This window comes from Haloferax sp. AS1, from assembly GCF_014530665.1.
GTDB lineage: Archaea > Halobacteriota > Halobacteria > Halobacteriales > Haloferacaceae > Haloferax > Haloferax volcanii.
Genome location: NZ_SPSA01000001.1, coordinates 186162 through 239394, shown reverse-complemented (window position 1 = coordinate 239394; position 53233 = coordinate 186162). Strand labels below are relative to the sequence as shown.

Annotated in this window: 68 protein-coding genes and 1 tRNA gene (1 of these 69 running past the window's edge); 29 read left to right on the top strand and 40 right to left on the bottom strand. The window is 68.1% G+C overall.

The window, feature by feature from the left end; all coding sequences use genetic code 11:
* Positions 1-162, bottom strand: the start of a protein-coding gene (locus E4P24_RS01260; protein WP_115860615.1) for a low molecular weight phosphatase family protein. The gene continues 300 nt to the left of window position 1, outside the view; the window shows 162 of its 462 coding nt (coding positions 1-162); it begins with the start codon at positions 160-162; the stop codon falls past the left edge of the window.
* Positions 163-435: 273 nt separating this feature from the next.
* Here E4P24_RS01260 and E4P24_RS01255 point away from each other — a divergent pair, with 273 nt between their 5' ends.
* Positions 436-1179: a DNA polymerase sliding clamp gene (locus tag E4P24_RS01255; protein ID WP_004065599.1), complete on the top strand. Its 744-nt coding sequence runs from the start codon at positions 436-438 to the stop codon at positions 1177-1179.
* A 132-nt stretch (positions 1180-1311) separates the two neighbouring features.
* Here the strand turns inward: E4P24_RS01255 and E4P24_RS01250 are convergent, their stop codons facing one another.
* A complete protein-coding gene (locus E4P24_RS01250) occupies positions 1312-1905 on the bottom strand; it encodes a hypothetical protein (RefSeq protein ID WP_004045288.1) in 594 nt (197 codons plus the stop codon).
* Positions 1906-2049: 144 nt separating this feature from the next.
* On the opposite strand from E4P24_RS01250, the gene E4P24_RS01245 reads away from it, so the two are divergent.
* A complete protein-coding gene (locus E4P24_RS01245) occupies positions 2050-3150 on the top strand; it encodes a DNA primase (protein WP_115860811.1) in 1101 nt (366 codons plus the stop codon).
* Between the two features lie 99 nt (positions 3151-3249).
* On the opposite strand, the gene E4P24_RS01240 is transcribed toward E4P24_RS01245, so the two are convergent.
* Entirely contained in the window at positions 3250-3453 is a 204-nt protein-coding gene (locus tag E4P24_RS01240; protein ID WP_004065604.1) for a hypothetical protein, read from the bottom strand.
* A 219-nt stretch (positions 3454-3672) separates the two neighbouring features.
* Between E4P24_RS01240 and E4P24_RS01235 the strand changes: the two genes are divergently transcribed.
* Positions 3673-4320 (top strand): SWIM zinc finger family protein, encoded by a 648-nt coding sequence (locus tag E4P24_RS01235; RefSeq protein ID WP_006600785.1) that lies wholly within the window; start codon positions 3673-3675, stop codon positions 4318-4320.
* Between the two features lie 27 nt (positions 4321-4347).
* On the opposite strand, the gene hjc is transcribed toward E4P24_RS01235, so the two are convergent.
* A complete protein-coding gene (gene hjc, locus E4P24_RS01230; RefSeq protein ID WP_004045284.1) occupies positions 4348-4770 on the bottom strand; it encodes a Holliday junction resolvase Hjc in 423 nt (140 codons plus the stop codon).
* Positions 4771-4842: 72 nt separating this feature from the next.
* Positions 4843-5631 (bottom strand): TrmB family transcriptional regulator, encoded by a 789-nt coding sequence (locus E4P24_RS01225; RefSeq protein ID WP_004065609.1) that lies wholly within the window; start codon positions 5629-5631, stop codon positions 4843-4845.
* Between the two features lie 121 nt (positions 5632-5752).
* Between E4P24_RS01225 and E4P24_RS01220 the strand changes: the two genes are divergently transcribed.
* Entirely contained in the window at positions 5753-6085 is a 333-nt protein-coding gene (locus tag E4P24_RS01220) for a multidrug efflux SMR transporter (RefSeq protein WP_004045282.1), read from the top strand.
* Positions 6086-6157: 72 nt separating this feature from the next.
* Here the strand turns inward: E4P24_RS01220 and E4P24_RS01215 are convergent, their stop codons facing one another.
* Positions 6158-7444: an adenosylhomocysteinase gene (locus E4P24_RS01215; protein ID WP_188148000.1), complete on the bottom strand. Its 1287-nt coding sequence runs from the start codon at positions 7442-7444 to the stop codon at positions 6158-6160.
* 98 nt (positions 7445-7542) lie between these two features.
* Here E4P24_RS01215 and E4P24_RS01210 point away from each other — a divergent pair, with 98 nt between their 5' ends.
* Entirely contained in the window at positions 7543-7854 is a 312-nt protein-coding gene (locus E4P24_RS01210) for a helix-turn-helix transcriptional regulator (RefSeq protein WP_004045280.1), read from the top strand.
* A 70-nt stretch (positions 7855-7924) separates the two neighbouring features.
* Here E4P24_RS01210 and E4P24_RS01205 read toward each other — a convergent pair whose 3' ends face one another.
* Entirely contained in the window at positions 7925-9217 is a 1293-nt protein-coding gene (locus E4P24_RS01205) for an amidohydrolase (RefSeq protein WP_188147999.1), read from the bottom strand.
* Positions 9218-9380: 163 nt separating this feature from the next.
* Here E4P24_RS01205 and E4P24_RS01200 point away from each other — a divergent pair, with 163 nt between their 5' ends.
* Both E4P24_RS01200 and E4P24_RS01195 read left to right on the top strand, forming a co-directional pair.
* Positions 9381-9728, top strand: a complete 348-nt coding sequence (locus tag E4P24_RS01200; protein ID WP_004045278.1) for a hypothetical protein — start codon at positions 9381-9383, stop codon at positions 9726-9728.
* Positions 9725-10237 carry a winged helix-turn-helix transcriptional regulator gene (locus tag E4P24_RS01195; protein ID WP_004045277.1) on the top strand — a complete coding sequence of 171 codons (513 nt, stop codon included), beginning with the start codon at positions 9725-9727 and terminating at the stop codon, positions 10235-10237. Before E4P24_RS01200 ends, E4P24_RS01195 begins: the two co-directional genes overlap by 4 nt.
* Before the next feature lie 22 nt (positions 10238-10259).
* Here the strand turns inward: E4P24_RS01195 and E4P24_RS01190 are convergent, their stop codons facing one another.
* Positions 10260-11360 (bottom strand): peptidase, encoded by a 1101-nt coding sequence (locus tag E4P24_RS01190; protein WP_188147998.1) that lies wholly within the window; start codon positions 11358-11360, stop codon positions 10260-10262.
* A 77-nt stretch (positions 11361-11437) separates the two neighbouring features.
* Here E4P24_RS01190 and hisG point away from each other — a divergent pair, with 77 nt between their 5' ends.
* Entirely contained in the window at positions 11438-12283 is an 846-nt protein-coding gene (gene hisG, locus E4P24_RS01185; RefSeq protein WP_115860621.1) for an ATP phosphoribosyltransferase, read from the top strand.
* A 15-nt stretch (positions 12284-12298) separates the two neighbouring features.
* Here the strand turns inward: hisG and E4P24_RS01180 are convergent, their stop codons facing one another.
* The 4 genes from E4P24_RS01180 to E4P24_RS01165 form a co-directional block, all read right to left on the bottom strand.
* On the bottom strand, positions 12299-13267 hold the full coding sequence (locus tag E4P24_RS01180) for a CPBP family intramembrane glutamic endopeptidase (RefSeq protein WP_115802041.1): 969 nt from the start codon (positions 13265-13267) through the stop codon (positions 12299-12301).
* 18 nt (positions 13268-13285) lie between these two features.
* The gene (locus E4P24_RS01175) at positions 13286-13663 is read right to left on the bottom strand and encodes a hypothetical protein (RefSeq protein ID WP_004065624.1); all 378 of its coding nucleotides are present in this window, start codon (positions 13661-13663) and stop codon (positions 13286-13288) included.
* 79 nt (positions 13664-13742) lie between these two features.
* The gene (locus E4P24_RS01170) at positions 13743-14312 is read right to left on the bottom strand and encodes a TATA-box-binding protein (protein WP_004045271.1); all 570 of its coding nucleotides are present in this window, start codon (positions 14310-14312) and stop codon (positions 13743-13745) included.
* A gap of 58 nt (positions 14313-14370) precedes the next feature.
* The gene (locus tag E4P24_RS01165) at positions 14371-14682 is read right to left on the bottom strand and encodes a DUF5658 family protein (protein ID WP_004065626.1); all 312 of its coding nucleotides are present in this window, start codon (positions 14680-14682) and stop codon (positions 14371-14373) included.
* A gap of 156 nt (positions 14683-14838) precedes the next feature.
* Here E4P24_RS01165 and E4P24_RS01160 point away from each other — a divergent pair, with 156 nt between their 5' ends.
* Positions 14839-15795: a methyltransferase domain-containing protein gene (locus E4P24_RS01160; RefSeq protein ID WP_188148646.1), complete on the top strand. Its 957-nt coding sequence runs from the start codon at positions 14839-14841 to the stop codon at positions 15793-15795.
* 101 nt (positions 15796-15896) lie between these two features.
* A complete protein-coding gene (locus tag E4P24_RS01155) occupies positions 15897-16106 on the top strand; it encodes a hypothetical protein (RefSeq protein WP_115860627.1) in 210 nt (69 codons plus the stop codon).
* Positions 16107-16144: 38 nt separating this feature from the next.
* Here the strand turns inward: E4P24_RS01155 and E4P24_RS01150 are convergent, their stop codons facing one another.
* From E4P24_RS01150 to E4P24_RS01115, 8 genes are all read right to left on the bottom strand, one after another.
* Positions 16145-16594: a hypothetical protein gene (locus tag E4P24_RS01150; RefSeq protein WP_188147997.1), complete on the bottom strand. Its 450-nt coding sequence runs from the start codon at positions 16592-16594 to the stop codon at positions 16145-16147.
* A gap of 89 nt (positions 16595-16683) precedes the next feature.
* Positions 16684-17373 (bottom strand): urease accessory protein UreF, encoded by a 690-nt coding sequence (locus tag E4P24_RS01145; protein ID WP_115860631.1) that lies wholly within the window; start codon positions 17371-17373, stop codon positions 16684-16686.
* On the bottom strand, positions 17370-17990 hold the full coding sequence (locus tag E4P24_RS01140; RefSeq protein WP_115860633.1) for an urease accessory protein UreE: 621 nt from the start codon (positions 17988-17990) through the stop codon (positions 17370-17372). Before E4P24_RS01140 ends, E4P24_RS01145 begins: the two co-directional genes overlap by 4 nt.
* Positions 17990-18889 carry an urease accessory protein UreD gene (locus E4P24_RS01135; protein ID WP_115802035.1) on the bottom strand — a complete coding sequence of 300 codons (900 nt, stop codon included), beginning with the start codon at positions 18887-18889 and terminating at the stop codon, positions 17990-17992. Before E4P24_RS01135 ends, E4P24_RS01140 begins: the two co-directional genes overlap by 1 nt.
* Positions 18889-19512, bottom strand: a complete 624-nt coding sequence (gene ureG / locus E4P24_RS01130) for an urease accessory protein UreG (RefSeq protein ID WP_188147996.1) — start codon at positions 19510-19512, stop codon at positions 18889-18891. The genes E4P24_RS01135 and ureG overlap by 1 nt, the downstream gene beginning before the upstream one ends.
* A complete protein-coding gene (locus E4P24_RS01125; RefSeq protein ID WP_115891739.1) occupies positions 19509-19904 on the bottom strand; it encodes an urease subunit gamma in 396 nt (131 codons plus the stop codon). Before E4P24_RS01125 ends, ureG begins: the two co-directional genes overlap by 4 nt.
* Positions 19901-21607, bottom strand: a complete 1707-nt coding sequence (ureC, locus tag E4P24_RS01120) for an urease subunit alpha (protein WP_188147995.1) — start codon at positions 21605-21607, stop codon at positions 19901-19903. Before ureC ends, E4P24_RS01125 begins: the two co-directional genes overlap by 4 nt.
* The gene (locus tag E4P24_RS01115; protein WP_115860637.1) at positions 21604-22023 is read right to left on the bottom strand and encodes an urease subunit beta; all 420 of its coding nucleotides are present in this window, start codon (positions 22021-22023) and stop codon (positions 21604-21606) included. The genes ureC and E4P24_RS01115 overlap by 4 nt, the downstream gene beginning before the upstream one ends.
* A 531-nt stretch (positions 22024-22554) precedes the next feature.
* On the opposite strand from E4P24_RS01115, the gene E4P24_RS01110 reads away from it, so the two are divergent.
* Genes E4P24_RS01110 through E4P24_RS01090 form a run of 5 tightly spaced genes read left to right on the top strand, consistent with a single transcriptional unit; the run spans position 22555 to position 27356 of the window.
* Positions 22555-23832, top strand: coding sequence for an urea ABC transporter substrate-binding protein (locus E4P24_RS01110; protein WP_188147994.1), 1278 nt, complete (start codon positions 22555-22557; stop codon positions 23830-23832).
* A 1-nt stretch (position 23833) separates the two neighbouring features.
* A complete protein-coding gene (gene urtB / locus E4P24_RS01105; protein ID WP_004065650.1) occupies positions 23834-24772 on the top strand; it encodes an urea ABC transporter, permease protein UrtB in 939 nt (312 codons plus the stop codon).
* The gene (locus E4P24_RS01100) at positions 24773-25873 is read left to right on the top strand and encodes an urea/short chain-amides ABC transporter permease (RefSeq protein WP_006600797.1); all 1101 of its coding nucleotides are present in this window, start codon (positions 24773-24775) and stop codon (positions 25871-25873) included.
* Between the two features lie 26 nt (positions 25874-25899).
* Entirely contained in the window at positions 25900-26658 is a 759-nt protein-coding gene (locus tag E4P24_RS01095) for an ABC transporter ATP-binding protein (RefSeq protein ID WP_115860641.1), read from the top strand.
* Complete coding sequence (locus tag E4P24_RS01090) at positions 26655-27356, top strand: ABC transporter ATP-binding protein (protein ID WP_115802029.1); 702 nt, start codon at positions 26655-26657, stop codon at positions 27354-27356. The genes E4P24_RS01095 and E4P24_RS01090 overlap by 4 nt, the downstream gene beginning before the upstream one ends.
* Before the next feature lie 6 nt (positions 27357-27362).
* On the opposite strand, the gene E4P24_RS01085 is transcribed toward E4P24_RS01090, so the two are convergent.
* Together E4P24_RS01085 and E4P24_RS01080 are read right to left on the bottom strand one after the other, a co-directional pair.
* Positions 27363-27968 carry a protein sorting system archaetidylserine decarboxylase gene (locus tag E4P24_RS01085; RefSeq protein ID WP_188147993.1) on the bottom strand — a complete coding sequence of 202 codons (606 nt, stop codon included), beginning with the start codon at positions 27966-27968 and terminating at the stop codon, positions 27363-27365.
* Entirely contained in the window at positions 27968-28993 is a 1026-nt protein-coding gene (locus E4P24_RS01080) for an AAA family ATPase (RefSeq protein WP_188147992.1), read from the bottom strand. The genes E4P24_RS01085 and E4P24_RS01080 overlap by 1 nt, the downstream gene beginning before the upstream one ends.
* Positions 28994-29130: 137 nt before the next feature.
* Here E4P24_RS01080 and rnz point away from each other — a divergent pair, with 137 nt between their 5' ends.
* Positions 29131-30078, top strand: a complete 948-nt coding sequence (gene rnz / locus E4P24_RS01075) for a ribonuclease Z (RefSeq protein ID WP_006600802.1) — start codon at positions 29131-29133, stop codon at positions 30076-30078.
* A 47-nt stretch (positions 30079-30125) separates the two neighbouring features.
* Positions 30126-31004, top strand: a complete 879-nt coding sequence (locus E4P24_RS01070; protein WP_115802026.1) for a PhzF family phenazine biosynthesis protein — start codon at positions 30126-30128, stop codon at positions 31002-31004.
* Between the two features lie 42 nt (positions 31005-31046).
* On the opposite strand, the gene E4P24_RS01065 is transcribed toward E4P24_RS01070, so the two are convergent.
* Together E4P24_RS01065 and E4P24_RS01060 are read right to left on the bottom strand one after the other, a co-directional pair.
* The gene (locus E4P24_RS01065) at positions 31047-31391 is read right to left on the bottom strand and encodes a hypothetical protein (protein WP_188147991.1); all 345 of its coding nucleotides are present in this window, start codon (positions 31389-31391) and stop codon (positions 31047-31049) included.
* Between the two features lie 8 nt (positions 31392-31399).
* Positions 31400-32419 carry a prohibitin family protein gene (locus E4P24_RS01060; RefSeq protein ID WP_115802024.1) on the bottom strand — a complete coding sequence of 340 codons (1020 nt, stop codon included), beginning with the start codon at positions 32417-32419 and terminating at the stop codon, positions 31400-31402.
* A gap of 182 nt (positions 32420-32601) precedes the next feature.
* Here E4P24_RS01060 and E4P24_RS01055 point away from each other — a divergent pair, with 182 nt between their 5' ends.
* A complete protein-coding gene (locus tag E4P24_RS01055; protein ID WP_115802023.1) occupies positions 32602-34602 on the top strand; it encodes a DUF460 domain-containing protein in 2001 nt (666 codons plus the stop codon).
* A gap of 15 nt (positions 34603-34617) precedes the next feature.
* Here the strand turns inward: E4P24_RS01055 and E4P24_RS01050 are convergent, their stop codons facing one another.
* Positions 34618-34995, bottom strand: coding sequence for a hypothetical protein (locus tag E4P24_RS01050; protein WP_006600804.1), 378 nt, complete (start codon positions 34993-34995; stop codon positions 34618-34620).
* 20 nt (positions 34996-35015) lie between these two features.
* Here E4P24_RS01050 and E4P24_RS01045 point away from each other — a divergent pair, with 20 nt between their 5' ends.
* Both E4P24_RS01045 and E4P24_RS01040 read left to right on the top strand, forming a co-directional pair.
* Positions 35016-36002 carry a tyrosine--tRNA ligase gene (locus tag E4P24_RS01045; protein WP_004065671.1) on the top strand — a complete coding sequence of 329 codons (987 nt, stop codon included), beginning with the start codon at positions 35016-35018 and terminating at the stop codon, positions 36000-36002.
* Between the two features lie 91 nt (positions 36003-36093).
* Complete coding sequence (locus E4P24_RS01040; RefSeq protein WP_115802022.1) at positions 36094-36942, top strand: alpha/beta hydrolase; 849 nt, start codon at positions 36094-36096, stop codon at positions 36940-36942.
* 25 nt (positions 36943-36967) lie between these two features.
* Here E4P24_RS01040 and E4P24_RS01035 read toward each other — a convergent pair whose 3' ends face one another.
* The gene (locus tag E4P24_RS01035; RefSeq protein ID WP_115802021.1) at positions 36968-37147 is read right to left on the bottom strand and encodes a hypothetical protein; all 180 of its coding nucleotides are present in this window, start codon (positions 37145-37147) and stop codon (positions 36968-36970) included.
* Positions 37148-37252: 105 nt separating this feature from the next.
* Here E4P24_RS01035 and eif1A point away from each other — a divergent pair, with 105 nt between their 5' ends.
* The 5 genes from eif1A to E4P24_RS01010 all read left to right on the top strand — a co-directional run bounded on the left by eif1A (position 37253) and on the right by E4P24_RS01010 (position 41779).
* Complete coding sequence (gene eif1A, locus E4P24_RS01030; protein WP_004045248.1) at positions 37253-37543, top strand: translation initiation factor eIF-1A; 291 nt, start codon at positions 37253-37255, stop codon at positions 37541-37543.
* A gap of 101 nt (positions 37544-37644) precedes the next feature.
* Positions 37645-38517 carry a serine/threonine-protein kinase Rio1 gene (gene rio1 / locus E4P24_RS01025; RefSeq protein WP_188147990.1) on the top strand — a complete coding sequence of 291 codons (873 nt, stop codon included), beginning with the start codon at positions 37645-37647 and terminating at the stop codon, positions 38515-38517.
* Positions 38518-38610: 93 nt separating this feature from the next.
* Complete coding sequence (locus E4P24_RS01020) at positions 38611-39153, top strand: KH domain-containing protein (protein WP_004065679.1); 543 nt, start codon at positions 38611-38613, stop codon at positions 39151-39153.
* A 252-nt stretch (positions 39154-39405) separates the two neighbouring features.
* A complete protein-coding gene (gene thsA / locus E4P24_RS01015; RefSeq protein WP_004065681.1) occupies positions 39406-41058 on the top strand; it encodes a thermosome subunit alpha in 1653 nt (550 codons plus the stop codon).
* 307 nt (positions 41059-41365) lie between these two features.
* A complete protein-coding gene (locus E4P24_RS01010; RefSeq protein ID WP_188147989.1) occupies positions 41366-41779 on the top strand; it encodes a hypothetical protein in 414 nt (137 codons plus the stop codon).
* Between the two features lie 186 nt (positions 41780-41965).
* Here E4P24_RS01010 and E4P24_RS01005 read toward each other — a convergent pair whose 3' ends face one another.
* From E4P24_RS01005 to E4P24_RS00990, 4 genes are all read right to left on the bottom strand, one after another.
* The gene (locus E4P24_RS01005; protein ID WP_115860653.1) at positions 41966-42169 is read right to left on the bottom strand and encodes a hypothetical protein; all 204 of its coding nucleotides are present in this window, start codon (positions 42167-42169) and stop codon (positions 41966-41968) included.
* 51 nt (positions 42170-42220) lie between these two features.
* On the bottom strand, positions 42221-42496 hold the full coding sequence (locus tag E4P24_RS01000; protein WP_188147988.1) for a hypothetical protein: 276 nt from the start codon (positions 42494-42496) through the stop codon (positions 42221-42223).
* 271 nt (positions 42497-42767) lie between these two features.
* Positions 42768-42841, bottom strand: a tRNA-Arg gene (locus tag E4P24_RS00995).
* 43 nt (positions 42842-42884) lie between these two features.
* Positions 42885-43262, bottom strand: a complete 378-nt coding sequence (locus E4P24_RS00990) for a YccF domain-containing protein (RefSeq protein WP_004045241.1) — start codon at positions 43260-43262, stop codon at positions 42885-42887.
* A 139-nt stretch (positions 43263-43401) separates the two neighbouring features.
* Between E4P24_RS00990 and E4P24_RS00985 the strand changes: the two genes are divergently transcribed.
* Complete coding sequence (locus E4P24_RS00985; protein ID WP_004045240.1) at positions 43402-43971, top strand: AAA family ATPase; 570 nt, start codon at positions 43402-43404, stop codon at positions 43969-43971.
* 2 nt (positions 43972-43973) lie between these two features.
* Positions 43974-44390, top strand: coding sequence for an RNA-binding domain-containing protein (locus E4P24_RS00980; RefSeq protein WP_188147987.1), 417 nt, complete (start codon positions 43974-43976; stop codon positions 44388-44390).
* 33 nt (positions 44391-44423) lie between these two features.
* Here E4P24_RS00980 and E4P24_RS00975 read toward each other — a convergent pair whose 3' ends face one another.
* The 4 genes from E4P24_RS00975 to E4P24_RS00960 all read right to left on the bottom strand — a co-directional run bounded on the left by E4P24_RS00975 (position 44424) and on the right by E4P24_RS00960 (position 48167).
* Complete coding sequence (locus E4P24_RS00975; protein WP_004065693.1) at positions 44424-45443, bottom strand: transporter gate domain-containing protein; 1020 nt, start codon at positions 45441-45443, stop codon at positions 44424-44426.
* Between the two features lie 74 nt (positions 45444-45517).
* Positions 45518-46078 carry a magnesium transporter gene (locus E4P24_RS00970; RefSeq protein ID WP_004065695.1) on the bottom strand — a complete coding sequence of 187 codons (561 nt, stop codon included), beginning with the start codon at positions 46076-46078 and terminating at the stop codon, positions 45518-45520.
* Entirely contained in the window at positions 46079-46660 is a 582-nt protein-coding gene (locus E4P24_RS00965; protein ID WP_004065697.1) for a magnesium transporter, read from the bottom strand.
* Positions 46661-46769: 109 nt separating this feature from the next.
* The gene (locus E4P24_RS00960) at positions 46770-48167 is read right to left on the bottom strand and encodes a signal recognition particle protein Srp54 (protein ID WP_004045235.1); all 1398 of its coding nucleotides are present in this window, start codon (positions 48165-48167) and stop codon (positions 46770-46772) included.
* Positions 48168-48257: 90 nt separating this feature from the next.
* On the opposite strand from E4P24_RS00960, the gene E4P24_RS00955 reads away from it, so the two are divergent.
* Positions 48258-49250, top strand: a complete 993-nt coding sequence (locus E4P24_RS00955; protein ID WP_188147986.1) for a D-2-hydroxyacid dehydrogenase — start codon at positions 48258-48260, stop codon at positions 49248-49250.
* Positions 49251-49283: 33 nt separating this feature from the next.
* A complete protein-coding gene (locus E4P24_RS00950; protein ID WP_188147985.1) occupies positions 49284-49901 on the top strand; it encodes a LysE family translocator in 618 nt (205 codons plus the stop codon).
* A 42-nt stretch (positions 49902-49943) separates the two neighbouring features.
* Here the strand turns inward: E4P24_RS00950 and ftsY are convergent, their stop codons facing one another.
* From ftsY to E4P24_RS00920, 6 genes are all read right to left on the bottom strand, one after another.
* Positions 49944-51314 (bottom strand): signal recognition particle-docking protein FtsY, encoded by a 1371-nt coding sequence (gene ftsY, locus E4P24_RS00945; protein ID WP_115860657.1) that lies wholly within the window; start codon positions 51312-51314, stop codon positions 49944-49946.
* Positions 51315-51346: 32 nt separating this feature from the next.
* Positions 51347-51817, bottom strand: a complete 471-nt coding sequence (pfdA, locus tag E4P24_RS00940) for a prefoldin subunit alpha (RefSeq protein WP_004045222.1) — start codon at positions 51815-51817, stop codon at positions 51347-51349.
* Positions 51817-51993, bottom strand: a complete 177-nt coding sequence (gene rpl18a / locus E4P24_RS00935; RefSeq protein ID WP_004045220.1) for a 50S ribosomal protein L18Ae — start codon at positions 51991-51993, stop codon at positions 51817-51819. The genes pfdA and rpl18a overlap by 1 nt, the downstream gene beginning before the upstream one ends.
* 81 nt (positions 51994-52074) lie before the next feature.
* On the bottom strand, positions 52075-52740 hold the full coding sequence (locus tag E4P24_RS00930) for a translation initiation factor IF-6 (RefSeq protein ID WP_004045218.1): 666 nt from the start codon (positions 52738-52740) through the stop codon (positions 52075-52077).
* A 3-nt stretch (positions 52741-52743) separates the two neighbouring features.
* Positions 52744-53022 carry a 50S ribosomal protein L31e gene (locus E4P24_RS00925; protein ID WP_115802014.1) on the bottom strand — a complete coding sequence of 93 codons (279 nt, stop codon included), beginning with the start codon at positions 53020-53022 and terminating at the stop codon, positions 52744-52746.
* Between the two features lie 3 nt (positions 53023-53025).
* Positions 53026-53178 carry a 50S ribosomal protein L39e gene (locus tag E4P24_RS00920; RefSeq protein ID WP_004045214.1) on the bottom strand — a complete coding sequence of 51 codons (153 nt, stop codon included), beginning with the start codon at positions 53176-53178 and terminating at the stop codon, positions 53026-53028.
* Between the last annotated feature and the right edge of the window lie 55 nt (positions 53179-53233).

The window sequence follows — 53233 nt, the reverse complement described above, 5'->3', positions numbered from 1 at the left end:
GACGACCTCGATGCGGTCGCCGACGCCGCGCTCGTCGCGCTCCCGGCGGGCGAAGGCCGTCGCCATCTGACTCCGGCCGGCGTTCTGGACGCAGACGAAGGCGACGCGGGTCGTAGTCGCGTCGGCGTCGGCGTCAACATCGACATCGGCGGCGTCGGTCATCGCTCGGCACCTCGTCGGCGGGCGGCTGGCTTCGTCTCCTCGTTCGCCATGGTCTGGAGTTACACAATCAGCTATTTGAGTGCTTTGAAGCCCGAAACCCTCGAAATCGTCGGATTAGCTATGTACGAAGGCAGTGACAACAACACCCATGGGGAGCCGAGGGGAGCGGTGGGGTGCTCGCGGGAGCGCGCACGCGGGAGAGCGTGCGAACATCATATTGTGGTGAGTCCAAATCAGGAGTATTTTTAAGACCGCTGTCGTACGACGGCACATATGTTCAAGGCCATCGTGAGCGCCGCGACGCTCCGGGACGCGCTCGACTCCGTGAGCGTCCTCGTCGACGAGTGTAAGATTCGACTCAACGAGGAGAGTCTCTCCATCCGCGCCGTCGACCCCGCGAACGTCGGCATGGTGGACCTCACGCTCGACGCGGCGGCGTTCGAATCCTACGAAGCCGACGGCGGCGTCATCGGCGTCAACCTCTCTCGCCTCGAAGAGGTCGCCGGGATGGCGGGCTCGGGCGACCTCATCCACCTCACGCTCGACGAGGAGACGCGCAAGCTCAACATCCGCATCGACGGGCTGTCGTACACGCTCGCGCTCATCGACCCCGACTCGATTCGCCAGGAGCCCGACATCCCGGACCTCGACCTCGCAGCGAACATCGTCCTCGAAGGGACGCACCTCGACCGCGGTATCAAGGCGGCCGACATGGTTTCGGACCACATCCGCCTCCGCGTCGACGGCGCCGAAGAGACGTTCCACATCGAGGCCGAAGGTGACACCGACGACGTGGACCTGTCGCTTCCCCCGGCAGACCTCATCAGCATCGAAGCCGGCGCGGCCGACTCGCTGTTCTCGCTCGATTATCTCAAAGACATGAACAAGGCGATTCCGACCGACGCCGAGGTCACCGTCGAACTCGGCGAGGAGTTCCCGGTCAAGCTTCACTACCAAATCGCAGAAGGGATGGGCACCATCACGTACATGCTCGCCCCGCGCATCCAGAGCGACTGAGCGGACGTTTCGGCGGCCGCGTCGTTGTCCGACCACCGAGCCGTCCCACTCGTTTCTCTCGATTCTCAGCGGTCAGCGACCGCGCCGCCCGACTCGTCGGCCGCGATGACGCGGTTCGGTCGCGGCGTCGACTCAAGAGCGGTAGCGGTCGATGACGCGCTTGGCCGAGACGGCCTTTTCCTTCCAGCCGTAGCCCGCCTCGTAGACGTGGCGCTTCTTCTCGACGAGTTCGGCGGGCGTCGCCTCCTCGAAGCCGCCGCGGTCCCACGCGCCGGTGTCGCGGAGCCAGTTGACGACGTTTTCGCGCGTCTCGGGCCACGACAGGCCGACCATCTCGTACCACGCTATCATGGCGAAGACGGCGTTGTCGTGACAGCCGGGGACGCTCCCGTACTGGTGGAGCGTCCGCATCGGCTCCCGGGTCGGCTCCGAGACCTCCTCTCTGAACTCCTCGGCGGTGCGCAGTCGGAGGACGCCCGAATTCGCGTCCGACACCCGCTCGTCGCGCTTGAGTCGGCGGAGCGCGGCCTGTTGGAGCGGCCCCCACTCGCCCGGCGCTTCGCGGCGGAGCGTCTCCTCGTCGCACGGGCCGCCAGCGAGGACGGAGACGATGTCGACGTAGGCCCGCTCGACTTCGACCCACGGCGTCCCCTCGAAGCGGCAGTCGGCGTCGTGGAGACTGGTCGTGGCGCGGCAGTCCGGACACGGGTAGTCGAAGTGCGGCACGTGAGAGCCTGAGGTAGTGGTCGGTAATAGGTTGTGTGATGCGCCGTCGTCGCGGCGGGGTCTGTGACGGGGTCACGCGACCCGTGCGCCACCGCCGAATCCGTCGCGTTTATCGGTGGGCACCCGGAACGTGGCGGTATGCGGATGCGCCCGCTCCACGCCCGATACCCGTTTTTCGCCGCGGCCAGAGAGGCGGTCGAATCGGCGGACGTCGCCATCGCGACGCTCGTCGCAGAGGACGCCCCGGCCGTCGAGCGTGGCGTCGAGCGCGTCGAACGCGCCCTCATGGAGGGCACCGTCGAACCCGACCCCGACGAGGCCTACCCGCGGGAGACCAAGACGGAACTGCTTTCGTACCCCATCTCGCGCATCATCGTCTCGCTCGTCGAGACGCCCGCGGCGGTGGACAAGTACGCCCGCGCCGAGGCCGACACGGCCTACGAGCGCATGCTCGCTGACTTCGACGCCGGCGACGACGACGTCCACGGCGAGGCCCGCGCGAGTCTCGACGACTTCCTCCGCGAGTTCGACCTCGACGGCGCGGTGCGGGCCGAGTCGAACCGGACCCGCAACAGCCGCCGCGCGCCCGCCCACTACTGGGTCGACGTGGGGCCGTATCTCACCTACTCCGACACCGACTGGGGCGCTGACTGGCGACTCGTCAACCGCTCGCTGGCCGACGGCGCGGTCCGCGTCACCCGCGAGGAGCTCTCGGAGCTGCTCCGCGAGGCTGTCCGCCGCCGGGTCGCCGAGGGGCTTCCCTTCGCCGTCCGCGGCAGCGACGCGGGCGACCGCCTCGCCGACGCGCTCAAACCCCACGTCGAGCGCCTGCGGAACCTGCTTTCGGACCGCGGCGCGGTCAACGCCGTCTACGTCGACGCGGTGGACCCCGACCACTTCCCGCCCTGCGTCGAGGCGCTGTTGGCGCGGGCGCGAGAGGGCGAGTCGCTCCCGAACGAGGCGGCGTTCGCGCTCGCGGCGTTCCTCGTCGGCGTCGGCCTCGACCCCGAGGAGGTCGGGGGCGTCGTCGGCGACGAAACCGCCGAGGCGTTGCAGAAGCGGGCGACCGTCCTCGCGGATTCGAGCGGGTCGCAGTACGCGCCGCCGACCTGCGAGACGATGCAGGCGTACGACCTCTGTGTGAACCGCGACGACCGCTGTGACACCATCGAGCACCCGATGAACTACTTCGAGACGGCGACGAACGACGCGGACGCGGACGCCACCGACGAAGCCGCCGACTGACGGAGTCCGTGCTGACGACGTAGCCAACCCGCGAGCGCCGCCGCTGCGCGTCGAGCGCCCGCGCGACGGCGAACCCGTCGTCGAAACCGACCAGCCGGATTAGGAAGAACGCGACAGCCAAACGCCGATACCAGCCATCACGAGGACGAACGCCGTGATAGCGCCGACGAGTGCGAGCCCGCCGGTGGAGACGAGTCCACTCTGGTTGTAGGTCGCACCGATGCCGACGATGAGGGCGATAAACACCCCGACCGCGACGATGGAGACGGCAATCTTCCGCCGCATCTCCGCTTCGATAGCCATGCGACGACGTATCCGCGGCCGTTCTAAAAGGTCTTCGATGGGCGGATGCCCGACGAGAGCCACTCACGCGCCCGATTTTCCACACGAAACGAGGGTTTAGGTCGTTCGAGAACCTACACGCAGGTGACGGAAACCGACCCCGAACGGCCGCTGGGAGGGTCGGAATCCCGCACCACCATGACGCACATCGCACACACACCCGCGTCGACTCGCCGCCCGGTGCGCCGCAAGACAACGCTTCCGTCGGACGGACTGTCCGGGCGCGCCCGCCGCGCCCGCGTCGAACCGATGGCCGTCCGGCCGCTCCGAGACGGTCGCTACGTCGTCGAGACCGACGGCGGCACCTACGTCGTCGACGTGGAGGCGCGCACCTGCACCTGTCCCGACAACGCCATCCGGCACGCCCGCTGTAAGCACCTCCGCCGGGTCGCCATCGAAATCACCCGCGGCGAGGTCCCGCCGCCGGGCCGCCGGCGCGCCACCTGCGCCGTCTGCGGCGACGAGACGTTCGTTCCGATGGACGCGACGGGGCCGCAGCTCTGTCGCGACCACGACCACCGCGCCGGCGACCTCGTCCGCGACCGCGAGAGCGGCGGCCTCCTCGTCGTCACGCGGGCGCTCGGCACGCGCGCCGACGAGACGCCGACGGAGACGGGAACCCTCGTCTCGGCGTACGAGACGAACGCCGACTACGGCGACCACGAACCGACGTTCGAGGCGGTCTATCTCGACTCGCTGCCGGTGAACGCCGGTCTCTCCGACCTCGGTGAACTGCACGCCTACCGGTTCCCCGCCTCGCGGCTCAGCCGCGTCGAGCGCGGCTTCGTGGGCGCGAACTCGCTCGGCGAGCGGCTCGCTCGGGCGTGAGCGAGCGCGGAAAACCGCGTCGCGACCTCAGTCGCCGCCGAGTTTGGTCTGCGTCGGGCCGCCGGTGAACGACTCGAAATCCTCGCCCTCCGCCAGCGCCGTCTCCTTTTTGACGCGGTAGTTCCCGCCGTCGGTCACGTAGAGGTCGCCGGGGTGGAAGAAGTACCAGTCCTCGCGGTCGAACCGGACGGCGATGCGAGCCTTCGCGCCGAAGTTCCGCGAGAAGTAGACGAGCGCTTCGACCTCCTCGCCGCTCAGGTAGATGGGGCGGCCGCTGGAGGCCTTCGCCTCGATGGCGTAGAACACCTCGCCGTTGCCCGCGAGCACGTCGGGGAGTTCGCGCGTCGTCGCGCTCCCGGAGGCGGGCGCGCGCATGACGGCGAAGCCGGCCTCGTCGAGAGCGTTGACGAGTTCGCGCTCGCGTCGGTCTCCCTTTCTGTTCGAAGACATGGTCGGGAGTCGGCCGCGGGCGGTGATAAATGGGGCGACCGGCGTCCGGGAGCGCAGACGAGATGCGCGGCGTCACTCGAAAAGCGGGACGGCGTCCCCCCACAGCGCCCGGAACTGGCGGTCGAACTCGTCGACGACGCCCGCGTCCGTCACCACGACGACGCCGAGGCGGTCGGCGGCGGACTGCGGGTGCGGAATGTCGACCGACGCGACCGTCCCGTCGACGACGTCGAACGAGACCGGCAGGTGCGGCAGGACGCGGATTCGGACCGTCTGGGGCTTCGACGCCACGAGGCCCCGAAACTCGTCGGGGAGCGAGTCGAGCACGGGGTCGCTGAGGAGCAGCGACACGTCGAGGTCGTCGCGAGCGCCCTCGAAGAACGCGTCGAACTCGGTTCTGAGCGTCTCCCACGACGCCCGCTCGTACGGCGGGCCGACCGCGGCGGAGACGGACTCGGTCGCCGCCCGGACGTGTTCGTGCATCGCCGTCCGCATCTCGTCGCCGCCGAGGCGGCCGAGCCAGACGCTCCCGTCCGCCGGCGGCGTCGGCAGGAGGTTCGACCGGACCGCGTCGGCCACGTCGCGGTATCGCGTCCACTCCTCGCGCAGTTCCGCCGCGCGCTCGGCCAGCAGTCGCTCGACCGCCGCGCCCGGGTCGACGGCGGCGTACCGCGTCGGCTGGGTCGACTGCGCGCGGACCAGTCGGCGCGACCGAAGCCCGTTGAGCACGTCGTAGACCCGGCCGTTCGGGACGCCGCTCGCGTCCGAGACGGTCGCGGCCGTCGCGGCTCCCGTGACGAGGAGCGTCCGGTACACCTTCTCCTCGTAGGTCGACAGGCCGAGTTCGCCGAGTTCGGTCATGGGGAGGTGTCCGTCGCCCGGTGGTTAGTAAGTTGATAGTTCCTGTTGACCGGGGAGCAACGGACCGCAAGTGGCGGGCGATTGCAGAACGCTCATCCGGGTCGTGGCGGGACCGACGGACATGAACCCGTACGTGTTACTCGCCGGCGCAATCGCGTCGGAACTCGTCGGAACGACCGCGCTCAAACTGTCCGCGGGGTTTTCGAAGCCTCTCCCGAGCCTCGGCGTGGTGGCCGGCTACGGCCTCGCGTTCTACCTCGTCTCGCTGACGCTGGAAGAACTCCCCATCGGCGTGGTGTACGGGACGTGGGCCGCGCTGGGCATCGTCGGCGTCGCGGCCATCGGCGTCGTCGCGTTCGACGAACCGGTCGACCTGACGGGCGTCGTCGGCCTGCTTCTCATCCTCGCCGGGATTTACTGCGTCAACGTCCTCTCGGAGATGGCCGCGCACTAACGCCGGCGAGTGGGCCGAACGCGGTCGCTGACGCGCGGCGGCTGTGAGAAACGAGAGAGAGCGCGGGTCGGCTTACGTTCCGTGGGCCCAGCTACCCATGTACTCGCGCTGTTCGTCGGTCATCGAGTCGAACTCGATGCCCTCGGCGTCGAGTTTGATTTCGGCGACTTCGCGGTCCAGTTCGTCGGGCACGTCGTGGACGCCGGCGTCGTAGTCGTCGCCGTTCTCGACGAGTTCGCGGACGACGACGGCCTGCACGCCGAACGACTGGTCCATGACCTCGACCGGGTGGCCGAGCGCGATGGGCGACGCGAGGTTGACGAGGCGGCCCTCGGCGAGGACGTTCAGGCGGCGGCCGTCTTCGAGTTCGTAGGCGTCGACGCCGTCGCGGGCCTCGTACTCGTCGACCGCGAGGTCCGACAGCGCGTCGAGGTCGATTTCGATGTCGAAGTGGCCGGCGTTGGCGAGCAGGACGCCGTCTTTCATGTTCTCGAAGTCCTCGCGGGTGATGACGTCGCGGTTGCCGGTGGTCGTGATGAACACGTCGCCGACCTTCGCGGCCTCCTCCATCGGCATCACGTCGTAGCCCTCCATGTGGGCTTCGAGCGCGCGGCGGGGGTCGACCTCGGTGACGATGACGTTCGCGTTCTGGCCGGCGGCCTTCTTGGCGACGCCCTTGCCGCAGTAGCCGTAGCCGCCGACGACGACGTTCTTGCCGGCGTACGAGAGGTTCGTCGTCATGGCGATGGTGGCCAACGACGACTCGCCCGTGCCGTGGACGTTGTCGAACAGGCGCTTCATCGGCGTGTCGTTGACGGCGAAGACGGGGTAGTTCAGTTCGCCGTCCTCGTCCATCGCGCGGAGGCGGTGGACGCCGGTCGTGGTCTCTTCTGCCCCGCCGACGATGGTGTCGATGAGTTCGGGGTACTCCTCGTGGATGGTAAAGACCATGTCCATGCCGTCGTCGACCGTGACGGTCGGTTCGTGGGCGATGACGGCGTCGATGGCCGCGTAGTAGTCCTCGTCGTCGACGCCGCGGACGGCGTAGGAGGTGATGGCGTCGTGGGCGTCGAGCGCCGCCGACACGTCGTCGTGGGTCGAAAGCGGGTTACAGCCGGTGATGGCGACTTCCGCGCCGCCGAGCGCCAGCAGTTCGACGAGGTTCGCCGTCTTCGCCTCGACGTGCATCGCCATACCGACGACCTCGCCGGCGAGCGGCTTCTCGGCCGCGAACTGCTCGCGGAGCTCTTGCAGGATGGGCATGTGCTGGAGCGCCCAGTCCATCTTGCGTCGTCCCTCCGTCCGGGCGGCCTCGACGTCGTCGAGGTGCTCGGAGACGGGAGCGTAGTGTTCGCTCATACCCGTGGGTTCGGAGAGGGGTCCGAAAACCCTACCGAAGGCGGTCGCCGCCCCCGAATCTACAAGTGTCAACCGTGAGATTGTACCGCCGAGGGCCGATGCTCGTCATAGATAACGGCAAGACGCTCGCCGAACAGGAGTTGTTCGCCCTGATGAGCGCCCCCGCAGTTCCGGACCTCTTGCGCGTCGCCGACGAGCCGCTGACGGTCAAGGAGCTGAGCTGTCGGGCCGACGTGCCGCTGTCGACGGCCTATCGGGAGGTCAAGCGGCTCCACGAGGCGTCGCTGTTCGAGAAGTCCATCATGGTCGACCACAGCGACGGCCGACACGTCGCGCAGTACCACCGGACGTTCGAGCGCATGGAGGTCAGCGTGACCGACGACGGACTGCGCATCGAGCTGGCCGGGTAGCAGGCTGGAGGGCGGTGCGACCGGACCAGACGGCGGCGAGTCGGAGGCGGCGGCGGGCCGGACGGGGGGTTCAGACGCGCTCGCGGAGCGACGCGACCGCCTCGCGGGCGCGGGCCATCACGGCGTCCTCGTCGAGCGTCAGCACCTCGCGGTCCCGCATCAGCACCCGCCCGTCACAGACCGTGTGGCGAACGTCGGAGCCGCGGGCGGCGTACGCGAGGTGGCTCACGAGGTCGTTCGCGGGCGTGAGATGCGGCGCGTCGAGGTCGACGACGGCGAGGTCGGCCGCGCCGCCGACTTCGAGCGCGCCGCCGGGGAGGTCGACGGCGGCGGCGGAGCCGGCGGTCGCCATCCGCACCACGTCGGGGGCGGCGACGGCGCTGGCGTCCTCGGCGGCGAGTTTGCCGAGCATCGCGGCGTCGCGCATCTCGTCGAACATGTCGAGGTCGTTGTTCGAGGCCGCGCCGTCGGTGCCGAGGCCGACCGTGACGCCCGCGTCGAGCAGTTTCTGGACGGGAGCCATGCCGGAGGCGAGTTTCATGTTCGACGCCGGGCAGTGGACGACGCCGGTGCCCGCCTCGTCGAGCAGGTCGATTTCCGCGTCGTCGACGTGGACGCCGTGGGCGAGGAAGTCGTCGCCGGTGAGCATGCCGAGGTCTTTCGCGTACGACAGCGGGCGCTCGCCGCGCTCGTCGACGATGGGGTCGACCTCGTCGGTCGTCTCGTTGGCGTGGTAGTGGACCGGGATGCCCTCGTCGTGGGCGTCGGCGACGAACTCGCGGAGGTACTCCTCCGCGACCGTCGTCAGCGAGTGCGGCATCGCGGCGGTCCGAATCCGGCCGTCGGCCGCGCCGTCGAACTCGCGGGCCACGTCGAGGCTCTCGTCGATGTCGGCCCGCGCGTCCGCGTCGTCCTTCCCGAGCGTGACGACGCCGTGGCCGAGGCGGGCGCGGAGGCCGGCCTCCTCGACCGCGGCGGCGATTTCGGGGACGTGGAAGTACATGTCCGCGAACCCGGTGGTCCCCGACTTAATCATCTCCACGAGGCCGAGTTCCGCGCCGGCGCGCACGTCCTCGGGCATGAGCGCGCCCTCCGCGGGCCAGATGTCCTCGCGGAGCCACGCGTCGAGCGGCTTGTCGTCGGCGTAGCCGCGCAGGAGCGTCATCGCCACGTGGCAGTGGGCGTTCACCAGACCGGGCGTGACGAGACAGCCCGCGGCGTCGAGCGTCTCGTCGGCGTCGGCGTCGAGGTCCGCGCCGATGTCGAGGATAGTTCCCTCGTCGCGGTCCACGAGTACGTCCGCGTCCTCGACCGTCGCGTCGGGGCGGAGCACCTGTCCGCCCGCGATTCGGAGCGTGTTCATGTCGCTCGTTCGGGGCGGCGGGGTGGTGAATCCACCGTCTCGCGGCCGCGAGAGATGACCGCCCGTTTCGGCGCTGAGCGGGCCGAATACCGGCGGTAGTCCGATTCCCGAAAATCGAGAACGAGCACCCTCCCTTAGGTCCGAACCCCCAGTATCGGGGGACATGGAGCCCCCGTCGAACCTCGCGCTCGTTCCGGGGCACGTCCAAGCGGGCGGTCCGTGGATGACCGCGGTCGTCGTTCTCGCGGGCGTCTCGTCGGTCACGCTGGCCGCGCTCGGCGTCGCCGTCTTCCTCCGGCGGCGGACGCGGTCGCACCTGCTCGTCGCGCTGGCGCTGTTGGCGTTCGCGTCGCGGGCGGCCGTCGCGGCGCTGACGCTCGGCGGCGTCCTCTCCGAGTTCGACCACCACGTCGTCGAACACCTCTTGGACCTCGCGATGGCCGGCCTCGTCCTCGCGGCCATCTACTACGCCCGGAGCATCGAGCGCGAGGCGGGGGTCAACGACCCATGAGTGAGACACGAACCCGCGTCGCCGACCACATCAAGCACAACCCGGGAGTCCACTTCAACGAGCTCGTTCGCGCGCTCGACCTCGCTCCCGGCCAGGTACAACACCACGTCCGCAGACTGCTCTCCGACGAGACGGTCCGCCGCTCCGAGTTCTACGGACGGACGCACTACTTCCCCCCCGAGTTCGACGCGTGGGAGCGCGGCGCGCTCGCGCTCGTCCGCCGGGAGACCGCCCGCGACATCCTCGGCCACCTCCTCGAACACGGCGACGCCCGCCCCGACGACGTGGCCGACGACATCGGCGTCGCCCGCAGCACGCTGGAGTGGCACCTCGACCACCTCGTCGAACGCGACGTGGTCCGCAAGGAGCGCGACCTGCACAACCGCGTGACGCTCGTCCTCACCCACCCCGAGCGGACGACCCGGCTGTTGGACGACGTGTCGCCGTCGCTCCCCGAGCGGTTCGTCGACCGGTTCGACCGCCTGCTCGACCACCTCGTCGAAGGATAGCGTCGGGTCCCCGGAGCGGTCCCTACGCGTCCGTCTCGTCCGCCCCGGAGCCGTCTCGGACCCGTTCGATGCGCGATGCCAGCGACGGCTCGAACGAGAGGAACGACCCCGCGCGGCCGGTATCGACCTCGTCGGCGGTCGCGGCGAGCGCGTCGGCGACGGCCGCGCGGCCGACCCGTTCTGCCGCCGCCTCGTCGGCCCGATAGACGAGCCGCTTGCTCGCGTACTCGCCGGTCACGAGCAGTATCACGCCGACTCCGGCGAAGGTCAAGAACGACAGGACGAACCCGAACGGCGACCACGCGACGCCCCAGAAGACGAACGCACCGGCCGCGGTCACGGTGAACAGCCGAAGCCCGTAGACGAACCGAACGACCCGTCCGGCGTCGACCGCGAGGAGCGCCGTAACCGTCTCGTCGTCGTAGCGGTCGAGCAGCGAGTCGGTGAGAAAGAGCGTCTTCCGACCGACCGGGCCGCGGACGAGGTGGTCCGAGCGGTGGCCGCCGCCGTCGAGGAGTCGAATCCGTGAGACCGAGAGACCGGCGCGGTCGCACAGGCGGTCGAGTCGCTCGCGCGTCGCGTCGTCGGGGACCGTCGTCGTCTGCGAGACGCCCACGAGCGGTGCCGAAAAGGCGTACGCGGCGGCTGCGAACGCGAGCAGGGTGAGCAGGCCGCTGGTCTCCAAGACCCGGAATTCGACGTGTAGCACGGTCACCACGCAGAAGACGAGCGCCGCGAAGACGAGGTGGTAGCGGAACATCTTCGCGGCCGCCGCTCCCGCGCCCATATCGGCGTCTCGCACGCGTCTCGCCACCGGGAACGCGCCCATGTACGAGACGGTCGCCACGACCGCGGCACCGACGCCGGTGAGCGCCCAGCCGAGAGCCGCCCACGGCCAGTCGGTCTGGAGGCCGACGGCCGCGAGGAGCGCTCGGTCCGCGTTCGTCCACCAGACGACGCCGACGAACAGGATGGCGGCGTAGAGCCAGTTGCTTCGCACTCGCTGTCTGAACCGCTGGACGGACACGTCTCGGCGTTCGAGGCGACCGGCGCTGAGTCGGGACCAACCGGCACCGAGGAGGGAGACGCCGACGAGCGCGCCGGCGAACGTGACGGGAGCCATAGGTGACACTTCGCAGACGTGTCAAAAACCGTTCCGGCTTGCGAAAGTCAATTACCTCCGGGACGTGACGGGGAGGTATGCGAATCGCCGTGCCCAACAAGGGCCGCCTGCACGAACCGACGATTGAACTTCTGGAGCGTGCGGGGCTGCACCTCGACAACGGTGCCGAGCGCAAACTCTACGCCGGGACCGTCGACCCCGACGTGACCGTGCTGTTCGCCCGCGCCGCCGACATCCCCGAGTACGTCCGCGACGGGGCCGCCGAGGTCGGCATCACGGGTCTCGACCAGGTCCGCGAGTCGGGCCACGAACTCGAGGACCTGCTCGATTTGGAGTACGGCAAGTGTCGGCTCGTCCTCGCCGCGCCCGAGGACGGTGACATCGAGACCGTCGCGGACGTGTCGGGCAAGGTCGTCGCCACCGAGTTCCCCCACATCGCGCGGACCTACTTCGAGGAGGCGGGCATCGACGCCGAAGTCGTCGAGGTCACGGGCGCGACCGAACTGACGCCCCACGTCGAGATGGCCGACGCCATCATCGACATCACCTCGACCGGGACGACCCTGCGGGTGAACCGGCTCGCGGTCGTCGACGAGGTGCTGTCGTCGTCGGTTCGGCTGTTCGCCCGCCCCGACGTGGTCGACGACTCGAAGGTCCAGCAGTTGCTCATGGCGCTCGAATCCGTCCGCTCGGCGGAGGGCAAACGCTACCTGATGATGAACGCGCCGCGCGAGAAACTCGACGAGGTGAAGGAGGTCATCCCCGGACTCGGCGGCCCGACCGTGATGGACGTCGCCGGCGACTCGACCGTGGCCGTCCACGCCGTCGTGAACGAGCGCGACGTGTTCGAGGTCGTCAGCGACCTGAAAAGCGTCGGCGCGAGCGGCATCCTCGTCACCGAAATCGAGCGGTTAGTCGAGTAAGCGACGCGCCGATTTTCACTGTTTCCAGCGCAGCTCCGGCACCGTGACCGACGGGTCGAACCCGAGGTCGCCGCGGCGCACCCGGACGTAGGCCGCGATGCAGACCGCGCCGAGGACGATTGCGCCGACGCCGAGCAGACCGGCCTCCGGGCCGAACGCGCCGCCGGTAATCACGTCGGGGCCGCGTTCGGTCGTCTCGACGAGCGACGTGCCGAAGTCGAGGCCGCTGACCGCGAAGCCGAAGACGCCGCCCTGCACGAAGTTCCACGAGATGTGGATGCCCGTCGGGATGGCGAGGTCGCCGGTGAGCGCGTAGCCGAGGCCGAGCATGACGCCCGCGAGCGTGATGCTCGTCGTGCTGGCGAACCCCGCGTTCGGGTTCGTGTAGTGGGCGACGCCGAACACCGCCGAGGAGACGGCGAGGCCGCCGGCGACCGCCGCGTCCGGGCCGAACCGCCAGCGGAGGCCCTCGGCGACGTCGGTGAGGACGATGCCCCGAAGCAGGAGTTCCTCCGCGATGCCGACGACGACGAAGAACGCCAGAAGCGACCCGACGCCGAGCAGTCGGTCGACGCCGAGCGGGGCGGGAGAGACCGCAATCCAGCCGGCCGCGACGCCGACGACGAAGACGGCGGTCATCAGGCCCGTTCCGAGCGCGAGGCCGAACCCGAGGTCGACCGCCCACTCGCGGTCGAGTCCGAGTCCGAGGTCCGCGACGGTCCGCCTATCGACGTACCGCGCGACGACGAGCGCGGCGAGACCGCTCGCGCCGACCGAGACGAGCGAGACGACGAGCGACGCGAGGCGGCTCGACCCGGCGAGGCCGCCGAGCGCGGTCGAAAGCGAGAATCCGACCACCAGCGAGACGGCCACGAAGACGACGGGCGTCAAGAGCAGGCGAAACGGGGCGCGCGGCCGGCGTTCCGCGTCGTTCCAGAGGAGTCGGCGGGGAGACACGAACGGGGGTTCGGCGGCCTCGGGCAAGAAAGTACGGCGGGTGCCTCAGAATGGCGCGGTCAGCAGGATGGCGGAGAGGCCGAACAGGACGAGACCCAGAAGCACCGAGACGACGAAGTGGATGACGACCACGTACGCCGACAGGCGGGTCGACCGGCCGTAGAGGTACTTGACGAAGCCGAAGTCGAGGCCGAGTGCGAGCGCGAGCGCGACGAAGGAGTTCCAGCCGAAGGAGGTGAAGACGACGGCGATGGCCGCCGGGACCGGGCCGACGGCGAACGCCTTCTTGAGTTCCACGTCGCCGAGGACGTTCCGCGCGGCGATGTGGGCGGTGAGAGAGAGGAACAGCGCGAACAGCGCGAACGTTCCGGCGACGGCCGTGACCGGCGCACCGGTAGCCGTCTGCAAGGTGAGCGCGTCCATACCGGCCCGAAGGACGCGACTGACTTAGATTCGGTCGATTCGAGTCCCGGTTACGCGACGCAGTCGAGGTTCGGTGGCGTTAGAACGACCCGTTGAGGAGACCGAGTTCGGAGAGTCGCGAGATGATGACGTCGACCGCCGCCTCGGCGTCTGTCGGCTGTTTGCCGCCCGTGATGACGAGTTTGCCCGACCCGAAGAGGAGCGCGACGACGCTCGGTTCGTCGAGGCGATAGACGAGGCCGGGGAACTGCTCCGGTTCGTACTCGATGTTTTCGAGACCGAGCCCGATGGCGATGGCGTTGAGGTTCAGGTTCTCGCCGAGGTCCGCGCTCGTGACGATGTTCTGCACGGTGATTTCGGGGTCGTCGTCGACCGGAATCTGAAGCTCGCGGAGCTTGTCGAAGACGATTTCGAGGCTCTCGTGGACGTCGTCGGTCGACTTCGCGCCGGTGCAGACGATTTTCCCGGACCGGAAGATGAGCGCCGCGGACTTCGGCTCCTGCGTGCGGTAGACGAGTCCCGGAAACTGCTCGGGGTCGTAGTCGGCACCCTCGAGGTCCATCGCCACGCTCTGGAGGTCGAGCTCTTGGCCGATTCCCGTGGAGGCGACGACGTTTTCGATGTTGATTGTGTCCTTGGGGTCGGTCATACAACGATTTAAGTCACGTATTTAAGGGTTAAAAAGATTGGTGCGAGGGAATGACAGCTTACGCGCGGCGGTGAATAATCCGGGCGTTTCGGGCGGTGACGACCGCGCCGAGAACTGTCAGCGAAAGTGGAACTGCGAGTCGGGCGACCGCCGGCTTGAGCGCCCAGTAGGCCGCGAAGAACAGCGCGACCGAGACGAGCTTCAACACCGCGAACGAGCCGGGACCGGGGTCGCCGCCGGAGAGGCGTCGCACGAGGGGATTGCCTTCCTGCACGCCCGCCGTCCTGACTCCGAGGACGGTCGTGACGTAGTCACCGAGCCCGTAGGTGAGCGCCGCCGCGCCCCAGAGGATGGCGTCGAGAGAGGTCATGCAAGTGGATTCGGAGCGCCCGATATAAGTCTCGCCGTCGTCGAGGTGTCAGGTTCAGCGGAGTCGCGGTCGGTCCGGGCCGGCCGACGCCCCCGCGGGCGCGACGACGACCGATACCCTCATTTCCGCGGCCCGTCAGGTCCGAGCGTGTACGGATTGGAACTCGCCGGCGAGGAAGACGCCTTCGCCGCCCGCGAGGCCGAGGCGGCCGCGACGGGCGTGACGGTCGTCGCCCCCGGTCTCGCCACCGCCCGCGGCGTCGAACCGGAGCGCGCGAGGCGACTCGCCTACACCCGGCGCGTCGTCGAACTGGTCGGGCGATGCGACCCCGACATCGAGGCCGCCCGCGCCGTCGTCGCGGCCGCGAACGTCGACCGCGGGGGGACCGTCGCCGTCCGCGCCCGCGACGTGCGAGGACTCGCCGGTATCAGCACGACCGACGCCGAGCGCGAACTCGGGTCGGCGCTCGTCGAGCGCGGCTTCGGCGTCGACTTGGACGACCCCGACCACGAGCTACGGGTCTACTTCTCCGAGGACGCCTGTCTCGTCGGCTGGACCGCCGTCGAGGCCGTCCGCGACTTCACCGACCGGAAACCGACCGACCGGCCGTTTTTCCAGCCGGGCAGCATGGCCCCCGTGGACGCCCGCGCCTTCGTCAACATGGCCGGCGCGCAGCCCGGTGCCCGGATTCTGGACCCGATGTGCGGCACCGGCGGCGTCCTCCTCGAAGCCGGCCTCGTCGGTGCCGACGTGGTCGGCGTCGACGCCCAAGCGAAGATGGTCGGCGGCGCGCGGGAGAACCTGCGTCACTACGTCGGCTCCGGCGACGTGGTCCGCGGCGACGCCACCGCGCTCCCCCTCCGCGACGATTCGATGGACGGCGCGGTGTTCGACGCCCCCTACGGCCGGCAGTCGAAAATCGCCCGCCACTCGCTTGCGGACCTCGTCGGCGGCGCGCTGGCGGAGGTCCGCCGGGTCGCCCCCGAGTGCGTGATGGTTGCCGACCGGTCGTGGGCTGAGGCGGCCGAGGACGCCGGCTGGGAGGTCGAACGAGTGTTCGAGCGACGGGTCCACCGGTCGCTGGTGCGGTACGTGCATCTGCTGCACCGGTAGTCGGAATCGGCGGCGGTGCGGCGGCTCCGACACGGCCGCAGCCGAGACGGGTTTGTTCAACCGCGCGACAAGGCTATGAGCGAGCGCGTCGAAGCGGAGGCATGTCGCGCACGGTTCGAGAGGTTCTCGCGGAAGCGTACGACCCCGACCCACAAGCGATGGTCATCGTCGCGATGGGGTCGTCGTTCCTGCTGTTTTCGCTCCTGTCGTACCCGGCCGGGTCGAACCCGTACTACCTGTTCGGCGTCGCGGTTGCGGTCCTCTCGCTCGTCGTCTCGGTCGTGGTGCTGGCCGTCGAGACGCGCCGGTAGCCGAGGCGAGCGGAGATGACTGGAGGCGACTGAGACCGTTAGAGGACTTCCTTCTGCAGTGAGATTTCCCCGTCCGAGCCGACGCGCACCATCACGTACTCGTAGTCCTGAATCCGCCCGTCGTAGGCCACTTCGCCGTCGACGAGGAGTTCCACGTCGCAGGTCTCGGCGTCGGTCTGTCGGATGAGCGTCTCCGTCTCGCCGGGCGAGAGTTCGATGTCGCTCTCGCGGCACGCGGGGTTCAACACGACTTCGCCGGAGAAGCCACCGTCGACCCGGACGCGAACGAGCTCCGACCCCTCGCAGAACTCCGTCCGACCGCAGTCGCTCGTGGTGGTCGCGGCCCGTCCGGATTCGGTCGACTCCGACTCGGAGGTGTTGGTTCCGGTCGTGGTCGTCGTCTCGGTCGGGGATTCGGCGGGGCCGCCGAGACATCCCGAGAGGAGGGCGAGCGAGCCGAGAGACGCGAGGACCTGTCTGCGCTGCATGAGAGGTTGTTCATCTGTCACGTTAAGTGCCTTGTGTGCTCGACGTCCCTCGCCGGGACGGCGCGCTGGCGGCGGTCGCCCGGCCCGACTTAGCTCATGAACAGCCGCCGGTCGGCGCGCTCGTGATTCGCGGAGAGAACGTCGATGAGTGGCGCGAACGGCGACATCTCGTCTATCCCTCGGTCGGCGCTGTCGGCGGCGGCCTCGGTCATCACCGGCTGGAGGTCGTGGAGAATCCGCTGGGCGTCGGTGTGTCCGAGCGAGAGCACCCGCTGGGCGGCCCCGACGAGTCCGGTCACGAAGCCGTGACAACAGAGCAGACACGCCTCCGAGGCGTCGATGTCCGCGCTCGCGGCGGCGACGCCGAGGACGACGGCGTAGTTCCCGGTCGCGTCGTCGGCGTCGACGGCCTCGGCGTACTCGTCGAGGAGGGGCGACTCGCGGAGCTCCCGCTGGAGCGAGAGGAGGCGGTTGCCGGACTGTCGGGCGCTCTTTCTGAACTCCTTGGACAGCGTCGCCGCGGTCAGGCGGCGGTCGGCGCGACAGACCGCGTCGAAGTCGCCGTCGCGGGCGGCGGTGTGAGCCGCCCGAAGCGCGACCAGTTCGCACGGGCCGACCTGCTGTTTGAGATACGTCGATAGCAACGCCCGGAGGTCGTCGGCGTCTTCGACCCGATTTTCCTGAACGAACTGTTCGAGGCCGTAGGAGGCGGTGTACGTCCCGACCGGGAGGAACGAATCGGCCAACCGAAAGGATTCGAGCCGAGCGCCGTCGGTCATCGCTCGTCCCCCCGAGCGAACCGGAGCAGGCCGTCGTGGCTGTGGTCGTGATCGCCGTGGCTGTGGTCGTGATCGCCGTCCCCGTGACTGTGCCCGCCGTGGTGGTGGTCGCCGTGGCTATGGCTGTGGTCGCCGTGGCCGTGGTCGGGTCCACCGTCGTCGAAGAGAGCCGGCGAGACGGTCTCGCGTCGGGTCGTCACGCCCGGCGGGAGGTGGTCCGCGACGGTCGCTTCCATCCGCTCGTAGGTGTCGGGAACCGGGAACAGCGCCTCGCCGTCACGGATGGCGAGGTCCCAGTGGCGGTTGCCGAGCGCGTGACCCAGTTCCACCGCGGCGGTCGTGGACACGTCGGCGGCGCCCACGTCGACGACGAGCACGTCGATAGCCGCGAGTTCGACCACGACGAGGTCGCCAGTCTCCGTTTCGAGCACGTCGCCGTCGTCGAGTTCGCGCCCGACGACGACGCCGAGGTCCCGGCCGTCTTCGGTCTCGGTTCTGACGCGCGAGCGCCGTCGGTCGTCGTCGGACAGCACCACGCGGGCGGCGTCGGCCTCGTCGAGTCTGGCTCGGACCGCCGGGTCGTCCCGGTGGCCGAGGTAGGTGTCGGCGACGAGCATCAGTACTTCCTCCCGGACGGCGCGGGGGCGTCGAGTAACGCCCGCCGCGCACGGTCCCAGGCGGCGTCGCACGCGGTCCGGACGGTGTCCGCGCAGTCACCGAGCGCGCGAACCGCGACACCGGCGTCGTTCGGCAGTTCGGTCGCGCCGGCGCGGGCGTCGGTAGCCGCGACCGCCTCGTGGAGGTCGTCGCTCAACGAGGCCGCGTCTCGGCCCGGCGCGACGACGAACAGGGTCCCGTAGACCGCGTGCTCACCGAGGAGTCCCGGCGCGCTCGGGTCCGACTCGTCGGGCGCGAGATGCGTGGCGTCCTCGAACAGGAGGCCGTCCGGGCCGGTCGCGCGCAGTCGAGAGCGATAGCGGTCGAACTCGAACCGCTCGCCGCGGGCGAGTCGCCCCGAGACGACCACGTCGCCGACGATAGCCGTCGCGCCGTCTGCGACGTCGAGACGCAGGTCTTGCGTGTACCGGGCGTCCGCGTGGAGAATCGTCGGCTCCGGCACGTAGTCGAGGTGGCCGCCGGCGGCGACCGACAGCGCGGTGTCGACGCCGGCGTAGTTGCGCTCCATCGTCTGCACCTTCGTCGAACTCTGCGTCGAGACGTGCGCGATTGCGTCGGCTTCGACCGCGATGGTCAGGTCGTGGCGGTCGCCTTGGGCGACGCCGCCGGTCGGCGACTGGACGAACACCGTCTCTGCCTCGGGGTGCGGGTCGTGGCCGAGCGTTCCCGAAATATGGAACGGCACGGTCGCGTAGTCGTGGACGAGCGCCGTCCCGCGGCTGGTCCGCTCGAACGTCAGTTCGAGGACGCCGTCTTTTCCCGGCGCGCCGACCGCCGCCTGCGGGACGGGCTCCGCCGCGTACCGCTCGAACGACGGCGGGGGCGAGTCGGCGGCCATCAGGCGAACAGCACCCCTTCGCGAACGTGCGTCAGCACCTCCTCGATGCCCGTCTGAGAACGACAGTCGGTGAAGACGAACGGCCCGCTTCGGACCGCCTTCGCGTCCCGCTCCATCGCGTCGAGGTCGGCGTCGACGTGCGGCGCGAGGTCGGTCTTGTTGATGACGAGCAGGTCGCAGTCGACGACGCCGGGGCCGCGCTTCCGCGGGATGTCGTCGCCCTCCGCGACGCTGATGACGTACAGCGAGTAGTCCGCGAGCTCGGGGTTGAACGTCGCCGCGAGGTTGTCGCCGCCGCTCTCTATCAGCACGATATCTAGCTCGGGGTGGTCCGCGAGGAAGTCGTCTATCTGCTGGAGGTTCATCGACGGGTCCTCCCGGATGCCCGTGTGCGGGCACGCGCCGGTCTCGACGCCCGCGACGAGGCTCTCGGGGACGACCCCGGCGAACCGCTCGCGCAACACGTCGGCGTCTTCCTGCGTGAGGATGTCGTTGGCGATGACGCCGACGTTCAACCCCTGTTCGCGAAGCTGCGGCACGAGTTCGGTCAGAAGCGACGTCTTGCCCGACCCCACGGGCCCGCCGATACCGACCGTCGCCACGTCGCGGTGCGTGAGGCTCACGCGTCGTCACCCCCGCTCGTGTCGATGTCGTCTGTGTCGCTCCCGTCGGTCGCCGCGTCCGCCGTCGAATCGGCGGTGCCGACGCTGTCGGACCGGATGGGGTCGTGGACGGTGACGAGCTTGGTGCCGTCGGGGAACATCGGTTCGACCTGAATCATGTCAATCATCTCGGGGACGCCGTCCATGACGTCCTCGCGGCCGAGCAACTGCGACGCCCCGGAGCGAATCTCGGCGACGGACTGTCCGTCGCGGCCGCGCTCGATACACCAGTCGGTGATGTACGCGACCGCTTCGGGGTGGTTCAGCGGGACGCCGCGCTCCTTGCGGCGTCGCGCGACCTCTGCGGCGGTGAAGACCGTGAGCCGTTCCTGTTCTTTCGGGGTGAGTTTCATAGCGTGTACCGCTGTGCGAGGGGGAGTTCGGAAGCCGGTTCGCAGGTGACGAGTTCGCCGTCGACTTCGACCTCGAACGTCTCGGGGTCGACGTCGATGTCGTCGGGGCAGTAGTCGTTGTACAGCATGTCCTCCTTGCCGGGCGTGCGCGTGCCGCCCACCGGGACGACCCGCGAGTCGAGGCCGTACGCCTCGCCGACGTCGTTGTCGGCGGCGGCCGGGGAGACGAACGACAGCGAGAGGCCGTGTTTGGCCTTGCCGTCCGCGCCGGCCCGCCGGCGCTGGAGAATCGGTTCGCACGTCATCAACGAGCCGTTGGCCTCGCCCATCTCCGAGTGGACGGGGAAGCCGCCTTTGAATATCATCGCCGGCTTGACGCCGAAGAACGCGGGGTCCCACAGCACCACGTCCGCGAGTTTGCCGGGTTCGAGCGTGCCGACGTAGTCGTCGATACCCGCGGATATCGCGGGGTTGATGGTGTACTTCGCCAGGTAGCGCTTGATGCGGTGGTTGTCCGCGCCGGTCCCCTCGTCTTCGGGGAGCGGCCCGCGTTGGGACTTCATCTTCGAGGCGGTCTGCCACGTCCGCGAGACGAGTTCGGCCTGCCGACCCATCGCCTGCGAGTCGGTCGTCATCATCGAAATCGCGCCCATGTCGTGGAGCACGTCCTCGGCGGCGATGGTCTCGGCGCGCACCCGCGATTCCGCGAACGCCACGTCCTCGGGCACGTCGGGGTTGAGATGGTGACACACCATCACCATGTCGAGGTGCTCGTCGAACGTGTTGTCCGTGTACGGCATCGAGGGGTTCGTCGACGACGGGAGCATGTTCGGCTCGCCGACCAGTTCCATGATGTCGGGGGCGTGACCGCCGCCCGCGCCCTCGATGTGGAACAGGTGCATCGTCCGGCCGTCGACGGCCGCGAACGTGTTCTCGACGAAGCCGGCCTCGTTGAGCGTGTCCGTGTGCATACACACCTGTACGTCCTCGTCTTCGGCCACGTCGAGGCAGGTGTCGATTGCCGCGGGCATCGACCCCCAGTCCTCGTGCAGTTTGAGCGCGCACGCGCCGGCTTCGACCTGCTCGATGAGGGGTTCGGGCGTGGACGCGTTCCCCTTGCCGTAGAAGCCGACGTTGACGGGCCACGCCTCGGCGGCTTGGAGGAACCGCTTGATGTTCTGCGGGCCGGTCGTGCAGGTCGTCGCGCCGCCGCCGTAGCCGCCGCCGAGCATCGTCGTGATGCCGGACGCCAGCCCGTGTTCGTGCAGTTGCGCGGAGTTCCAGTGGACGTGGATGTCGAGCGCGCCGGCGGTCGCAATCTTCCCCTCGGCCGGGTAGACGTCGGTCGCCGGGCCGACGACCATGTCCACGCCGTCCATCGTGTCGGGGTTGCCCGCCTTGCCGACGCCGACGATGTCGCCGTCGCGGATGCCGATGTCGCCGGCGACGACGCCGAGTACCGGGTCGATGACGGTCGCGTTCGTGATGACCCAGTCCAGCGCCCCGTCTGCTTGGGTCACGTCGGGGGCCATCCCCAGACCGTCGCGGAGCGTCTTCCCGCCGCCGAAGACGGCCTCGTCGCCGTGCGTCCGGTAGTCCGTCTCGACCTCGGCGAACAGTTCGGTGTCGGCCAGTCGGACGCGGTCGCCCTCCGAGGGGCCGTACAGGTCGGCGTAGGCCTCGCGGTCGATGTCCTTCGTCATTCGCTCGACCCCTCCGCGGTGCCGTGTTCGTCGTCGGAAGCGCCGGTGTCAGCGAACCCGGCCGCGCGCAGGCGCTCGACGGCGGCGCTCGGGTCGGTGTCGACGCTGCCGTTGACCATCCCGTTCATCCCGTGGGCGCGGCGCTTGCCGCCGATAGCGACCAGTTCGACCGACGTTTGGTCGCCGGGTTCGAACCGGACCGCGGTCCCCGCGGGGATGTTCAACCGCATCCCGTAGGCCGCCTCGCGGTCGAACGACAGCGCGGCGTTCGCCTCGAAGAAATGGAAGTGAGAGCCGACCTGTATCGGCCGGTCGCCGGTGTTCCCCACCGTCACCTCGTCCGTCTCTCGCCCCTCGTTCAGCGTGATGGTCCCGTCGGCGGTGATGACCTCACCGGGAACGAACTCGCCGGTCATAGCGACACACACCGAACGGACGCGTTCGTGTCGGAATGACCAAATGGATATTCACACATCTTTATCGACATATTCGAGACATTTAGGATAAATATGGCCAGGAGAACAATATTTGCCCTGTCGGGGCCCGAGATGCTACTGGTTTGTCTATCGGACTCCGGTGGACCGAACCGCGCGGGAACCGGCCGCTCACGCCCCGAACACCTATCAAATATTCGAACTGTTCGGAAATAACTGAATTTCTTTAAATTAGTGAACCAATAAAATCTGATGTGTCGAGTATGTCGCAGATGTTACGAGATTACTTTCGGTTACACATGTCTAATGTTTACCTTTTCCAACCTTATACCACTATATTCAATAGATGTAAAATTAATACTCGATTGAGAACCCTTTTATATATCCTTCAGAACGGAGACATGTGTTCGAAAACGTTGACAAACGCACTGCTCTCGTGCAGATTGCTGAAGATTCATCCATTATCTACGCAAAATCGGAGGATTCACGAGTGTCGTTCGGGGGTGTCGGTGAATGAACGACCGACTCGTAAGTCGGCGTCAGTTCCTCGGGTCGGCGGCGGCGGTCGCCGGGACCGCGTTCGCCGGGTGTATGGGAGGTACGTCGTCCAGCAGCGACACGATAACCCTCGGGATACTCGAAGACCGCTCGGGAAACTTCGCGCTGGTCGGTGACCCGAAGTACAAGGCGTCGCTCCTCGCCATCGAGGAGATTAACGAAAACGGCGGCATCAACGGCCAACAGATCGAGGTTTTCGACCCCGACCCGCAGTCCGACAACCAGCGCTACCAGGAGTTGACGAGGCGCGCAATCAATCAGGAGAACGTCGACGCGCTGTGGGCGGGCTACTCCTCTGCGACGCGGGAGGCGATTCGGCCCATCATCGACCGTGAGGACCAACTGTACTTCTACACGACCCAGTACGAGGGCGGCGTCTGCGACCAGAACGTCTTCGCCGTCGGGCCGACCGCCCGCCAGCAGTTGGGGAGCGTCCTCCCGTACCTCGTCGAGGAGTACGGCCCGCGGATCTACACCATCGCCGCCGACTACAACTTCGGACAGCTCTCGGCGGACTGGGTGCGGGTCCTCGCCAACGAGAACGGCGCGGAGGTCATCGGCGAGGAGTTCATCCCGCTTTCGAACTCCCAGTTCGGTTCGACCATCAACCGCATCCAGGAGGCCGACCCCGACTTCGTGATGTCGATGCTCGTCGGCGCGAACCACACCTCGTTCTACGAGCAGAAGGCCTCCGCCGGGCTGGACGTGCCCATCGGAACGTCGACGGCGATGGCGCAGGGGTACGAGCACCTCCGGCTTGACCCGCCCGCGATGGAGAACATCTACGCCGGGGTCAACTACATGGAGGAAATCCCGACCGAGCGGAACACGGAGGACGGCGGCTTCGTCGACCGGTACTTCGAGAAGTTCCCCGACGCGCCGTATCTCAACGAGGAGGCCGAGAACAACTACTTCTCTATCTACATGTACAAGCAGGCGGTCGAGCAGGCCGGGACGACCGACCAAGCGGAAGTGAAGGCCGCGCTCGAATCGGGCATCACGTACGAGGCGCCCGAGGCCCCCGCGGGCGAGAGCATCGCGCTGGACGGGGCGACCCACCACGTCGACCACCACATGTGGGTCATGCGGGCGGACGGAGAGCACAACGTGGAGGCGGTCGACGACCGCGTCATCCCCGAGGCGTTCCTCTCGGAGACGGTCGGCTGCGACCTCGCCAGCGAAGACGAGGAGACCCAGTACACACCACAGGACTTCTACGAGGTGGCGGGGTAAGATGGTAAATCCGCTGAACTTACTGTTTCAGTTCCTCGATAGCTTCGCGTTCATCGTGCTGGCGGCCGCTGGCCTCGCCGTCATCTTCGGCATCATGGGCGTCATCAACCTCGCCCACGGCGAGTTCATCATGGTCGGCGCGTACGCCACGACGCTGGCGAACATCCGCCTCGGCCTCCCGCTGCCGGTCGCGATGCTGGCCGGGGTCGCCGTCTCGGCGGTGTTCGGCCTCGTCGTCGAGCGGGTCGTCATCTCCGGGTCGGTGCCGAACGCGGTCAGCCAGCGGGCGCTCGGCCGCGACGTGGTCGAGCCGCTGTACGACCGCCTCGCGGATTCGATGGTTGCGACGTGGGGGTTGAGCCTCATCATGGTGCAGGGCGTCCGCATCACGCTGGGCAACTCGCTGCCCCAGATCGGGACGCCGCTCGGGGAAATCGCGTACGGCGGCTACTCCTACTCGACGTACCGCGTGTTGCTGGCGGGCGTCGCCGTCGGCGTGCTCGCGCTGACGTACTACCTGTTTACCCACACCGAGTACGGAATGCGCGCCCGCGCGACGATTCAAAACGAGCGAATCGCAAAGGCGCTCGGCGTCGACACCGAGCGGACGTACATGACGACGTTCGCAATCGGCTCCGGGATGGCCGGGCTGACGGGCGCGCTGTACGCGCCGACGGTGACGATGGTTCCGACCCTCGGCAGCTCGTTCCTCGTGGAGTCGTTCGTCGCCGTCGTCGTCGGCGGCCCGGGCGTCGTCCTCGGGACGACGCTGGCCGGCGGGCTGCTGGGCTCCATCAACGCCCTGTTTTCCAACCTCGTCGGGACGTTCTTCGGTCGCATCGCCCTTCTCGCCACCGCTATCGTGATGATTCGGTTCCTGCCCGACGGCATCACCGGCTTCATCGAAACCGTCCGCGCGCGGCGGCAGGAGGACGCGTAGATGTCGAGCGGAAGCGCCGACGACACCGGGGTTCTCGCCCGACTGCGGCGGCGGGTCGAAGGTCCTAACACCGTCGGTGACTCGCGGGGGTTCTGGGTCGGCTTCGCCGTCGTCGTCGCGGCGCTGTTGGCGTACCCGTTTCTCGCCGGGTCCTATCAGGCGTCGCGGTTCTCGCTGTTCTTCGTGTACGCCTTCCTCGGCCTCTCGCTGTCGGTCGTCTGGGGCTACTCCGGCGTGCTGAGCTTCGGCCAGGTGGTGTTTTTCGGCATCGCCGGCTACACCTTCGGGGTCGTCTCGGTGAACGTCCCGACGCCCCTCGGCATCTCGACGGCGTTCCTCGTCGGCATCCTCGGCGGGGCGGTCGCTGCCGCGGTGCTCGGCTACTTCATGTTCTACGGCGGCGTGCGGGACGTCTACGTCACCATCATCACGCTGGTGTCGACGCTCGTGCTCCACACGTTCATGGCCCAGACCGCGGGCGACGAGTGGACCATCGGAAGCGCCGCGCTCGGCGGCTTCAACGGTATGCCGACGATTCCGACCCTCTCGCTCGGCGTCGGGCCCGCCGCGGTCACCTTCGACAGCGTCTCGTTCTACTACTTCGTGTTGGCGCTGCTCGTCGCCACGTATCTCGGACTGCGGGCGCTCGTCAACTCGGATTACGGGCGCGTGATGGTCGCCGTCCGCGAGGACGAAGACCGCACCCGGATGTTCGGATACGACGTGCGGCGCGTGAAGCTCACCGTCTTCACCATCGGCGGCGGGCTCGCCGGCCTCTCGGGCGTGCTGTACGCCTCGTGGGGGAACTACGTCAGCCCGCAGGTGTTCGACCTCGCGTTCGCCTCGCTGCCCGTCATCTGGGTGAGCGTCGGCGGCCGCAAGACGCTCCTCGGAGCCGTCGTCGCCACCGTCGGCATCGAGTTCGTCCGGAACTCGCTCGGCGGCGAGTGGGCGTTCGTCGCGGTGGGTGCGCTGCTGTTGGTGTTCATCCTCGGACTCCCCGGTGGCATCGTCCCGTGGGTTCGCCAGACCTACGTCGAACTACGCGACGGCGCGGCGACGCCGACGCCGTCGGAGAACCCGGAGGTGACTGAGTCATGAGCACACACAACACGAGCGGGCCGCAGATGCGACAGACCGCAGCACAGAGAGCGACCGGACGGACCACGGACACGCTGTTGCAGACCGAGGGTCTGCGGAAGGACTTCGGCGGCTTCACCGCCACCGACGAGGTGGACTTCAGCGTCGACGAAGGCGAGCTTCGGTGTCTCATCGGACCGAACGGGGCCGGGAAGTCGACGCTGTTGAAGCTCATCACGGGGACCTACGCCCCGACCGCGGGCAACGTCTACTACGACGGAAGCGACATCACCGACGCCGACCCCCACCAGCGGGTCAGACGCGGGATTAGCATCAAGTTCCAAGTCCCGTCGGTGTACGGGAACCTGACGGTTCGGGAGAACGCGCGGCTCCCGATTCAGCGGTTCGCTGACGGCACGGAGCGCCGGCAGCTCGTCGACGACGCGATAGCCGCGGCCGGACTCGACGGCTACGAGAACGCCCAAGCGAGCGCGCTCTCCCACGGCCAACAGCAACAGCTCGAAATCGGGATGGCCGCCGCGTTGGAACCGGAACTACTCTTGCTAGACGAACCGGTCGCCGGACTCGACATCGCGGAGCGCGAGGCCATCGCAGAGCGCATCACGCGGCTCAACGAGGAACAGAACATCGCGTTCGTCGTCATCGAACACGATACCGACTTCGTCGCGGACATCGCCGACGAGGTGACGGTGCTGCACAAAGGCGACGTGTTCCGCGAGGGCTCTATCGGCGAGATAGAGTCCGACCCGGCCGTCCAGCGCATCTACCTCGGGGGAGAGCAATGATACTCGAACTCGACGACGTGTCGGCCGGATACGGTACGACGCCGATTCTGCGCGACGTGAACCTCCGGGTCGAGGCGGGCGAAATCGTCGGCGTGATGGGCAAAAACGGCGTCGGGAAGACGACGCTGATGAAAACCGTCATCGGCCTCCTCGACGCGACCGAGGGGACGATTACGTACGCCGGCGAGGACGTCACCGCCGCCGGCGCGGACGAGCGCGCCCGGGCCGGGATGGGCTACATCCCGCAGGGCCGCGAGGTGTTCCCGAAACTCAGCGTCGAACAGAACATCAAGATGGGCGAGACGGTCAACGCCGGCAGCGACGACCTGCTGTACGACGAGATATACGACTACTTCCCGATTCTCCAGGAGCGCGCCGACCAGCAGGCCGGCACGCTCTCCGGAGGACAACAGCAGATGCTCGCCATCGCCCGGGCGCTCGTCTCGAACCCCGACGTGCTGCTTCTGGACGAGCCGAGCGAGGGCATCCAGCCCTCCATCGTCGACCAGATAAGCCGCGACATGAAGCGAATCAACGACCAACTCGGGACGACCATCCTCTTCGTCGAACAGAACCTCGGCGTCATCCGCGAACTGGCCGACCGGTGTTACGCGATGGAGCGCGGCACGTTCGTCGACACGGTGGGCCCCGAGACGCTAGCCGACGAAGACGCGCTCGCGGAGTACCTGGCCGTCTAGCGACGCTCACTCCCGCCGCGCCAACACCGTCTCGCCCGCCCGCACCGACTCACCCTTCTCGACGACCACGTCTTCGGAGCCGAACTCCGGTGGTAACAGCACGTCGGCCCGCGAGCCGAAGTCGATGTGGCCGAGTTTCTGGCCGCGGACGAGTTCGTCGCCGGGCGCGACGTACGAGTGAATCCGCCGGGCGAACGCGCCGGCGATGAGCGACACTTCGTGGTCGCCCGCGTCGGTGCCGAGTTCGATATCGACGCGCTCGTTGCGGTCGGAGTCCTTCGAGAACGCCGGTTTGTGCGCGCCGGGGCGGTGGGTGACGGTTCGGACCGCGCCGGAGACGGGCGCGCGGTTGACGTGCACGTCGGTGACGTTCATGAACACGCCCACGCGGACGCGGCCGTCCTCGACGCGAATCACGGAGACGCGCCCGTCGGCGGGGGCGACGACGCCCGGTTCGTCGGGGGGCGAACGCTCGGGGTCCCGGAAGAACCAGAGGACGAACGCGCCGACCGCGAGAAGCGCGGCCCCGAGCGGTGGGAAGACGACCGCCGCGACCGCCGCGCCGACGAAGGCAGGAAGGGCGAACCGTCGGTAGCCGGGTGCGAACCGCATTATGCCTCGCCGCGGACGTCCGCGCCCCAACTCGTGAGGAGGTGGGTGATGTGCAGTCGGTCGTCGATGCCCGTCGAGATGTCGAGGTCGACCTGCCCCGCGAGTTCGTGCAGGCGGGCGAGTTCGCCGTCGGCGAAGCGCTCGGGGGTCGAGTCGGCGACGCGGAGGATGTCGCGGAGGAGCTCCTGCCCCTCGTAGCCCTCGTCGTCGAGGAGCGTCGTGAGGGTCTTGCGGGCGTCCTTGATGTCGCCCTCGCGGGCGTTGATGAGGAGCGTCTTCAGCTCGTCGTCGAAGCCCACGTCGCCGAGGGCGGCGTGGACCGTGGACATGGTGACCTCGTCGGCCTCGGTGGCCGTCCGCTGGGCCGAAAGCACGGCTTTTCGGACGTTGCCGTTCGAGGCGTCGGTGAGGAACTGGAGGCCGCCGGCGTCGTAGTCGACGCCCTCGGCGTCGAGGATGTCGGCGAGGAGGGCTTCGAGCGCCTCGTCGTCGGGCGCGGGCATGGGAACCGGGAAACACCGCGAGCGAATCGGCGGGATGAGCTTCGAGGGCTGGCGCGTGGTGATGACGAACTGCGTGGTCCGGTGGTGCTGTTCCATCACGCGGCGGAGCGCCTGCTGGAAGTCCTCGCGGATTGATTCGGCGTTGTCGAGGACGATGGTCTTGTACTCGCCTGACATCGGGGCGTAGCCGGCGGACTCCTTGAGCACGCGGTTTATCATGTCGCGTTTCGCCATGCGACTGCGGCCGTCGAGGAACTGCTCGAACCGCGGGTCGGCGCGAATCTGCTTTTTTGTCCGGTTGAAGAAGTCCGCGACGTTGAGTTCGATGAGGTCGTTTTCGGGGTCCGCGTGCGCCTCGTGAGCCAGCGCGCGGACGGCGGCGGTCTTGCCGACGCCCGGCGGGCCCTGCACGACGAGGTTCATCGGTTCGTCCACGGCGCGTCGGAGGCGGTCGCGGACCTCCGGCTGTGGGAGGTCGTCGAGCCCCGGCGCGTGCGTCTCGGTCCACAGCGGCGCGTCCATTGGACTCCGGTAGCAGACGGTCGGGTAAGAATCGGTCGGTCCGGGGCGTCGGGCGGCCGCACCGCCTCGGGGCGGCGAGCGGCCGCGACGGATTCGACGCACGTTTAGTCCCGCCGGTATCATTCTGGAGCATGTCCATGCGCGCGACCTTCCTCGGGACCGGCGGGGCCGTCCCCACCACGGCGCGTGCGCCGAGCGCGTTCCTCGTGAACCGCGACGGCGAGCGCCTGTTGTTCGATTGCGGGGAGGGCACCCAACGCCAGATGATGCGCTACGGGACCGGGTTCGGCGTCAGCCACCTGTTCGTCACCCACCTCCACGGCGACCACATCCTCGGCATCCCCGGGCTGATTCAGACGCTCGACTTCAACGACCGCGACGACTCGCTTGCCATCCACGGCCCGCCGGGGAGCAAAGGCCACCTCGAACAACTCGTCCACGCCGGCGGCTACCAGCCCGGCTTCCACGTCTCCGTCCACGAGGTCCGACCGGGGAACGTCGCCTACCGCGCCGACGACTACGAGGTCCGCGCGTTCGACACCGAACACCGGACCGCCTCGGTCGGCTACGCCCTCGTCGAGGACGACCGCCCCGGCCGGTTCGACCGCGAGAAGGCCGAGGAACTCGGCGTCCCCGTCGGCCCGGCGTTCGGCCGCCTCCACGCCGGCGAGGACGTGGAGCTCGAAGACGGAACCGTCGTGCGCTCCGAGCAGGTGGTCGGTGACCCCCGACCCGGCAGAACCGTCGTCTACACCGGCGACACCCGCCCGCTCGACTCGACCGTCGAGGTCGCCCGCGACGCCGACCTGCTCGTCCACGACGCGACGTTCACCGACGAGGAGGCCGAGCGGGCGAAACAGACCGCGCACTCGACCGCGCGGGAGGCCGCCCGCGTCGCCCGCGACGCAGACGTGCGGCGGTTCGCGCTGACGCACATCTCCGCCCGGTACGCCGCCGACCCGAGCCCGCTTCTCGAACAGGCCCGCGAGGTGTACGACGGCGAGGCGTTCGTCGCCGAGGACGGCCAGAAACTGGAGGTCCCGTACGCCGACAGCGACGGCGGCGGGGCGGAGACCGGGGAGTAGTCCGGGGCCGCGGTACGCTTTTCCCCCGCCCGCGCGCACCCGTCGATGTGCCGCAGAACGCCTTCCACACCGTCGACGTGTTCGCCACGGCGAAGTACGCCGGCAACCAACTCGCCGTCTTCGAGGACGCGGACGCGCTGCGTTCCGAGCAGATGGCCGCGCTCGCCAACGAGATGAACTACTCGGAGACGACGTTCATCGAGGGCGGGTCGCCCGACGATGGCTACGACGTTCGCATCTTCACGCCGGACGGCGAGATTCCGTTCGCCGGACACCCGACGCTCGGGACGGCCGCCGTCCTCCGCGACCACTTCGGCGCGGGCGACGAGGTGACGCTGAACCTCGGCGTCGGTCCGATTTCGGTCGAGGTCCGGTCCGACGGAAGCGACAGCGAGCAGTACTGGATGACGCAGAACGCGCCGAGGTTCGGCGCGGAACTCGACCGCGAGACGCTCGCGGAGGTGCTGTCGCTCGACGCGAACGACTTCGACGCCGACTGGCCGATACAGGTCGTCTCGACCGGCCTCCCGGCGGTGATGATTCCGCTCCGCGACCGCGACGCGCTCGCCCGGAGCGAGGTGTTCACCCCGGCGTACCGGTCGTTCTTCGACGACGTGGGCGTCGAGAACCTCTTTCTGTTCTGTCCGGACCCCCGCGACGACGCGAACGACTTCGCGGCGCGGATGTACGCGCCCGGCCACGGCGTCGCCGAGGACCCCGCAACCGGGAGCGCGAACGGCTGTTTCGCGGGCTACCTCGCCCGCCATCGCTACTTCGGAGACGACGAAATCGAGGTCACGGTCGAGCAGGGCTACGAGATGGGTCGACCGTCCCACCTCCACCTCGAAGCCGAGGACCGCGGCGACGAGGTGGCGGTCCGCGTCGGCGGGCGCGTCGAGTTCGTCTCGACGGGCAGGCTCGTCTGAGCGGCCGCTGAACGGGCCATCGAGCCGAAAGACGAGGTCGGGTCAGTCGCGGTGGGCGTCGCAGACCGGGTTCTCGCCGTCGTCGAGGAGGACGACGGGAACCCCGAGGACGACCCACTCGCGGACGTAGCGTCGGCGCGTCGTCGCGGGCGACCCGCACTCGACGCAGGCGGCGTCCGCGGACTGGGCGGCCGATTCGATGATTCTCGTCCGCGGGCCGACGGCCGTCCGTGGGTACGCCGGCTGTGTTGCGAGGAGCGCCACGAGCGCCGCGGCGACCGCGAGGCCGGCGACCGGCAGGACGAACCGGCCGACGCCGGAGCGCGCGAGGACGCTGACGATGACGAGCAACGCGACCGCGACGGCCAGTTCACGGAGGAGACGCATCGACGGCGTCAGGTGCTCGTCTCGTTTTCGGAGCCGGACGAAGATGACGAACTTGACGACCCCGACGAACTGGACGACGCGGAGCGAGCGTCCGACGACGAACCGGCGGACGAACTCGACGACGAATCCGACGACGACGAGCCGTCGTTATCCAGCGACCGGACGAACTGCGGGTAGCCGCCGTCACCGACCGGGATGTAGACGGTGTCCGTCTCGTCGAGTTTCTCGATGTACTTCTGGGCCAGCACCTCGTCGGACAGCGACTGGGCGATGATGCGGTTGGCGTCGGCCTGCCCCTGTGCCTCGATGCGCTTGCGCTCGGCCTCCAACTCCTCGACGGCGAGTTCGTCCTGCTTCTGCTGGCGGCGCTGTTCGGTGATTTCCTTCTGTTCGACCGCCTGCGCGTACTCGGCGGGGAGTTCGACGTTGCGAACCTGCACCGCTTCGAGGATGAGGCCGTCGTCGGCGAACTCCTCTGCGAGTTCCCGCTCGGCGGCGGCCTTCAGCTGGGTCTGGCCCTCGCCGGTGTAGATGACGGTGACGGGGAGCCGACCGGCCTCGGTCCGGAGCACCGAGCGAATCGACGGGCGAATCAGGCGCTCTTCGGCGGTTTCGAGCGTCCGGTAGTTGCGGTAGAACTCGACCGCCTGCCCGGCGTCGATGCGGTAGCGGACGGTCACGTCGATGTCCGTCCGGAGACCGTCTTCGGTCAGGACGGTGATGGCGTCGTCGCCCCGTTTGTCACCTTCGCTCGTCGACGACGACATCGTGTACGACTGCGGTCGCACCGACAGCGACGAGGTCGACTGCGAGACGGGGTTGACGAAGTGCGCGCCGGGTTCGAAGACGGTGCCGGTGGTCGCGCCCCACTTCTTGACGACCTTGACGTTCCCCTCTTCGACGGGTTCCCACGCGAGGAGCCCGGCGATAGGGGCGGCGATAAGGAGGAGGGCGACGACACCGATGAGGGCGATGCGCGTCAGCGACCGGGAGGTCACCGACGGCGGGTCGGGGATGTCAGAACTCATCACTCTGGTTTCAAATAGCCGAGACTTGTTTGTTTCGTGTCAAACGTAGGTCGCGGCGGGGTGTCGGCGGTGTCGGCGGCGAGCACCCGCTCGGCGGCCGAGTCGCGCAACCGCGACACCCGGCCGCGTCGGCACCCGCGACCGGCGTGGAGTATATATCCGGCGCGGCCCTAGTCGCCGTCGTGAACGACCGGACGAGTGCGCTCGACTCGGTCGTCTTCGGCGTCGACATCCAGAGCGGCGATATCCGCGGCGACTCGCCGTCGTACGCGCTGGTCGTGTTGGACACCCGAGACACCGAGTCAGACGAGGTCCGAATCGAACGAGACGTGGTCTCCTTCCGCAAGTTACGCCGACTCATCGAGCGCGACGAACCGCGCGTCGTCGCCACGGACAACATGTACGAGTTGGCGACCGACAAGGACGATTTAGTCCGCTTCCTGCGGTGGCTTCCCCACGGGACGCAGTTGGTGCAGGTGACCGGCGCGGAGCGACCGGAACCGCTCTCGCGGGTCGCCTCGCGCCACGGCGTCCCCTACGGCAAAGACCCGATGAAGGAGGCCGAGGCCGCGGCTCGACTCGCCCTCGGCAACGTCGGCTACGAGGTCGCCGCCTTCGAGAACACGACGACCGTGAAGGTCTCTCGCGGCCGCTCGACCGGCAAGGGCGGGTGGAGCCAGGACCGCTACACGCGCCGCATCCACGGGTCGGTCAAACAGCAGGCCCGCGAGGTCGAGTCCGCGCTGAAGGAGGCCAACCTCGACTACGAGCGGGACGTGACCGAGAAGTACGGCGGCTACTCGCAGGCGCTTTTCACCGTCGAAGCGCGGCCCGAGGACATCCCCGTGTCCACCCACCGCTCGGGCGACACCCGCGTCGAAATCGAGCGCGAGCGCCGCGACGGCATCGAGTTCGAACCGCTCGTGAAGCGCCGCGACCGCGTCATCGTCGGCATCGACCCCGGCACGACCACCGCCGTCGCCGTCGTCGGCCTCGACGGGCGCGTCCTCGACGTGCACTCGACGCGCACCGCCGACACCGCCGCCGTCATCGAGTGGCTCATCGAGCGCGGGCGGCCCAGCCTCGTCGCCGCCGACGTCCAGCCGATGCCCGAGACGGTCGAGAAGTTCCGCCGGAGCTTCGACGCCGCCGGCTGGGCCCCCGCGAGCGACATCCCCGTGGACGAGAAGCTCCACCGAACCCGCGAGGTCGACTACGAGAACGACCACGAGCGCGACGCCCTCGCCGCGGCGCTGTTCGCCTTCGACGACCACGAAGACCAGTTCGAGCGCATCTCCCGGAAGGTCCCCGCCGACGTGGACAGAGAGGAGGTCATCGCCCGCGTCCTCACCAGCGAGGAGTCGGTCGAGGCCGTCCTCCGCGAGATGGACGACGACGCCGACGACGGCGGCGACGACGCCGACGACGAATCCCACGAGGAGCCCGAACTCACGCCCGAAGAACGCGAGATTCGGGAGTTGCGGTCGCGGGTCGAGCGCCTCGAATCGCACGTCGAGGACCTGAAATCGACCATCGAGGAGAAAGACGAGACCATCGAGGAGTACAAAGACGAACTGTCCGACGCCCGCCGCGAGGAGCGCCGCGAGGCCCGCGAGCGCCGAGAAGTCACCCGGCTCGAACGCGAGAACGGCCGGTTGGAGCGGAAGGTCGAATCGCTCGAATCCGACAAGGCGGAGCTCGCAGACAAGCTCGACCAGCTGAAGTCGCTGTGGAAGCTCGACCACTCGAACTTCGCGGACGTGAACACCGACGGCAGTTTGGTGCCGGTCAAAATCGTCGAACAGTTCACCAACGGCGCGCTCGACCACACCGTCGAGGAGTACGGCATCGCCGCGGGCGACGTGGTCTACCTCCGCGACGCCAGCGGGGCGGGGCGGACGACCGCCGAGCGCCTCGCCGAGTTCGACCCCAAGGTCGTCCTCCGGTCGGGCAACCTCTCGGAGGTCGCAGACGAGGTGCTGTTCGAGGCCGACGTGCCGGTCGCACCCGCCGACGGCGTGACGATTCAGGAGATAGACGAACTCGCCGTGGCGAAGGAGTCCGAAGTCGAATCTGCAATTTCCGACTGGGAAGACCGGGCGGAAGAACGGCAGAAGGAACAGCGCGAGGAGATGGTCGACCAGATTATCTCCGAACACCGCGCCGAGAACCGGCGCGGATAGCGTCGAGTCGGGTTTTCAGTCGGTCGCGTCGTGGCCGACGACGACGGCGACCACGAAGTACAGCGCCGCGCCGACGAGCGGCAGTAAGAAGGCGATGACGGCCCAGAACGTCGCGTTTCGCCCCTTGAGCGTCGCGTCCTTGTGGACTCGGTACGGCAGGTAGACGTGGAACGCGAGAAAGTAGACGGCGAAGCCGAGGATGTACGGGAGGAGGTCGCCGCCGCGGACCGACGCCCACATGACCGCGAGCAGGCCGAAGACGACGAGGATGAGCGCGGCGAAGATGATGACGGGCGCACGCGTCGTGGTTCCTGAGTCGGACATCACCCGGAGTTGGGACCGGTGGATGTTGTCCGTTTCGCCCGCGGGCGGCTTCCAGAAGTCATATGCCACGTCCCCGACACCGGACGTGTATGGACGCATACGACCTGATCACTCGGAACGCCTCCGAAGTGGTCACGGAGGACGAAGTGCGCGCGCTGGCCGACGACCCCGAGGGCAAGCGAGCGTACGTGGGCTACGAGCCCTCCGGCGTCCTCCACATCGGTCACATGCTCACCGCCAACAAGCTCATCGACCTCCAAGCGGCGGGCTTCGAAGTCGTCGTGCTGCTGGCGGACGTACACGCCTACCTCAACGGGAAGGGCACGTTCGAGGAGATTCGCGAGACGGCCGAGCGGATGAAAGCGCAGTTCATCGCCTACGGCCTCGACGAGAGCCAGACGGAGTTCGTCCTCGGCTCGGAGTACCAGCTCGACGAGAGCTACGTCCTCGACCTGCACGCGCTCGAACTGGAGACGACGCTCTCGCGCGCCGAGCGCGCCATGGCCGAAATCAAAAGCGGCGACGGCGTCACCGTCGCGCAGGCGGTCTACCCCATCATGCAGGCGCTCGACATCGTCTACCTCGACGTGGACCTCGCCATCGGCGGGATGGAACAGCGCAAGGTCCACATGCTCGCCCGCGACACGCTCCCGAGCATCGGCGAGGAGTCGCCGACCTGCATGCACACGCCGCTCATCGCGGACCTCGGGACGGGCATCGGCAAGATGTCCTCCTCCGAGGGCGTCACCATCTCGATGGAGGACTCCACGGAGGACATCGAAGACAAGGTCAACGGTGCGTTCTGCCCGCCGACGGCCGACCCCGAGCCGACCGACGAGGGCGAGGCGCGCGAGAACCCCGTCCTCCAGATTTTCGAGTACCACGTCTTCCCGCGCTTCGAGCGGGTCGTCGTCGAGCGCCCCGAACAGTACGGCGGGAACCTCGACTACGACGACTACGAGACGCTGGAGGCCGACCTCGAATCCGGCGAACTCCACCCGGCCGACGCGAAGGGCGCGCTCGCGGACTACCTCGACGAACTCATCGAGCCGGGCCGCGCGAAGATAGCGGAGTAATCGCCGCGCCTCGCCGGAACGATACCCTTTTCGACGGTTCGTGACTCGCCGTCACCCAAACCGATAGAAGCCGCCGGCTCGACGAGTCGATATGCCCCGCCCGTCCGACGTTCTCGTTCATCGAAACCGCACGATCACCGACCGCGAGGAGCGCACGCTGACCGCGGACGTGTACTGTCCCGACTCACCGGCGGCCGAGATGGGCGGCCCGGCCGAGACGACCGAACCGGCCGAGACGACCGAACCGACCCGGCCGCTCGTCGTCTTCGTCTACGGCGGCGCGTGGGAGACCGGTTCGACCGGCCAGTTCGCCCGCTGGGCGCTCGACGCCGCCGACGAGGGGTTCGTCGCGGCCGAGGTGTCGTACCGACTCGGGCACGAAGCGCCGTTCCCCGCGCAAATCGAAGACGTGTGCGAGGGCATCGACTGGCTGACGGACCGCGCCGACGAGTTCGGAATCGACACGGACGCCGTCGCCGTCGTCGGTCACTCCGCGGGGGCGCACCTCGCGTTACTGGCGGCGCTTTCGGACGGCGAGTTCGGTCGCCGGACCGACATCGACGCCGCGGTCGGCGTCTCCGGCGTCTATGACCTCCGAGCCGACGACCACGAGCGCGCCGGCGAGTCGCTGCCGCTGTTCGAGAACCGGCCGTCGGCCGCCGAGTTGCGCCGGTGTTCGCCGATTACCTACGTGGATGACGACACCGACGCCGATGCCGATGCCGATGCCGACGCGCCGCCGACGCTGTTGCTTCACGGGAGCGAGGACTCGGTCGTCGCACCGGACCAGAGCGCCCGGTTGGCGGACGCGCTCGAAGCGGCCGGAACACAGGTCGAGTACGACGCCGTCGACGCGGCCGACCACGTCTTCTTGCACTCGTCGTACCACTATCCCGCGGTGCGAAAACGGGTGTTCTCGTTCCTCCGCGAATCGCTGTGAGCCGAGGGCCGGAGTCGAAGGCCCGTCAGGCCATCCCGAACATCTTCATGACGCCCTCGGCGAGGCCGCCGGCGACGAGGCCGAGCCCGGCGACGACGAACGCGAGGCCCGCCGCGACGACGGGGGCCTGATAGGCGACGATACCGATACCCACGAGCAAGGAGACGACGCCGGCGATACCCTTCGTGCCGAGTTTGTCGAGCATACCACGACGGCGTTTCGGGACGGTCCTAAACGCGTCGTTCCGTCGGACGCTTCCTACCGGCCGAACGTCGGCGGATTTAACCATGCCCACGTCGAACGCTCGCGCATGAGCGACGACGAGAACGAGAGCCGCCGAGACCTTCGAATGCCGAACGACGACGAAGTGTTCGCCGTCGTGACGAACATGCTCGGGGCCAATCGTATTCGCGTCCGCTGTGCCGACGGCGTCGAGCGGACCGCTCGCATTCCCGGACGGATGCAGAAGCGAATCTGGATTCGAGAGGACGACGTGGTGCTCGTCGAGCCGTGGGACTGGCAGGACGAGAAGGCCGACGTGAGCTGGCGCTACGAGAAGTCCGAAGCCGACCAGCTCCGCCGCGAAGGTCACATCCAGTAACGCGCACGTCCGAGACGGCGCGCCGTTTGTTGTTTGTTCCCCGAAGACGCCGAACCCGGAGCCTGTGCCCTTTTCATCTCGCCTCTCGTAGCCCTAGTCCAATGACTGACGAGTTCGGCATGGTCGAACCCCAGGAGGGCGAGGCGTTCGGCGACGAGTGGGAGGAGATAGACGTCTCCGACGACGAGGCGGACCGCATCGCGCGCCGCAAGGACCGCGACTTCGACGAGTTCCGGATGCGGTTGAAGGACGCCGACCAGTTCAAAGTCGAGCAGTCGGTGTTCGACGACGCGACGTTCGCCGCCATCTACAAACTCGTCCAAGACGGGTACATCGACGCGTTCGGCGGGCCGATTTCGACGGGCAAGGAGGCCAACGTCTTCGAGGCGCTCGGCGGCGACGACGCGGACGTGGCGGTCAAGATATACCGCATCAACGCCTCCGACTTCCGGCACATGCGCGACTATCTCGAAGGCGACCCGCGCTTCGAGAACATCGGCCACGACAAGGGACAGGTCGTCCGCGCGTGGGTCAGAAAGGAGTTCGCCAACCTCGAACGCGCCCAGCGCGCCGGCGTCCGCGTGCCGAAGCCCATCGCGGTCCAGCGGAACGTCCTCGTGATGGAGCTCGTCGGCGTCGTCGACGACCGGGCGCGGCGGCTCTCGGAGGTGCGCGTCGAGAACCCCCAGACAGCCTACGAAGTGGTCCGCGAGTACATGCGCCGACTCCACCGCGCCGGCCTCGTCCACGGCGACCTCTCGGAGTACAACCTCATCATCCACGACGGCGAACTCGTCGTCATCGACCTCGGACAGGCCGTCACGGTCCACCACCCGAACGCCGAGGAGTTCCTCCGGCGGGACTGCCGCAACGTGGCCAACTTCTTCCGGCGGCAGGGGGCCGACGCCGACGGCGACTCGCTGTACGAGTTCGTCACGGGCGACGAGGGCGAGGACGGAGACGGAGACGAGTAGCAACCCAGACCCGCCGCGAGACGGGTGTGCGACCGAGACACGCGGCGACCCGCCGAGCGAACGCTTAAACCACTCCGACGGGTATCGGGTGATATGCAGCACGTCAAGGTGCCGCAGGACCGTATCGGTGTTCTCATCGGCGAAGGTGGCTCGACGCTCCGAGAGATAGAGAGTCGCGCGGAAGTCCGACTCGACGTGGACTCGGAGAACGGCAGCGTCGCCATCGACAGCGTCGGCGACCCCGTACTCGGCATGGTCGCTCCCGACGTGGTTCGAGCGGTCGGCCGCGGCTTCGCCCCGGAGGACGCGATGGCGCTCCTCGACGACGACATGATGATGTTCGAACTCATCGATATCGACCGGCACACCCGAAACAAAAACGACATGCGGCGGCAGAAGGGCCGCCTCATCGGCGAGAACGGCCGCACCCGTGAACTCATGGAAGAGCTGACGGGTGCCGACGTGGTCATCTACGGCTCGACGCTCGGCATCATCGGCCAGCCCGAAGAGGTCGAGGTCGTCCGCCGGGCCGTCGAGATGATTCTCGACGGTGCCCCCCACGGCGCGGTGTACTCCTTCCTCGAACGGAAGCACAACGAACTGACCCAGGGCTTCAACGTCCGACAGAACAACTGAGACGCCACCGCCGACGAGTCCACCCCGACGCGACACGGCACTCGCCCGCATCGTCTTTTCACCGCACCCGCTTCGGGACTGGCGAGACCGCCCGGCGAAAGCCACAGATAAACCGCCGAAATCGACCGCCGTCTCCGGGTCTCGACCACCCTACCGTGTTGCGTTTTGGCATACCAATAAACGAAGCTTTTTTATAGAATCACAAACAATCAGGCGATGACTATGAGCCAGCGAATGCAGCAGGGTCAGCCCATGATCATTCTGGGCGAAGACTCCCAGCGCACATCCGGACAGGATGCGCAGTCGATGAACATCACGGCCGGGAAGGCCGTCGCAGAGGCCGTACGCACGACGCTCGGCCCCAAAGGGATGGACAAGATGCTCGTCGACTCCGGCGGGCAGGTCGTCGTCACGAACGACGGCGTCACCATCCTCAAGGAGATGGACATCGACCACCCCGCGGCCAACATGATCGTCGAAGTCTCCGAGACCCAGGAGGACGAGGTCGGAGACGGCACGACGACGGCCGTCATCAACGCCGGTGAACTCCTCGACCAGGCCGAGGACCTCCTCGACTCCGACGTTCACGCGACGACCATCGCGCAGGGCTACCGTCAGGCCGCCGAGAAGGCCAAGGAAGTCCTCGAAGACAACGCCATCGAAGTCACCGAGGACGACCGCGAGACCCTCCAGAAAATCGCCGCGACGGCGATGACCGGTAAGGGTGCGGAGTCCGCGAAGGACCTGCTCGCCGAACTCGTCGTCGACGCCGTGCTGGCCGTCAAGGACGAAGGCGGTATCGACACCGACAACGTCTCCATCGAGAAGGTCGTCGGCGGCACCATCGACAACTCCGAACTCGTCGAGGGCGTCATCGTCGACAAAGAGCGCGTCGACGAGAACATGCCCTACGCCGTCGAGGACGCGAACATCGCCATCCTCGACGACGCGCTGGAAGTCCGCGAGACCGAAATCGACGCGGAAGTCAACGTCACGGACCCCGACCAGCTTCAGCAGTTCCTCGACCAAGAAGAAAAGCAGCTGAAAGAGATGGTCGACCAGCTCGTCGAGGTCGGCGCCGACGCCGTCTTCGTCGGCGACGGCATCGACGACATGGCGCAGCACTACCTCGCCAAGGAGGGCATCCTCGCGGTCCGCCGCGCCAAGTCCTCCGACCTCAAGCGCCTCGCCCGCGCGACGGGCGGCCGCGTCGTCAGCAGCCTCGACGACATCGAGGCCGACGACCTCGGCTTCGCCGGCTCCGTCGGTCAGAAGGACGTCGGCGGCGACGAGCGCATCTTCGTCGAGGACGTCGAGGACGCCAAGTCCGTCACGCTCATCCTCCGCGGTGGCACGGAACACGTCGTCGACGAGCTCGAACGCGCCATCGAGGACTCCCTCGGCGTCGTCCGCACGACGCTCGAAGACGGCAAGGTCCTCCCCGGCGGCGGCGCTCCCGAGACGGAGCTCTCCCTGCAGCTCCGCGAGTTCGCTGACTCCGTCGGCGGCCGCGAGCAGCTCGCCGTCGAGGCGTTCGCCGAGGCGCTGGACATCATCCCGCGCACCCTCGCCGAGAACGCCGGTCTCGACCCCATCGACTCCCTCGTCGACCTGCGCTCGCGCCACGACGGCGGCGAGTTCGCAGCCGGCCTCGACGCCTACACGGGCGAGGTCATCGACATGGAAGAAGAGGGCGTCGTGGAGCCCCTCCGCGTCAAGACCCAGGCTATCGAGTCCGCGACCGAAGCCGCAGTCATGATTCTCCGCATCGACGACGTCATCGCGGCTGGCGACCTCTCCGGTGGCCAGACCGGCAGCGACGACGACGACGGCGGCGCACCCGGCGGCATGGGCGGCGGCATGGGTGGCATGGGCGGCATGGGCGGCATGGGCGGCGCAATGTGAGCGCCCCAGTAGGCCACCATACACCCACACCCTGACCTTCGCATCGACTCGACTCGCTCGGCCAAATTCACGACGTTTTTTGCGGCTTTACACCCGTTAGCAGCTGCTTTGCCCGCGGACGCGCCGGTTTGGACGCCGTTAATCGAGCGCCCGTGCCGCGCCGTCGGCTACCGCCCCGAGGCGGCGGGCGTATCGACAACTGATTCGTGACAGAAGTTGACAAATCTTTATGAATCATCCGATGTGATTCGTGAAACGCCGGTGTCCGCTCTATACTTATCTCCCGTGTCAGCGAATCTCATATCGTATGTCCCCACCCGAGAGCCCCGCGACCGACGCCGACTCGGACGCGACCACGCCCGCGAATCGGCCGCCGTTTCTGGCCGTCGTCGCGCCCCGAATCTCCGAGGCGGCGGCACTCGCGGGACCGTTCCTCCACGGAGCCGGCCCGCTCGTCCGCGCGCCGCACAGTTCCGCCCCGTCGAACCTCCGCGCGACCCTCGCCGCGATGCGGCGACCGGACGCCCCGCTCGTCGTGGCGACCGATAGCGCGGCCGCCGTCCGCGACGCCGACCGCGTCCACGTCGCCGACGGCGGCGTCGTGGTCGAGTCCGGTGCGCCGAGCGACCTCCTCGCGGTCCCCGGCGTCTACGCCCGACGCTACGGTGCCGAACTCGGCGCGAACTTCGCCGGTCCGGGAAAAGACGTCGACGACGAGTGACGGGCCGGCCGACGCTCGGCGCTCCGGTTCGCCCCAACGTTCACCACCGTTCCCGTGATAGCGGTACGTATGGGAGACAGGGCGTGTTACCGCGAGTTCTGTCCGGACTGCGACGCGCCGGTGACTATCGTCGACGACGAGTGCCCCGACTGCGGTCGAGAACTGGCGCTCATGTGAGAACCGGCGTCACTCGGGGACTCGCACGTCGACATGGCGGACCGCGTGCGGGGAGAGATACCGGCCGCCCGGCACCTCGACCCAGCCGTTGACGAGCACGCGGACCGGCCCCTCGTGGAGCGCGGACTCCATGTCGGCGTCGCCGTGGACGACCGCGTCGTCTATCGTCTGTTCGAACCGTCCCCCGAACGGGGAGTCGGACGCGAAGACCATACACGGGGCAACTGGACGACACGTAACGAGAATAGTGGGGAGTCGCGGCGTTCACGACGACCCGGAATCGCCCGCCTCGGCGCGCCGGGCGAGGAAATCGACCAGCGCCGAGACCACGAGCAGGGCCGCGACGAGTTGGAGGCCGTGAGCGACGTTCAGTCCGAGCGACGCCGCGAGTCCGAACTGTTCGATGACGTAGAGCGTCGCGGCGACGACGCCCAGACACCCGAACAGGAGTCTCGCGAATCGGCCGTCGAGGCTCGTCACGAGATTGTAGGCGACGACGCCGAAGACGACCGCCGCGGCGACGATGCCGAGAACGTCCATGCGGGGCGTCTCGCGCCGCTCGACCGAAAAATGTTGTCATCCTAACTTGTAGGTCACACGTATCCGAGGTCAGGCCCCATAGTCGTCGAGAACAGAACCCGCTCAGGACAGGAGTAGGTGGGGCCGCCGATGCCGTCGCTCGGCGGTCTACCGCAACGAAAAGAGCGCGACGGGATTCGAACCCCAGTCGCAACAAGTTGCTCCCTGATTCGAATCCCGCGCGTAGCGTTCCCACACGTCTCGCTACCACTCGGGGGTTTCAGCAACGAAAAGAGCGCGACGGGATTCGAACCCGCGACCATCGGATTAGAAGTCCGACGCTCTGTCCGACTGAGCTACGCGCCCTCGATGCCCACAAACCGTCCCTGCAAGAAAAACGAATCGGGTTCTACCCGTCGAACCGATACAGCGACGTGACCGCGGGGAGCCGGTTGAGCATCCAGATGCCGACCGGGAGGCCGACGATGGTGAGCGTGAACAGCACCGCCACGTTCGCCCAGACCCAGCTCAGCCACCAGCCGACGAACACGAAGTAGACGGCGCGGACGACGACCGACCGCTGGCCGCGACCCGAGTCGGGGTCGAGCCGGGTTTTCGGCTCCTTCAACGAGAGCACCGTCGGCACGAGGTTGATGAGCGCGACGCCGAGCGGGATGCCGATGACGGTCGCGTTCAGGAACCACGCGACGTTGACGACGGCGGGCGTCGCCCACCAGCCGACGAAGACGAACCAGAGGGCGCGGACGACGAACGAGCGCTGAGACATAGGCGTAGTACGCGGGCCGAGGCGAAAAGCAGCGGGGTGGTCGAGGTGAGGTGGAGCGGGGTGAAGGGAACCGGCGAAACCCGCCACCCGGAGCGACGTGAAGGGAGGCTTTAACAGCGCCAACGCGGTAACACCGGCTATGAGAGTCATCGGGACGGTCGGCCTGCCGGGAAGCGGCAAGGGCGAACTCGCCGAGGTGGCCCGCAACGCGGGCGTACCCGTCGTGACGATGGGCGACGTCATCCGCGAGGAGTGTCGCAAGCGCGGCCTCGACCCCGCGACGGACCACGGAAAGATAGCGACCGCGCTCCGCGAGGAGGAGGGCGACGACGCCATCGCGGCGCGCTCGCTGCCGATGGTCGAACAGCACCTCGAATCGAACGACGTGGTGCTCGTCGACGGGCTTCGGTCGGGCGTCGAACTCGACCGTTTCCGCGAGGCGTTCGGCGACGACTTCGTCCTCGTGAGCGTCGAAGCGCCGTTCGAGACGCGCGCCGAGCGCCTGCTCGACCGCGACCGCGACGACAGCGACACCGACGTGGAGGCGCTCAAAAAGCGCGAACGCCGCGAACTCGACTTCGGGATGGGCGACGCGATGGACCGCGCCGACGTGGTCATCCAGAACACCGGCACGCTGGCAGAGTACCGCGAAACCATCACGAAGCTGTTCGAAGAGGGGCCGGAAGCGCTCGCGGAGGCCGACGCGTGAGCATGATTTACAGCGTCGACGTCCGCATCGAGGTGCCCGTCCGCGACACCGAGGTCACGAACCGCGTCGGCGACGCCGTCGAGAACATCTTCCCCGGCGTCGAACTCGACCACGAACCCGGACAGCTCGTCGGCGAGACCCACGAGCTGGAGCGCTTCTCCGAACGCCTCCACGAGCAGGCCATCCTCGACACCGCCCGCCGCGAGTTCGCAAAGCGCCGCGACGACGACGGCTTCTCGTTCGCGCTGAAAAAGCAGGCCGCGTTCAAGGGCGTCGTCAACTTCTCCGTCGGTAACCCCGACGAACTCGGTGACATCGAAGTGCACGTGACCGTCCGCGACCCCTCCGTCGACGAGGTCATCGACTACATCGCGCCGCCGACCGAAGAGGGGCGGCCGGTCGACCCGAACGACCGCTAACTCGGCCGCTGCGGCGGGGACGTTTCTTGCGACTCAGGCGACCAACAGCGCCACCGCGACGGCGATGAAGACGATTTTCAGCCCCGTGTTGACGGCGATGACCTTGGACCCGAACTCGGGGCCCCAGATGCCGTACTGGAAGGGAATCGACCGCTTGAACGTCGAGACGGCGAAGGAGATGATGCCGCCGATGAGCATCGTCGCCACGGCCTGTCTCGGCGTAAACGTCTCGCCGATGGCGGGCGCGATGGTCGCCGCGCCGGTCGTCGTGTCGAACGCGAAGGCGACGACGACGGGGACGGCCGCGCCCGGCAGGCCGACGAGGTTCGTCAGCGGGCTGGCGAGCGCCGCGAACGATTCGAGGTCGGTCGTCCGAAGCAGGAGCGTGACGGCCACGTAAACGACCGCCAGCCGCGGGACGATGCGCCGAAGTTTCTTCCAGGTGCTCCGGGCGGCGTCGTCGACCGTCTCGCGGAGCGAGTCGTCGCTCTCGGCCGCGTCGCCGGAGTCGCCCGCGTCGGCGGCCGAATCGACCGCATCCACCGCGCCGCCCGAGCCGTCGGTCTCGGTGACCGCGACCGGGGTCGTGTTCCGGTCCGCGAGGAGCACCGCGCCGGCGACGACGCCGGTCGCGGTGATGGCGAGCGCGATGGCCGCCCGCGCGCCGACGTACATGAAGCCGACCTCGCGGCCGAGGATGGGGATGAGCACCGGCCAGTAGAACGTGAAGATGTGCTGGACGAAGCCGAAGAACGTGTTGATGGTGACGGCGACGAGCGTCGCCCGGTCGTCGAGGACGCCCGACTCGCGGAACTCCGCGAGCATCCCGTAGCCCGCCGTCGTCGAGGCGGCGGTGGTGACGATGGCCGTCCCCACCTCGTCGGGGAGGTTCGCGGGGCTCGTCAGATACCGCGAGAGGCCGGCGATGCGCTCGACGAGGCCGAAGGCGACGACGAGGTTCGCGGCGAAGACGCCCACGGCGATGTAGGCGGCGATGCGCGCGACTCGCGGGAGCACCTCGAACAGCACCGGGAGGACGGCCGACGGCTGCACGACCGACGGTCGGGGCCGAGCGAACTAATCGGCGTCGGTCGGCGGGAGGCGTTCGAACGTCGGGGACAGCGGGGTCAGACGAGCACCTGCGCCACCCCGAACAGGACGACGACCCCCAGCACGTCGCAGAGGTTGGTGACGACGGGGATGACCACGTCGTCGGGGTCGAGACCGAACCGATAGGCGACGTAGGTCGAAGAGAACGTCACGACGACCGCGAGGACGGCGAGCGAAATCCCGCTCGATAAGGCGACGAGGACGACCTTCTGGAGGGCCAGCGACGTGTCGCCGGAGACGAGGAGCGTGGCGACCCACGCGCCCGCGCCGATGACTGGGAACACCGTCACCGCGAGGGCGAGCGTGGCGACGGCGTTGCCCGCGAGTTCGTCGTCGCGGGGCGAAAACGAGAGCGTCCCGAGGTGGAACGACGTGGACAGTCGCGCCGCGAGGACGCTCCCGAGGTTCCCCGCGGTCCCGATGGTGACGGGGACGAGCACGAGCAGCGAGGGGTAGCGGAACAACTGCGCCTCGAAGCTCCCGAGAACGAGGCCGCTCCCGAGTTCGACGAGCGTGAGCACGAGCAGCACCGGGAGCATCGCCCGCGTGATGGCGCGGACGGTCCACTCCGTCGGCACTCAGAACACCCCCGCGACGGCGAGGACGGTCCGGACCGCGATGAGTAAAAAGAGGACGCCGAACACGTCGCCGGTAGTCGTCACGACCGGGCCGACGATGGTGTCGGGGTTGCGCCCGCGGCGGTAGCCCGCGAAGACGACGCTGACGACGACGACGGTCAGGACGATGCCGGAGAGCAGGCCGGCGACGATGGCGACGCCGACGAGAATCGGAAGCGGCGCGACCCGGCTGCCGAGGAACGTGAGGAGGAAGAACGCGACGACGGCGGCGAACGTGCTCGTGAGCACGCCGTTTGCGAGCGCGGCCGTCGCGGCCGCCCGAAGGCGCTCGTCGCCGCCGGTGACGCGGGGTTCGATGAGTCCCTGGTGGAGCGCGGTGGCGATGCGAGCGCCGAGCGAGCCGTAGACGTTGCCGCGGGTCGCCAACAGCGCGGGAACGAGGACGAGCAGCCCCGGGACGGCCCGGAGTTCGGCCCGCATCCCCCCGAGGACGACGCCGGCGACGAGGCCGCCGACGAGGCTGGCCGCGAGCGCGGGCAAGGCTTCCTTGTAGGCCTCGACCGCCACGTCTCGCACGGTCATTGTGGGGTGCGACGGACCCGAGCGTTAAAAGTCGGCGGTATCGCGGCGCAGCGAGGCGAGGAACTCGCGCGGGCAGGCACAGAAACCGCGGCGAAGAAATCGCGCGCGTTCAGAACGGCCCCATGCCGCCGAGACCGCCCATGCCGCCACCGCCGCCGCCACCCTGGTTCTGGAGCTTCTTCATCATCCGCTGCATGTCGCCGTCGCCCATGTTCTGGAACTGCTTGATGGTCTGTTCCATCATGCGGTGCTGTTCGAGCAGTTCCTGAATCGTCTCCTCGTCCTGTCCCGACCCCTGCGCGATGCGCCTGACGCGGGACGCGCCGACCTTCCGGGGGTTCTCCAGTTCCTCCTCGGTCATCGAGTCCATGATGACCTCGAACGAGCGCATCCGGTCTTTGGTCACGTCCATCGCGTCGTCCGGAAGCTGGTCTTTGATGCCGCCGCCGAAGCCCGGAATCATGTCGAGCACCTGGTCGAGCGGCCCCATCTTGTCCATCGCCTCCATCTGTTTTTGCATGTCCTTGAGGGTGAAGTTCCCCTTCATCATCTCCTCGGGGTCCCAGTCCTCGTCTTCGGCCTGGGTCTCGGACATGGCGCGTTCGACGCGCTCGGAGAGCTGTTTCAGGTCGCCCATGCCGAGCAGCCGAGAGATGAAGCCGTTCGGCTCGAAGCGCTCGATGTCCTGGACCGTCTCGCCCATGCCGAGGAAGGCGATAGACGAGTCGGTCTCGTTGACGGCGGTCAGCGCGCCGCCGCCCTTCGCCGTCCCGTCGAGTTTGGTGATGACGACGCCGCCGATGCCGATGGACTCGTCGAACTGCTGAGCCTGTTCCTTCGCCCCTTGCCCGATTGCCGCGTCGAGGACGAGCAGGTTCAGGTCGGGCTGAACGACGCCCTCTATCTCCTCGATTTCGTCGATGAGGTCGTCTTCGAGCGCGTGGCGACCGGCCGTGTCGACGATGTGCACGTCGGCGTCCTCGGTCGCTTCGAGGCCCTCGCGGGCGATTTGGACCGGGTCGTCGCAGTCGGGGTCGCCGTAGAAGTCGACCTCGGCGCGCTCGCACATCTGCTTGGCCTGGTCGTACGCGCCGGGGCGGAAGGTGTCGGTCTGGATGACCGCGGGGCGAAGCCCCTTCTTCGAGAACCACCACGCCATCTTGGCGGAGGTGGTCGTCTTCCCCGACCCCTGGAGGCCGGCGAGCATGATGGTCTGCGATTCGAGCGGAATCTCCGTCGACTCGCCGATGAGGTCGACGAGTTCCTCGTAGACGATTTTCAGGACGTGGTCGCGCGCGCTCGTGCCGCCCGGCGGCTCCTCTTCCAGCGCGCGGGTCTTGATAGAGTCCGAGAGGTCCATGACGAGGCTGACGTCGACGTCGGCGGAGAGCAGGGAGCGCTGAATCTCCTTGACGATCTCCTGAACGTCGTCCTCGTCGAGGCGGGACTTCCCGCGCAGCTTATCGAGACTGCCGCGGAGGGAACTCCCGAGATTGTCGAGTACCATTGTGCCTTCCTACGCCGGCGCGCCGGTAAAGGCTTTATCCGTCGCGTTCGGGGCCAACACCTATCGGCTCGGCCCCCGACAGCGCACTCGATGACGACGATTCTCGTCCTCGACCGCCCCACGCACGGCATCCCGGCGTCGGAGTACGCCGCGGCCCTCCGCGAGCGACTCCCCGACGCGACCGTGCGCCACCCGAAGACGACCGCCGAAACGCTCGACGCCGCGACGGACGCGACCGTCATCACGGGCACGTCGCTCCCCGACGAGGTGCTCGACGCCGCCGACGACCTCCGACTGTTCGCCGGCGCGGCCGCCGGCTACGACAACCTCCCGCTGGAAACGCTCCGCGAGCGCGGCGTCCGCGTCACCAACGCCTCCGGCGTCCACGGCCCCAACATCGCCGAACACGTCCTCGGGTGGCTGCTCATGATTACCCGCCGACTCGACGAAGGTCTCCGCCGCCAGCGACGACGCGAGTGGCGGAGTTTCCAGTCGTACGGCGAGTTACGGGGGTCGACGGCTACCGTGGTCGGCCTCGGCGCTATCGGACAGGCGGTCGTCGAGCGACTCGACGCGTTCGGCGTCGAGACCGTCGGGGTTCGCTACACGCCCGAGAAGGGCGGCCCGACCGACGAAGTTCTCGGATTCGACGACCTCGAATCGGCGCTCGTCCGCACCGACTTCCTCGTGGTCGCGTGCCCGCTGACCGACGAGACGCGCGGACTCATCGACGGCCGGGCGCTGAGCGCGCTCCCCGAACACGCCGTCCTCGTCAACGTCGCGCGCGGCGGTATCGTCGACACCGACGCCCTCGTCTCGCACCTCCGAAGCAACCGCCTCCGCGCCGCCGCGCTCGACGTGACCGACCCCGAGCCGCTGCCCGAAGACCACCCGCTTTGGGGCTTCGAGAACGTCTACATCACCCCGCACGTCGCCGGCCACACGCCGCACTACTGGACGCGCGTCGCCGACATCCTCGCGGAGAACGCCGAACGACTGGCGTCGGCGTCGGACGGCGGCGACCCCACGCTCCGCAATCAGGTCGTTCCGAAGCCGGACTCGGACGCTGGCTCGAACCCCTGAGCTACTTCCCGCGGCGAATCGTAGCCCCGAGCGATGACGACGCTCGCGTTCGGACTCGACGCCGCGACCTACCTCGCGTTCTGCGGGGCGGCGGTCGCGCTCATCCTCGCGCCCGGCCCCGACACGATGTACGTCCTCGCCCGCGGCCTCGACGGTCGCGGGCCGGGCGTCCGGTCGGCGTTCGGCATCGCCACGGGCGTCCTCTTTCACACGCTTCTCGCGGCGCTCGGCGCGGCGGCGCTCTTTCGAACCGTCCCCGAGGCCGCCGCGGCGGTCAAGTACGTCGGCGCGGCGTACCTCGTGTACCTCGGCGTCACCGCCCTCCGAAACGACGAGTTCGACCCCTCGGTCGAGACCGAAAGCGGGGCGAGCTTTCGCCGGGGCGTCCTCGTCAACGCGCTCAACCCGAAGGTCGCGCTGTTCTTCCTCGCGTTCCTCCCCGGGTTCGCCGGGCAGGGCGCGGGAGCCGGCGTCAGGATGGCGGGTCTGGGCGCGACCTACGCCGCCCTCACGGCGCTGTACCTCTCGGGCGTCGCCCTCGGCGCGGACCGACTCGGCTCGCGGCTCGCGGAGACCCGGGTCGCCAGCGCGCTGAACTACGTCGGCGCGGGGACGATGCTACTGCTCGGAGTCGTGCTCGCACTGGAGTGAGCGTGAGGCGACCGAAAGAAACGGACGACGGACCGAGTCCGATTACTCGTCTTCACCGAGCAGGCGCTCGACCATCTGCTCGGGGTCGAACTTCTCGATGTGGTCGTAGCCCTGCCCCACGCCGAGGAACAAGATGGGCTTGCCCGTCACGTACGCGATGGAGATGGCCGCGCCGCCGTTGGAGTCGGCGTCGGCCTTCGTCAGAATCGCGCCGTCGATGGCGGCCGCGTCGTTGAACTGCCGGGCGCGTTCGACCGCGTCCTGGCCGGCGACGGCCTCGTCCACGAAGAGGGTGAGGTCCGGGCCGACGACGCGGTCTATCTTCTCCAACTGCGCCATCAGGTCGTTCGAGGTGTGGAGCCGACCGGCCGTGTCGCCGAGGACGATGTCGATGTCGTGGGCCTCGGCGTACTCGACGCCGTCGTAGATGACCGCCGCCGGGTCGCCGCCCTGCTCGTGAGCGATGAGCTTCTTGTCGAGCGCCTCAGCGTGCTCGCGAATCTGCTCGTTCGCGCCGGCGCGGTAGGTGTCGCCGTTGGCGAGCACCGTCGAGTAGCCCTGCTTCTCGAAGTACTTCGCGAGTTTGGCGATGGTCGTCGTCTTCCCGACGCCGTTGATGCCGGTGAAGATGAGCGTGACCGGTTTGTCGGCCTCGGCGATGCGCTGGTCGAAGTCGAACTGCCCGACGCTGATGACCTCGTACAGCGCGTCGTGGAGCGCCTCGGAGACGAGCTGGCCGGTGCTCTCGACCTGCTTTCGCGTCTCTCCGATGAGCTTCTCGCGGATGGTCTCGAGAATCTCCTCTGCGACCTGCATCTCGACGTCGCTCTGGAGGAGCGCCATCTCGAGCTCCCAGAGGGGATCTTCGAGGTCTTCCTCCTCGATGACGACCTTCCCCGTGGCGAACGCGGCGGCGCGGCGGAGCCGCCCCGGACCGGACGAATCGTCTTCGTCTTCCTCGGTCAGCGCCGCCTTCGCGGCGTCGGAGGCGAGCGACTCGCGCGGTTCGACCTCGTCGGCCGTCGGCTCGCCGCTCGGCTCGTCGCCCGTGTCCGCGCCGGCGTCGACCTCGGAATCCGGCTCCGGGGTCGCCGCGGATTCGGATTCGGCATCGGCATCGGCTTCGACCGCCGCAGACGCCGACTCGGCGTCCGCGGGAGCGTCGGCCGCGTCGACCGCGTCGGCTTCGGACCCGGCGTCCGCGTCGCCGACGGCGTCGGCGTCCGGGTCGGCAGCAGCGGGTTCGGACGCCTCGGGTTCGACCGCCGCGTTGTCCGCGTCTGCTGGTGCTGATTCCGCTTCCGCGTCGGCGTCGGATTCGGCCTCGTCGGCGGCCGCCTCGGCCTTCTCTTCGGCGGTCTCTTCAACGTCGTTACGGAAGCGGTTGAGTTTCTTCTTCAGTCCGTCGAACATCTGAATAGTAGGAGGTGGGGGTAGGGGTTACCTTACTCGTCGTCGCCGTCGTCGCCCTCGCCCTGCATCTGCTGCATCTGCTGCATCTGCTGTTGCTGCATCTGCTGTTGGGCCTGCATCGCCTGCTCTTCGATCTCGTCGCTCTCCTCTTCGAGCTCCTCGATCTGGCCGCGAACGCTCGCGATTTCCTCGTCGAGCGCGTCCTGCTTGCGTCGCAGGGTCTCGATGGCCGTGCTCTGTTCCTGCTCGGCGGCGTAGTTCGCGCCGAGGGAGACGACGACCTCGTCGATGTCCTGGACTTCGGCGCGGAGATACGCGTCGCCGCCGAGGGGCACCTGCACCGTCGAGCCCGTTTCGAGCGTCTCGATGGCCTCGACCGCCTCGTCGATCTCGTCTTTCTCGTCGTTCAGGTCGGAGACTTCGGCTTCGAGCGATTCGATTTCCTCGTCGAGCGCCTGAAGCTCCTGGGAGAGCTGCTGGAGTTGCTGCTGACCGCCGCCCATCATGCCGCGGTCACCTCGTTGAGCTCGACCTTCGTGCGCTTGATTCCGTGCTCGCTCCCGATGAGCGAAAAGGCGCGTTCCTGTGCGACGTTCTCGTTCGGCGCTTCGACAGTCTTCGTGAACTCGTGGACGACGCCACGGCTCGTGAAGCTGCCCGTGATAATGAACTGGCTCATGCACGTCGGTCGGGTGGCGAGCGGGAAAGGTCTTCCTACTCGGAGCGAAACTGAAGCGAGAAACGGGGGGACGCGAGGCCCTCAGTCGATGTAATCGAGGGCGTCTTCGATGCGACCCAGCTCCGGGCCGGTCGTGTCCTCGCCGACGACGTAGCTCTCGTCGTTGGCGACGAGGCCGGAGCCGACGAGCGGTCCGCCATAGTTGATGGTGCCGATGTCGGCGCGAACGTCGAGCAGCGCTTCGAGCGCTTCGAGTTCGGGTTCGCGCGACTTCGGGTGACAGAGGACGCCGCGGTTGTTGGCGACGGCCGCCGTCCCGACGGTTCGAACGTCGGCGAGGTCGCCGCGTTCGACGGGGACCTCCAGCGCCTCCTCGACGGCCGCGACGGCCTCGTCGGAGAGCTCCGCGTGGACGTACGCGCCGTAGTCGTTCGCAAGCACGACGTTGCCGGCGGCGTTGATGCGACCGGGAAGCTCGTAGACCGGGAGGTCCACGGCGTCGGTGAGGGCCTCCTTCTCGCGGGACGTGGCGCGGCTCGACACGAGAAGACCGTTCTCGTTACCCGTCGCTAACGCACCGACCGTTCCCGACCCGCCGACGGTCGTCTTGACCAGCGGCACGTCGAGTTCCTCGGCCATCTGCTCGGCGAGCGAGTCGTCGGCGTCCGGGCGGACCAACAGCGCGTCGTCGGTCGCGCGAGCGAAGACGCCGATGTAGGACGAACCGGCGAAGGAGGCGCGAAGCACCGTTTACTCGGCCGGTTCCGCTTCGACGACCGACTCGCCGTCCTCGTCGAAACGCGCGGCGCGGACGCGGAACTTGCTCGGCGGGCTCTGCCGACCGTGCGCCCAGATGTCCTCGTTGATCTGCGTGTCGAGACGCACGTTCTCGGTGTCGACCTTGAAGTGCTTCGCGAGGTGCTCGCGGATGAGCGTCATCGAGCGGCCCGCGCGTTCGTGTGCCGGAACCGCCTGCACGTCTCGGAGCGGGACGGTGACGACGCGCTCCTCGAAGTCGTTTGCGCTCATTGCTTACTCGTCCGTGTTGCTCCGCCGCCAGTTGCGACGCTTGGGGTTTCGCGTGACTTCCATGTCCGTCTTGAGCATGACCCACGCGGGGACGCGACTGTTCTGGCGTTCGAGCTTCGCCAGACGCTTCTTCTTGGACTTCGACTTCTTACCCATAGTGGGCTGTACTTTCCATCCTCCGCATAAAATCTTGTTCCTTCGAGTTTCGGGC

Coding starts and splice junctions, on each gene's coding strand:
- E4P24_RS01255 (WP_004065599.1), top strand. CDS start 436: ATGTTCAAGGCCATCGTGAGCGCCGCGACGCTCCGGGACGCGCTCGAC.
- E4P24_RS01245 (WP_115860811.1), top strand. CDS start 2,050: ATGCGCCCGCTCCACGCCCGATACCCGTTTTTCGCCGCGGCCAGAGAG.
- E4P24_RS01240 (WP_004065604.1), bottom strand. CDS start 3,453: ATGGCTATCGAAGCGGAGATGCGGCGGAAGATTGCCGTCTCCATCGTC.
- hjc (WP_004045284.1), bottom strand. CDS start 4,770: ATGTCTTCGAACAGAAAGGGAGACCGACGCGAGCGCGAACTCGTCAAC.
- E4P24_RS01225 (WP_004065609.1), bottom strand. CDS start 5,631: ATGACCGAACTCGGCGAACTCGGCCTGTCGACCTACGAGGAGAAGGTG.
- E4P24_RS01220 (WP_004045282.1), top strand. CDS start 5,753: ATGAACCCGTACGTGTTACTCGCCGGCGCAATCGCGTCGGAACTCGTC.
- E4P24_RS01215 (WP_188148000.1), bottom strand. CDS start 7,444: ATGAGCGAACACTACGCTCCCGTCTCCGAGCACCTCGACGACGTCGAG.
- E4P24_RS01210 (WP_004045280.1), top strand. CDS start 7,543: ATGCTCGTCATAGATAACGGCAAGACGCTCGCCGAACAGGAGTTGTTC.
- E4P24_RS01205 (WP_188147999.1), bottom strand. CDS start 9,217: ATGAACACGCTCCGAATCGCGGGCGGACAGGTGCTCCGCCCCGACGCG.
- E4P24_RS01200 (WP_004045278.1), top strand. CDS start 9,381: ATGGAGCCCCCGTCGAACCTCGCGCTCGTTCCGGGGCACGTCCAAGCG.
- E4P24_RS01195 (WP_004045277.1), top strand. CDS start 9,725: ATGAGTGAGACACGAACCCGCGTCGCCGACCACATCAAGCACAACCCG.
- E4P24_RS01190 (WP_188147998.1), bottom strand. CDS start 11,360: ATGGCTCCCGTCACGTTCGCCGGCGCGCTCGTCGGCGTCTCCCTCCTC.
- hisG (WP_115860621.1), top strand. CDS start 11,438: ATGCGAATCGCCGTGCCCAACAAGGGCCGCCTGCACGAACCGACGATT.
- E4P24_RS01175 (WP_004065624.1), bottom strand. CDS start 13,663: ATGGACGCGCTCACCTTGCAGACGGCTACCGGTGCGCCGGTCACGGCC.
- E4P24_RS01170 (WP_004045271.1), bottom strand. CDS start 14,312: ATGACCGACCCCAAGGACACAATCAACATCGAAAACGTCGTCGCCTCC.
- E4P24_RS01165 (WP_004065626.1), bottom strand. CDS start 14,682: ATGACCTCTCTCGACGCCATCCTCTGGGGCGCGGCGGCGCTCACCTAC.
- E4P24_RS01155 (WP_115860627.1), top strand. CDS start 15,897: ATGTCGCGCACGGTTCGAGAGGTTCTCGCGGAAGCGTACGACCCCGAC.
- E4P24_RS01150 (WP_188147997.1), bottom strand. CDS start 16,594: ATGCAGCGCAGACAGGTCCTCGCGTCTCTCGGCTCGCTCGCCCTCCTC.
- E4P24_RS01145 (WP_115860631.1), bottom strand. CDS start 17,373: ATGACCGACGGCGCTCGGCTCGAATCCTTTCGGTTGGCCGATTCGTTC.
- E4P24_RS01140 (WP_115860633.1), bottom strand. CDS start 17,990: ATGCTCGTCGCCGACACCTACCTCGGCCACCGGGACGACCCGGCGGTC.
- E4P24_RS01135 (WP_115802035.1), bottom strand. CDS start 18,889: ATGGCCGCCGACTCGCCCCCGCCGTCGTTCGAGCGGTACGCGGCGGAG.
- E4P24_RS01125 (WP_115891739.1), bottom strand. CDS start 19,904: ATGAAACTCACCCCGAAAGAACAGGAACGGCTCACGGTCTTCACCGCC.
- ureC (WP_188147995.1), bottom strand. CDS start 21,607: ATGACGAAGGACATCGACCGCGAGGCCTACGCCGACCTGTACGGCCCC.
- E4P24_RS01115 (WP_115860637.1), bottom strand. CDS start 22,023: ATGACCGGCGAGTTCGTTCCCGGTGAGGTCATCACCGCCGACGGGACC.
- E4P24_RS01110 (WP_188147994.1), top strand. CDS start 22,555: ATGAACGACCGACTCGTAAGTCGGCGTCAGTTCCTCGGGTCGGCGGCG.
- urtB (WP_004065650.1), top strand. CDS start 23,834: ATGGTAAATCCGCTGAACTTACTGTTTCAGTTCCTCGATAGCTTCGCG.
- E4P24_RS01100 (WP_006600797.1), top strand. CDS start 24,773: ATGTCGAGCGGAAGCGCCGACGACACCGGGGTTCTCGCCCGACTGCGG.
- E4P24_RS01095 (WP_115860641.1), top strand. CDS start 25,900: ATGCGACAGACCGCAGCACAGAGAGCGACCGGACGGACCACGGACACG.
- E4P24_RS01090 (WP_115802029.1), top strand. CDS start 26,655: ATGATACTCGAACTCGACGACGTGTCGGCCGGATACGGTACGACGCCG.
- E4P24_RS01085 (WP_188147993.1), bottom strand. CDS start 27,968: ATGCGGTTCGCACCCGGCTACCGACGGTTCGCCCTTCCTGCCTTCGTC.
- E4P24_RS01080 (WP_188147992.1), bottom strand. CDS start 28,993: ATGGACGCGCCGCTGTGGACCGAGACGCACGCGCCGGGGCTCGACGAC.
- rnz (WP_006600802.1), top strand. CDS start 29,131: ATGCGCGCGACCTTCCTCGGGACCGGCGGGGCCGTCCCCACCACGGCG.
- E4P24_RS01065 (WP_188147991.1), bottom strand. CDS start 31,391: ATGCGTCTCCTCCGTGAACTGGCCGTCGCGGTCGCGTTGCTCGTCATC.
- E4P24_RS01060 (WP_115802024.1), bottom strand. CDS start 32,419: ATGAGTTCTGACATCCCCGACCCGCCGTCGGTGACCTCCCGGTCGCTG.
- E4P24_RS01045 (WP_004065671.1), top strand. CDS start 35,016: ATGGACGCATACGACCTGATCACTCGGAACGCCTCCGAAGTGGTCACG.
- E4P24_RS01040 (WP_115802022.1), top strand. CDS start 36,094: ATGCCCCGCCCGTCCGACGTTCTCGTTCATCGAAACCGCACGATCACC.
- E4P24_RS01035 (WP_115802021.1), bottom strand. CDS start 37,147: ATGCTCGACAAACTCGGCACGAAGGGTATCGCCGGCGTCGTCTCCTTG.
- eif1A (WP_004045248.1), top strand. CDS start 37,253: ATGAGCGACGACGAGAACGAGAGCCGCCGAGACCTTCGAATGCCGAAC.
- rio1 (WP_188147990.1), top strand. CDS start 37,645: ATGACTGACGAGTTCGGCATGGTCGAACCCCAGGAGGGCGAGGCGTTC.
- E4P24_RS01020 (WP_004065679.1), top strand. CDS start 38,611: ATGCAGCACGTCAAGGTGCCGCAGGACCGTATCGGTGTTCTCATCGGC.
- thsA (WP_004065681.1), top strand. CDS start 39,406: ATGATCATTCTGGGCGAAGACTCCCAGCGCACATCCGGACAGGATGCG.
- E4P24_RS01010 (WP_188147989.1), top strand. CDS start 41,366: ATGTCCCCACCCGAGAGCCCCGCGACCGACGCCGACTCGGACGCGACC.
- E4P24_RS01005 (WP_115860653.1), bottom strand. CDS start 42,169: ATGGTCTTCGCGTCCGACTCCCCGTTCGGGGGACGGTTCGAACAGACG.
- E4P24_RS01000 (WP_188147988.1), bottom strand. CDS start 42,496: ATGGACGTTCTCGGCATCGTCGCCGCGGCGGTCGTCTTCGGCGTCGTC.
- E4P24_RS00990 (WP_004045241.1), bottom strand. CDS start 43,262: ATGTCTCAGCGCTCGTTCGTCGTCCGCGCCCTCTGGTTCGTCTTCGTC.
- E4P24_RS00985 (WP_004045240.1), top strand. CDS start 43,402: ATGAGAGTCATCGGGACGGTCGGCCTGCCGGGAAGCGGCAAGGGCGAA.
- E4P24_RS00980 (WP_188147987.1), top strand. CDS start 43,974: ATGATTTACAGCGTCGACGTCCGCATCGAGGTGCCCGTCCGCGACACC.
- E4P24_RS00965 (WP_004065697.1), bottom strand. CDS start 46,660: ATGACCGTGCGAGACGTGGCGGTCGAGGCCTACAAGGAAGCCTTGCCC.
- E4P24_RS00960 (WP_004045235.1), bottom strand. CDS start 48,167: ATGGTACTCGACAATCTCGGGAGTTCCCTCCGCGGCAGTCTCGATAAG.
- E4P24_RS00955 (WP_188147986.1), top strand. CDS start 48,258: ATGACGACGATTCTCGTCCTCGACCGCCCCACGCACGGCATCCCGGCG.
- E4P24_RS00950 (WP_188147985.1), top strand. CDS start 49,284: ATGACGACGCTCGCGTTCGGACTCGACGCCGCGACCTACCTCGCGTTC.
- ftsY (WP_115860657.1), bottom strand. CDS start 51,314: ATGTTCGACGGACTGAAGAAGAAACTCAACCGCTTCCGTAACGACGTT.
- pfdA (WP_004045222.1), bottom strand. CDS start 51,817: ATGGGCGGCGGTCAGCAGCAACTCCAGCAGCTCTCCCAGGAGCTTCAG.
- rpl18a (WP_004045220.1), bottom strand. CDS start 51,993: ATGAGCCAGTTCATTATCACGGGCAGCTTCACGAGCCGTGGCGTCGTC.
- E4P24_RS00925 (WP_115802014.1), bottom strand. CDS start 53,022: ATGAGCGCAAACGACTTCGAGGAGCGCGTCGTCACCGTCCCGCTCCGA.
- E4P24_RS00920 (WP_004045214.1), bottom strand. CDS start 53,178: ATGGGTAAGAAGTCGAAGTCCAAGAAGAAGCGTCTGGCGAAGCTCGAA.